At 74.1% G+C, this 56314-nt stretch carries 57 protein-coding genes (1 of these 57 running past the window's edge); 21 read left to right on the top strand and 36 right to left on the bottom strand.

Annotated elements, in window-relative coordinates:
- Positions 1 to 17: 17 nt before the first annotated feature.
- Positions 18 to 5798, bottom strand: a complete 5781-nt coding sequence (locus tag G5V58_RS00570; protein WP_165227833.1) for an Ig-like domain-containing protein — start codon at positions 5796 to 5798, stop codon at positions 18 to 20.
- Positions 5799 to 5841: 43 nt separating this feature from the next.
- Here G5V58_RS00570 and G5V58_RS00565 point away from each other — a divergent pair, with 43 nt between their 5' ends.
- Positions 5842 to 6399, top strand: a complete 558-nt coding sequence (locus G5V58_RS00565; protein ID WP_165227831.1) for a hypothetical protein — start codon at positions 5842 to 5844, stop codon at positions 6397 to 6399.
- 235 nt (positions 6400 to 6634) lie between these two features.
- Positions 6635 to 6904, top strand: coding sequence for a hypothetical protein (locus G5V58_RS00560; protein ID WP_165227829.1), 270 nt, complete (start codon positions 6635 to 6637; stop codon positions 6902 to 6904).
- A gap of 24 nt (positions 6905 to 6928) precedes the next feature.
- Here G5V58_RS00560 and G5V58_RS00555 read toward each other — a convergent pair whose 3' ends face one another.
- The gene (locus G5V58_RS00555; RefSeq protein ID WP_165227827.1) at positions 6929 to 7306 is read right to left on the bottom strand and encodes a response regulator; all 378 of its coding nucleotides are present in this window, start codon (positions 7304 to 7306) and stop codon (positions 6929 to 6931) included.
- Positions 7307 to 7335: 29 nt separating this feature from the next.
- Positions 7336 to 7695 (bottom strand): hypothetical protein, encoded by a 360-nt coding sequence (locus G5V58_RS00550; protein WP_165227825.1) that lies wholly within the window; start codon positions 7693 to 7695, stop codon positions 7336 to 7338.
- 24 nt (positions 7696 to 7719) lie between these two features.
- Here G5V58_RS00550 and G5V58_RS26305 point away from each other — a divergent pair, with 24 nt between their 5' ends.
- The 5 genes from G5V58_RS26305 (at position 7720) to G5V58_RS00525 (ending at position 11841) form a co-directional block, all read left to right on the top strand.
- Entirely contained in the window at positions 7720 to 8583 is an 864-nt protein-coding gene (locus G5V58_RS26305) for a DICT sensory domain-containing protein (protein WP_165227823.1), read from the top strand.
- Positions 8580 to 9845 (top strand): NAD(P)/FAD-dependent oxidoreductase, encoded by a 1266-nt coding sequence (locus G5V58_RS00540; RefSeq protein ID WP_165227821.1) that lies wholly within the window; start codon positions 8580 to 8582, stop codon positions 9843 to 9845. Before G5V58_RS26305 ends, G5V58_RS00540 begins: the two co-directional genes overlap by 4 nt.
- Positions 9846 to 9911: 66 nt before the next feature.
- Positions 9912 to 10463, top strand: coding sequence for an RNA polymerase sigma factor (locus G5V58_RS00535; RefSeq protein ID WP_165227819.1), 552 nt, complete (start codon positions 9912 to 9914; stop codon positions 10461 to 10463).
- The gene (locus G5V58_RS00530) at positions 10460 to 11185 is read left to right on the top strand and encodes an anti-sigma factor domain-containing protein (protein ID WP_165227817.1); all 726 of its coding nucleotides are present in this window, start codon (positions 10460 to 10462) and stop codon (positions 11183 to 11185) included. The genes G5V58_RS00535 and G5V58_RS00530 overlap by 4 nt, the downstream gene beginning before the upstream one ends.
- Positions 11182 to 11841, top strand: a complete 660-nt coding sequence (locus tag G5V58_RS00525) for a fasciclin domain-containing protein (RefSeq protein ID WP_165227815.1) — start codon at positions 11182 to 11184, stop codon at positions 11839 to 11841. Before G5V58_RS00530 ends, G5V58_RS00525 begins: the two co-directional genes overlap by 4 nt.
- A 62-nt stretch (positions 11842 to 11903) precedes the next feature.
- Here the strand turns inward: G5V58_RS00525 and G5V58_RS00520 are convergent, their stop codons facing one another.
- Together G5V58_RS00520 and G5V58_RS00515 are read right to left on the bottom strand one after the other, a co-directional pair.
- Positions 11904 to 12143: a DUF6458 family protein gene (locus tag G5V58_RS00520; protein ID WP_165227813.1), complete on the bottom strand. Its 240-nt coding sequence runs from the start codon at positions 12141 to 12143 to the stop codon at positions 11904 to 11906.
- 111 nt (positions 12144 to 12254) lie between these two features.
- Positions 12255 to 13424 carry a saccharopine dehydrogenase family protein gene (locus G5V58_RS00515; protein ID WP_165227812.1) on the bottom strand — a complete coding sequence of 390 codons (1170 nt, stop codon included), beginning with the start codon at positions 13422 to 13424 and terminating at the stop codon, positions 12255 to 12257.
- 91 nt (positions 13425 to 13515) lie between these two features.
- Here G5V58_RS00515 and G5V58_RS00510 point away from each other — a divergent pair, with 91 nt between their 5' ends.
- From G5V58_RS00510 to G5V58_RS00500, 3 genes are read left to right on the top strand one after another with little or no spacing between them, the layout of a single operon-like run.
- A complete protein-coding gene (locus tag G5V58_RS00510) occupies positions 13516 to 15477 on the top strand; it encodes a beta-propeller domain-containing protein (RefSeq protein WP_165227810.1) in 1962 nt (653 codons plus the stop codon).
- A 4-nt stretch (positions 15478 to 15481) separates the two neighbouring features.
- Complete coding sequence (locus tag G5V58_RS00505; protein WP_165227808.1) at positions 15482 to 15751, top strand: DUF2277 domain-containing protein; 270 nt, start codon at positions 15482 to 15484, stop codon at positions 15749 to 15751.
- Entirely contained in the window at positions 15748 to 16605 is an 858-nt protein-coding gene (locus G5V58_RS00500; protein WP_165227807.1) for a Sir2 family NAD-dependent protein deacetylase, read from the top strand. Before G5V58_RS00505 ends, G5V58_RS00500 begins: the two co-directional genes overlap by 4 nt.
- A 7-nt stretch (positions 16606 to 16612) precedes the next feature.
- Here the strand turns inward: G5V58_RS00500 and G5V58_RS00495 are convergent, their stop codons facing one another.
- The 3 genes from G5V58_RS00495 to G5V58_RS00485 form a co-directional block, all read right to left on the bottom strand.
- Entirely contained in the window at positions 16613 to 16771 is a 159-nt protein-coding gene (locus tag G5V58_RS00495; RefSeq protein ID WP_165227805.1) for a hypothetical protein, read from the bottom strand.
- A gap of 169 nt (positions 16772 to 16940) precedes the next feature.
- On the bottom strand, positions 16941 to 17123 hold the full coding sequence (locus tag G5V58_RS00490) for a hypothetical protein (RefSeq protein ID WP_165227803.1): 183 nt from the start codon (positions 17121 to 17123) through the stop codon (positions 16941 to 16943).
- Positions 17124 to 17258: 135 nt separating this feature from the next.
- On the bottom strand, positions 17259 to 17945 hold the full coding sequence (locus G5V58_RS00485) for a metal-dependent transcriptional regulator (RefSeq protein WP_165227801.1): 687 nt from the start codon (positions 17943 to 17945) through the stop codon (positions 17259 to 17261).
- A 39-nt stretch (positions 17946 to 17984) separates the two neighbouring features.
- Here G5V58_RS00485 and G5V58_RS00480 point away from each other — a divergent pair, with 39 nt between their 5' ends.
- The 4 genes from G5V58_RS00480 to G5V58_RS00465 all read left to right on the top strand — a co-directional run bounded on the left by G5V58_RS00480 (position 17985) and on the right by G5V58_RS00465 (position 22633).
- Positions 17985 to 19325, top strand: coding sequence for a cryptochrome/photolyase family protein (locus G5V58_RS00480; RefSeq protein ID WP_230486976.1), 1341 nt, complete (start codon positions 17985 to 17987; stop codon positions 19323 to 19325).
- 67 nt (positions 19326 to 19392) lie between these two features.
- Positions 19393 to 20361, top strand: a complete 969-nt coding sequence (locus G5V58_RS00475) for a hypothetical protein (RefSeq protein WP_165227799.1) — start codon at positions 19393 to 19395, stop codon at positions 20359 to 20361.
- Positions 20358 to 21044, top strand: a complete 687-nt coding sequence (locus G5V58_RS00470; RefSeq protein WP_165227797.1) for a hypothetical protein — start codon at positions 20358 to 20360, stop codon at positions 21042 to 21044. Before G5V58_RS00475 ends, G5V58_RS00470 begins: the two co-directional genes overlap by 4 nt.
- Positions 21044 to 22633 carry a glycoside hydrolase family 13 protein gene (locus tag G5V58_RS00465; RefSeq protein ID WP_165227795.1) on the top strand — a complete coding sequence of 530 codons (1590 nt, stop codon included), beginning with the start codon at positions 21044 to 21046 and terminating at the stop codon, positions 22631 to 22633. Before G5V58_RS00470 ends, G5V58_RS00465 begins: the two co-directional genes overlap by 1 nt.
- Positions 22634 to 22644: 11 nt before the next feature.
- Here the strand turns inward: G5V58_RS00465 and G5V58_RS00460 are convergent, their stop codons facing one another.
- Positions 22645 to 23091 carry a MarR family winged helix-turn-helix transcriptional regulator gene (locus tag G5V58_RS00460; protein ID WP_165227793.1) on the bottom strand — a complete coding sequence of 149 codons (447 nt, stop codon included), beginning with the start codon at positions 23089 to 23091 and terminating at the stop codon, positions 22645 to 22647.
- Positions 23088 to 24656, bottom strand: a complete 1569-nt coding sequence (locus tag G5V58_RS00455) for an MDR family MFS transporter (RefSeq protein ID WP_329957549.1) — start codon at positions 24654 to 24656, stop codon at positions 23088 to 23090. Before G5V58_RS00455 ends, G5V58_RS00460 begins: the two co-directional genes overlap by 4 nt.
- Positions 24657 to 24843: 187 nt before the next feature.
- On the opposite strand from G5V58_RS00455, the gene G5V58_RS00450 reads away from it, so the two are divergent.
- The gene (locus G5V58_RS00450) at positions 24844 to 25284 is read left to right on the top strand and encodes an SRPBCC family protein (protein ID WP_165227791.1); all 441 of its coding nucleotides are present in this window, start codon (positions 24844 to 24846) and stop codon (positions 25282 to 25284) included.
- Positions 25285 to 25564: 280 nt separating this feature from the next.
- Here the strand turns inward: G5V58_RS00450 and G5V58_RS00445 are convergent, their stop codons facing one another.
- From G5V58_RS00445 to pdxH, 9 genes are all read right to left on the bottom strand, one after another.
- A complete protein-coding gene (locus tag G5V58_RS00445) occupies positions 25565 to 26959 on the bottom strand; it encodes an ABC transporter permease (protein ID WP_230486975.1) in 1395 nt (464 codons plus the stop codon).
- Positions 26956 to 27711: an ABC transporter ATP-binding protein gene (locus G5V58_RS00440; protein ID WP_230486974.1), complete on the bottom strand. Its 756-nt coding sequence runs from the start codon at positions 27709 to 27711 to the stop codon at positions 26956 to 26958. The genes G5V58_RS00445 and G5V58_RS00440 overlap by 4 nt, the downstream gene beginning before the upstream one ends.
- Positions 27712 to 27796: 85 nt before the next feature.
- Positions 27797 to 28432, bottom strand: coding sequence for a response regulator (locus G5V58_RS00435; protein WP_165227787.1), 636 nt, complete (start codon positions 28430 to 28432; stop codon positions 27797 to 27799).
- Positions 28429 to 29502 carry a sensor histidine kinase gene (locus G5V58_RS00430; RefSeq protein ID WP_165227785.1) on the bottom strand — a complete coding sequence of 358 codons (1074 nt, stop codon included), beginning with the start codon at positions 29500 to 29502 and terminating at the stop codon, positions 28429 to 28431. Before G5V58_RS00430 ends, G5V58_RS00435 begins: the two co-directional genes overlap by 4 nt.
- A 4-nt stretch (positions 29503 to 29506) precedes the next feature.
- Complete coding sequence (locus G5V58_RS00425; RefSeq protein WP_165227783.1) at positions 29507 to 31411, bottom strand: ABC transporter ATP-binding protein; 1905 nt, start codon at positions 31409 to 31411, stop codon at positions 29507 to 29509.
- Complete coding sequence (locus tag G5V58_RS00420) at positions 31408 to 33141, bottom strand: ABC transporter ATP-binding protein (protein WP_165227781.1); 1734 nt, start codon at positions 33139 to 33141, stop codon at positions 31408 to 31410. The genes G5V58_RS00425 and G5V58_RS00420 overlap by 4 nt, the downstream gene beginning before the upstream one ends.
- A complete protein-coding gene (locus tag G5V58_RS00415) occupies positions 33141 to 33767 on the bottom strand; it encodes a TetR/AcrR family transcriptional regulator (RefSeq protein ID WP_165227779.1) in 627 nt (208 codons plus the stop codon). The genes G5V58_RS00420 and G5V58_RS00415 overlap by 1 nt, the downstream gene beginning before the upstream one ends.
- Positions 33768 to 34363: 596 nt before the next feature.
- Entirely contained in the window at positions 34364 to 35227 is an 864-nt protein-coding gene (locus tag G5V58_RS00410) for a hypothetical protein (RefSeq protein ID WP_165227777.1), read from the bottom strand.
- A 67-nt stretch (positions 35228 to 35294) separates the two neighbouring features.
- Positions 35295 to 35945, bottom strand: a complete 651-nt coding sequence (gene pdxH / locus G5V58_RS00405) for a pyridoxamine 5'-phosphate oxidase (RefSeq protein WP_196240542.1) — start codon at positions 35943 to 35945, stop codon at positions 35295 to 35297.
- Between the two features lie 29 nt (positions 35946 to 35974).
- Here pdxH and G5V58_RS00400 point away from each other — a divergent pair, with 29 nt between their 5' ends.
- The 3 genes from G5V58_RS00400 to G5V58_RS00390 are packed head-to-tail and all read left to right on the top strand — an operon-like array spanning position 35975 to position 38414.
- Complete coding sequence (locus G5V58_RS00400) at positions 35975 to 37099, top strand: citrate synthase 2 (RefSeq protein ID WP_165227773.1); 1125 nt, start codon at positions 35975 to 35977, stop codon at positions 37097 to 37099.
- Complete coding sequence (locus G5V58_RS00395) at positions 37087 to 37926, top strand: SDR family NAD(P)-dependent oxidoreductase (RefSeq protein WP_165227771.1); 840 nt, start codon at positions 37087 to 37089, stop codon at positions 37924 to 37926. The genes G5V58_RS00400 and G5V58_RS00395 overlap by 13 nt, the downstream gene beginning before the upstream one ends.
- Entirely contained in the window at positions 37926 to 38414 is a 489-nt protein-coding gene (locus tag G5V58_RS00390) for a GNAT family N-acetyltransferase (RefSeq protein ID WP_165227769.1), read from the top strand. The genes G5V58_RS00395 and G5V58_RS00390 overlap by 1 nt, the downstream gene beginning before the upstream one ends.
- 1 nt (position 38415) lies before the next feature.
- Here the strand turns inward: G5V58_RS00390 and G5V58_RS00385 are convergent, their stop codons facing one another.
- The 5 genes from G5V58_RS00385 to G5V58_RS00365 form a co-directional block, all read right to left on the bottom strand.
- Positions 38416 to 39030: a hypothetical protein gene (locus G5V58_RS00385; RefSeq protein ID WP_165227767.1), complete on the bottom strand. Its 615-nt coding sequence runs from the start codon at positions 39028 to 39030 to the stop codon at positions 38416 to 38418.
- Positions 39031 to 39100: 70 nt separating this feature from the next.
- Positions 39101 to 39682, bottom strand: coding sequence for a hypothetical protein (locus G5V58_RS00380; RefSeq protein WP_165227765.1), 582 nt, complete (start codon positions 39680 to 39682; stop codon positions 39101 to 39103).
- 4 nt (positions 39683 to 39686) lie between these two features.
- Positions 39687 to 39977: a ribosomal L7/L12 family protein gene (locus G5V58_RS00375; protein ID WP_165227763.1), complete on the bottom strand. Its 291-nt coding sequence runs from the start codon at positions 39975 to 39977 to the stop codon at positions 39687 to 39689.
- A 10-nt stretch (positions 39978 to 39987) separates the two neighbouring features.
- Positions 39988 to 40545, bottom strand: a complete 558-nt coding sequence (locus G5V58_RS00370) for a GNAT family N-acetyltransferase (RefSeq protein WP_230486973.1) — start codon at positions 40543 to 40545, stop codon at positions 39988 to 39990.
- Complete coding sequence (locus tag G5V58_RS00365) at positions 40538 to 40813, bottom strand: hypothetical protein (RefSeq protein ID WP_165227761.1); 276 nt, start codon at positions 40811 to 40813, stop codon at positions 40538 to 40540. Before G5V58_RS00365 ends, G5V58_RS00370 begins: the two co-directional genes overlap by 8 nt.
- 47 nt (positions 40814 to 40860) lie before the next feature.
- Between G5V58_RS00365 and serC the strand changes: the two genes are divergently transcribed.
- Positions 40861 to 41982, top strand: coding sequence for a phosphoserine transaminase (serC, locus tag G5V58_RS00360; protein WP_165227759.1), 1122 nt, complete (start codon positions 40861 to 40863; stop codon positions 41980 to 41982).
- A gap of 46 nt (positions 41983 to 42028) precedes the next feature.
- Here the strand turns inward: serC and G5V58_RS00355 are convergent, their stop codons facing one another.
- Genes G5V58_RS00355 through G5V58_RS00335 form a run of 5 tightly spaced genes read right to left on the bottom strand, consistent with a single transcriptional unit; the run spans position 42029 to position 45782 of the window.
- Positions 42029 to 42799, bottom strand: coding sequence for an SDR family oxidoreductase (locus G5V58_RS00355; protein ID WP_165227757.1), 771 nt, complete (start codon positions 42797 to 42799; stop codon positions 42029 to 42031).
- A gap of 2 nt (positions 42800 to 42801) precedes the next feature.
- On the bottom strand, positions 42802 to 43308 hold the full coding sequence (locus G5V58_RS00350) for a macro domain-containing protein (protein ID WP_165227755.1): 507 nt from the start codon (positions 43306 to 43308) through the stop codon (positions 42802 to 42804).
- Between the two features lie 5 nt (positions 43309 to 43313).
- On the bottom strand, positions 43314 to 44006 hold the full coding sequence (locus G5V58_RS00345) for a hypothetical protein (protein WP_165227753.1): 693 nt from the start codon (positions 44004 to 44006) through the stop codon (positions 43314 to 43316).
- A gap of 49 nt (positions 44007 to 44055) precedes the next feature.
- Entirely contained in the window at positions 44056 to 45066 is a 1011-nt protein-coding gene (locus tag G5V58_RS00340) for a DNA topoisomerase IB (protein ID WP_165227751.1), read from the bottom strand.
- 35 nt (positions 45067 to 45101) lie between these two features.
- Positions 45102 to 45782, bottom strand: a complete 681-nt coding sequence (locus G5V58_RS00335; protein ID WP_165227749.1) for a TetR/AcrR family transcriptional regulator — start codon at positions 45780 to 45782, stop codon at positions 45102 to 45104.
- A 74-nt stretch (positions 45783 to 45856) separates the two neighbouring features.
- Between G5V58_RS00335 and G5V58_RS00330 the strand changes: the two genes are divergently transcribed.
- Complete coding sequence (locus G5V58_RS00330; RefSeq protein ID WP_230486972.1) at positions 45857 to 46702, top strand: NAD(P)H-binding protein; 846 nt, start codon at positions 45857 to 45859, stop codon at positions 46700 to 46702.
- Here the strand turns inward: G5V58_RS00330 and G5V58_RS00325 are convergent.
- Complete coding sequence (locus tag G5V58_RS00325; RefSeq protein WP_165227745.1) at positions 46683 to 47666, bottom strand: SMP-30/gluconolactonase/LRE family protein; 984 nt, start codon at positions 47664 to 47666, stop codon at positions 46683 to 46685. The genes G5V58_RS00330 and G5V58_RS00325 overlap by 20 nt on opposite strands.
- Positions 47659 to 48876 (bottom strand): SAM-dependent methyltransferase, encoded by a 1218-nt coding sequence (locus tag G5V58_RS00320; RefSeq protein ID WP_165227743.1) that lies wholly within the window; start codon positions 48874 to 48876, stop codon positions 47659 to 47661. The genes G5V58_RS00325 and G5V58_RS00320 overlap by 8 nt, the downstream gene beginning before the upstream one ends.
- A gap of 167 nt (positions 48877 to 49043) precedes the next feature.
- Between G5V58_RS00320 and G5V58_RS00315 the strand changes: the two genes are divergently transcribed.
- Positions 49044 to 50078, top strand: coding sequence for a CARDB domain-containing protein (locus tag G5V58_RS00315; RefSeq protein ID WP_165227741.1), 1035 nt, complete (start codon positions 49044 to 49046; stop codon positions 50076 to 50078).
- On the opposite strand, the gene G5V58_RS00310 is transcribed toward G5V58_RS00315, so the two are convergent.
- The 5 genes in view from G5V58_RS00310 to G5V58_RS00290 are tightly spaced (at most 19 nt apart) and all read right to left on the bottom strand, a layout consistent with a single transcriptional unit that may run on beyond the window.
- Positions 50065 to 52833, bottom strand: a complete 2769-nt coding sequence (locus tag G5V58_RS00310; RefSeq protein WP_407939767.1) for an FAD-binding and (Fe-S)-binding domain-containing protein — start codon at positions 52831 to 52833, stop codon at positions 50065 to 50067. The two genes, G5V58_RS00315 and G5V58_RS00310, sit on opposite strands and share 14 nt — an antisense overlap.
- Positions 52827 to 54104 carry a hydroxyacid-oxoacid transhydrogenase gene (locus G5V58_RS00305; RefSeq protein ID WP_165227737.1) on the bottom strand — a complete coding sequence of 426 codons (1278 nt, stop codon included), beginning with the start codon at positions 54102 to 54104 and terminating at the stop codon, positions 52827 to 52829. Before G5V58_RS00305 ends, G5V58_RS00310 begins: the two co-directional genes overlap by 7 nt.
- Positions 54101 to 54985, bottom strand: a complete 885-nt coding sequence (locus G5V58_RS00300; protein WP_230486971.1) for an NUDIX hydrolase — start codon at positions 54983 to 54985, stop codon at positions 54101 to 54103. The genes G5V58_RS00305 and G5V58_RS00300 overlap by 4 nt, the downstream gene beginning before the upstream one ends.
- A gap of 10 nt (positions 54986 to 54995) precedes the next feature.
- Positions 54996 to 55769 carry a lysophospholipid acyltransferase family protein gene (locus tag G5V58_RS00295; RefSeq protein ID WP_165227735.1) on the bottom strand — a complete coding sequence of 258 codons (774 nt, stop codon included), beginning with the start codon at positions 55767 to 55769 and terminating at the stop codon, positions 54996 to 54998.
- 19 nt (positions 55770 to 55788) lie between these two features.
- A protein-coding gene (locus G5V58_RS00290; RefSeq protein WP_165227733.1) for a geranylgeranyl reductase family protein crosses the window boundary here: on the bottom strand, positions 55789 to 56314 show its 3' end. It continues 716 nt past the right edge of the window; the window shows 526 of its 1242 coding nt (coding positions 717-1242); its start codon lies off the right edge, out of view; the stop codon is at positions 55789 to 55791.

The following is a 56314-nucleotide window of genomic DNA, read 5'->3' as shown; positions in this document are numbered from 1 at the left end:
AAGAGGTGCGCCACGGGTCACGGAAGACGCACCGAGAAGGCCCTCCGGCGGTCCGGGTCGGAGGTCGTGAAGACCAGCCGCCGCACCCCCGGCGTGACGCGGCCGGGGATCCGGATGATCCGCGTGAGCGACTCGGCGTCGTCGGGCACGGTGCCTCGGGCCACCACCCGCCCGTGGGCGAACCGCACCACGTACCGCTGGCCGGGCAGCAGGTGCCGTGCGGTGAGCTCGAAGGCCCGCCCCTGCGTGGAGACGACCGGTCGGGTCGAGACACGGAGCGCTGCGAGCGACACCCGCTGGACCGCCCCGCGGGCGCGGGCGTCGCGCAGCCCCGGGCGCGACACCGTCGCGCGAGCGACGACCCGGCGGCCGAAGTCAGCCAGCGTGCTGCGGTAGGACGAGCCGGTGGCGTCGGGGCGAGGCCGGCCGCCGACGGTCCACGTCCACCGCACGGTGGCCCCAGGCGGCGGAGCGGGGGTGAGGACGGCCCGCAGCACCCGGTGGACGTACGGACCGCCGCGCAGGGTGACGTCGAAGCCGGCCGCGGGTGCGGCGGCCACGGGGGTGGTGCTGGCCTGGTTGGTGGCGTCGGCGAAGCCGGGACGGGACACGGTGACCGCACAGGTCAGCACGGCGCCGACGTCACTCGCCGCGGGCGTGTAGCCGGGCCCGCGGGCGACCTCGGTGCCCCCGCGCCGCCAGGTGTACGTCGCGGTGTCGCCCGGGATGAGGTCGGCTGCGCAGGCCAGCGGCACCCCGAAGGTCGCGGGGCCGCCCGTGATCGTCGGCGGCCCGACCGCGAACACGCCGCGCGCCACGGTGAGGGTGAACGGTTGATCGACGTGACCGGCCACGTTGGTCGCCGTGACGGTCAGCGGGTAGCGGCCCGCGGTGTCCGGTCCGGGCGTACCGGCGAGAGCCGCGGTCCCGTCTCCCCGATCGGTGAGGGTGACCCCGGACGGCAGGGTGCCGACGACAGAGAGAACGGTCGCCGACGGGTACCCAGGGCTGGTGGTGACGGTGAACGCGCCGCGTGAGCCGAGCAGGAACGTCGCGTGGTCGGCGCTGGTGATCGACGGCGCCGCGGGCAGGCGCACCGTGAAGTGCTGCTCCGTCGAGAACGCGCCGTCGTTGCCTGCGGCGTCGGTGGCGCGCGCCGCCACCACGTGGGTGGTCTCGCTGAGCGGCGTCGTCAGCGCGAGCGACCAGGCTCCGCCCGAGCCGGCGGAGGTGGAGCCGACGACCGCGCCGTCGACGCGAACCGCGACCGAGCTCAAGGGCTCGGCGGTGCCGCTGACCGTGGGCGTCTCACTGGTGACCGTGCCGCCGTCCTCGGGTGAGGTGACCACCGGCGCGGCTGGCGCGACGGAGTCGACGGTGAACGTACTCGAGGCGGAGAAGACGCCGTCGTTGCCCGCGGCGTCGGTGGCGCGCGCCGACGCCGTGTGCACGCCTTGGCTCAGGGCGGCCGGGACCGCCAGCGCCCAGGCCCCGCCGGACCCGGCCGTGGTGGTCCCGACAACTGCGTCGTCGACGCGGACCGTGACCGTGCTCAGCGGCTCGGCGGTGCCGCCGAGCGTCGGGGTCGTCGTGGTCGCGTAGGCGCCGTCGGCCGGGGCGGTGACCGCGGGCGGAGCGGGGGCCACGGTGTCCACGACGAACGACCTGTCGGCCGAGGAGGAGCTGTCGTTGCCCGCGGCGTCCCGGGCGCGGGTGGTCACCGTGTGCGAGCCCTGGCTCAGGGGCGACGTGACCGCGAGGCTCCACGCGCCGCCGGACGGGACCGGCGTCGTCCCGACCTCGCCGCCGTCGATGCTGACGGACACCGTGGCGAGCGGCTCGGCGGTGCCGGTGATCGTCGGAGTCGTCGTGGTGAGGGACGCGCCCTCGACCGGGGCAGACACCACCGGAGCGCCCGGAGCGGTCGAGTCGACCCTGAACGAACGCGACGAGGTGGGGTCGCTGTCGGTTCCCAGCGGGTCCGTCGCGAAGGCCGCCACCGTGTGCGCACCCTGGCTGAGGGGCGACGGGACCACAAGGCTCCACGCTCCGCCGGACGAGACCGGCGCCGTCCCCACGGCGGCCCCGTCGATCACCACCGTCACGGTGCCCCCGACGTCGCCGGTCCCGGCGATCGTCGGTGTGGCGGAGGCCACGGAGGCGTCAGGCGCAGGCGCGGTGAGGACCGGCACGCCAGGCGGCACCAGCTCCCCGAACAGGTATCCGGTAGCGGCTGTGTTGCCCGCCAAGGAGATGTCCGTGATCGCGTCGGAGCCCACACCCGTCCCGCTCACCGTGCCGCCGGCGGTGCCGGCCGCGTCCCTGCCGTCCCGGTAGCCGCTGGGCTGGGTCTCGGTCAGCGTGTAGGTGCCGTCGGCGAGGTGGAGGAACGAGTAGGCACCGGACGAGTTCGTGGTGGTGGTGGAGTCGACGACGTTGCCGTAGCGGTCGGTGCCGGTGAGACGCATCGAGGTGTTGTTGATGCCGGGCTCCCCGCTGCCCTTGGCGCCGTTCCCGTTCAGGTCCGCGTAGACGGTGCCGGCCAGGCTGGACTCCCGGACGGTGACCGACCTGCAGATGCTGGAGTTGTTGGCCGCGTTGGGGTCGACCTCGCTGGTGGTGGCCGAGGCGCAGCTGTTGCGGGACCCGGCCGTGACCGAGACCACGGGCACTCGGACCAGCGCCACGCTGCCGCTCTCCAACAGGCCGATCGAGCAGGTGATCGTGGTGGTTCCGGAGCACGATCCGGAGGTGGGCGTCGCGTTGTTCGTCGACCACCGGACACCGGAGGAGTACGGCGCGGCGTCGTACGGCGCAACGGGGCCACCCGAGTACAGCGAGACGCCGGCGGGGAGGGTGTCGATGATCTGGGTGTCGGGACTGTCGCCGGGCCCGGCGTTGGACAGCGTCAGCACCCAGTAGAAGGGCTGGCGGACCTGCACCGTGGTGGTGGTTGCGTCCGACCCGCTGACGTGGGCGCGGGCCGACTCGGCCAGTTGCAGATCGGCACGCATGCGCACGGTGGTGGGCTGCGTGACGGAGTTGTCACCGAGGAAGGCGTCCGTCTCGTTCGAGGCGACCGACGCGGTGGTCGTGAACGCATCGCCGGCGACATCCGGCGGGGTGTCGATGCGGTAGTCGAGGTAGAGGTCCGTGCTGGAGTTCGCGCTCCCCAGCACGAAGCCGGCGGGCAGGGTGCACGTGACCGTGAGGGTCGCCGGCCCGGTGACCGAGGTGTTGAGGTTGTCGCAGTGGTTCGAGTACGACTGACCGGTCGATGTCGGCTTGTCCCCCAGGAACGTCGCCTGCTTCCCGGCGGGCGGCGTCATGGTGGAGGTGAGGACGACGCCAGAGGCCACGGAGGGTCCCCGGTTGGTGATGACGTTCCGGTAGGTGACGACGTTGTCCGGGAAGGTCGGGCCGGCGCTGGCCGGCACGAATCCGAGGGGGTCGGGGTTGTCGGTCGCGTTGACGCGCAGGTCGACCAGCGCCGGGTCGACGGTCAGCACGGACTGGGCGGCGTTGTTCGTCGTGTCGCTGTCCTGAGTGGTCATCGACACGGTCGCGTCGCTGCTGATCGTGCGCGGCGACGGCGGCGAGGACAGGTGGTCGGGGCGGAAGAGGACCCGAACGGCCGCGGTGCCGTCCTCAGCGATGTCCCCGAGCGAGCAGGTCAGGGTCCCGGTCCCCGCGTCGTACGCCGCGCACGAGCCCTGACCGGGCGAGGCCGAGAGGAAGGTCAGCGTGCCGGCCGGCTCCGTGAGGACGTCGCTGAGGGTGACCGACTTCGCGGTGGACGGACCGTGGTTCTCGACCGTGAGGACGACCGTGGCCCCCGTGCCGGCCCGCACGGACGGGGAGGCCAGCTCGCTGCGGACGGTGAGGTCGGTCACGGGGTCGATCCGCACCGGCACGGAGGCGCTGTTGTTGGACACGTCGGTGTCGCCCTGGTCGGTCGAGGTCACGGTGGCGGTGTTGGTCCACGTCCCCCCGGGCTGGGCGGCACTGTCACGCAGTGGACGGGACACGGTGACGGTGAAGACCGCAGTCGTGCCGGCCGCGAGAGTGCCGCCGGTCTGGGTGCAGGTCACGGTCGCGCCGTTGCTGCAGGCGAAGGTGGAGGTCGAGGTTCCACCCGTCTTGCTGGCGACGACTCCCGAGGCACCTGCCACGTGACCGGGGATCGCGTCGGTCAGCACCAAGCCGGTGGCGTCGCCGGGCCCCGCGTTCGCCACGGTCAGCGTGTAGTCCAGGGAGCCCTCGTTCCAGACCAACGGGTCGCTGCTCGTCGTCCCCGACAGGGACAGGTCGACCGCGCCGGACGCCACGGTGGACACCACGCTGGCGTTGGCGCAGTTGTTGCCGGACTGCGGGTCGGCGTAGCCGTGCCCGCCGGAGTCGGTGTAGCTGACGCATGCCGTGTCGGTCAGCGTGCCGGCGACCAGGGCCGTGGTGGCCACGCGGAGGTCTGAGCTCGAGCTCCCCGCGCCGAGTGCTGAGGCGTAGGTGCACGTCACGACCGAGCCGGCCGCCCCGCAGGTCCACCCGGTGCCGCTGGCGCTGACGAAGCCCTCGCCCGCGGGCAGGGTGTCGGTCACGGTCACCTCACCCGTCACCGCGGCGCGGGGCCCGTGGTTGACCACCCGGACGTCGTGCGTCAGGCCCGAGCCCTGGGCGACCGGGCTCGGCCCCTTGGTCTCGGTGATCGACAGGTCCACCCCGTCGGGCAGCACGGTCACCGACACGCTGCCGACGTCGTTCGCCGACACGGGGTCCGGGGTAGCGCTGCTCAGCTGGACCGCGACGGTGAAGGCCGTCGGGCCGAGCACCATCGGCGCCGTGGCGGTGATGGTGACGTCGTTGGCCGCTCCGACGGCGTACGTCGCCCGGGTGCACGTCACGTCCGCACCGCTCGTGCTGCAGGTCCAACCGGTGCCGGTGGCGGCGACGACGGCGAAGCCGGCGGGCAGCGTGGCCTCCGCGACGACCGACGTGGCGGCGAAGGGGCCGAGGTTGCGCGGCCGCAGGGTGAAGCTCATCGCCTGGCCGGACGCCGGGCTCCCCGTCGATGCCGCTGTGGTGACGGCCAGGTCGGTCGCGGCGGTCACCGTGAAGGCGGCGGTGGCCGAGTCGTTGCCGCTCACGTAGTCGACCGAGTTCACGGCCGAGATGGCGCCGGAGACGTCGACCGTGCCCGTCACGGCGCCAGTGGCCCGCGCGCTGATCGTGATGTCGGGGAGCGCGGCCACGGCCGCCGACGGGCGGGTGCACTTCACGACCTGTCCGGACGCGCCGCAGGACCACCCGGCGCCGGTCGCGCTCTGGAAGGTCAGGTTCGAGGCGAGGGTCACCGCCGCGGTGACCGCCTCGGTCGCCTCGGGACCGAGGTTGCTGGTCGAGACCGCGAAGGAGACGGTGCCGCCGGCCGGCACGGAGGTGGGTGCCGCGGCGAGCGACAGGCTGAGGTCGGCGCCGACCGTCGCAGGTTCGGCGCTCGCCGGCCCGACGGCGAGCACCCCCGCCACGACAGCCACGACGGCCGTGACGGCCAGGAGGCGGACACTGTCCCGGCGTCGACGCGGTGGGGCCGTGGCGGGACTGGGTGCGGACATCGCGTGCATCGGGTCCCCGTCTGGCTTGGTCGGTCGTCGGGCAGCGGTGCGCCCCGGCACGCAGGCTCGCACGGCGAGCACCTCCCGCGGGGCGAAACCACGAAGGCCGCCCGCGTCCGGTCGGTCGTCCCTGCGGGATGCTTGAGCCCTGGCCAGCAGCAGGAAGCGCCGCAGTCGGCGGCCCACCGACCCGCCGTACCGCCGCAGCCGCGAGCAGTCCCCGGGCCCGATGGAGACCACGCGCGGCTCGGTGTGGGCGCTGCGGATCGGCTGGCTGGGTACGCTGACGGGGGCGTTGCTGCTGCTGGTGGTGATCGGTCAGCACGTGGCGGCGACGCACGGGTCGGGGGTGGGCTACGACCCCGATCCGCCGGCGCAGGGCTACCACGGCTGGGGCATGGTGGTGAGCGTCTTCGGGCCGCTGGTGGGGTTCAACCTGGTCTACTTCGGGGCTCCGGCGGCGCACCGGCAGCGGCACCTGGCGGCGTTCCTGGCCGTGGTTCTCTTGCAGGTCGCGGCACTGACGGCGGCGACGCTGTGGGCGGTCGGCGCGGGGCTGCCGGCGGGGATCGTGACGGCGGACGTGTCGTCCGGCGCTGAGGCAGTGGTGGTGCCGCTGACCTTCCTGGGGTCACCGCCATCGCAGCCGCGATCATGTCCTGGCTGGGTGGGAGCTCGGACTTCGACCGGCGCAGCGGGGAGTACTTCGGCCGGGGCGGTACGACAGTGGCGGTGCGGCCGGCGTAGGTGCGGACGCGGCTGGCCGCCATCGGGGCGCTGGCGGTGACGGCGGCGCTCATCGCGGCGCCGCTCGTGGCGTCGGGCCACCGGCACGGCGTGGGCGCCGGCGCGACGTGGCCCCTGCCGTACGCCGAGGCGTCGTCGCTGCGGGACCTGACCGCCGGGCTGCTGCTGGTGGTGAGCCTGCCGCTGGGCGTGGCGGTGTCGATGCTGCTAAGACCCGGCTGTACGCCGCCGCGCGGCGCGAGCGGGCGGAGCGGTCCCGGCAGCGGGCGCCGTCGTTGGGGACGTGGCTGGCCACGACGGCCCAGCACCTGCCGATGGTGGGGGCGGTCGGCTGCTGGGTGCTGGGCCTCGGCCTCGGGATCCCGAGGACCGAGTCCGGGCACGGCGCGTCGGTGTTCTGGGTCCTCGTGGTGGGCGTGGGGTGCGCACTGCTCGAGGTGGTGGTCCTCAGCCAGATGTGGCGCATCCAGGACCAGCGCGGCAGCGCCCGGGCCATGCGGCTGCACCTGGCCGCCCCACCCCCGGGCCGCCTCGGGCCGCGCTGAGCGTCCAGTGGGCGGGGACCAGGCTCAGGACCAGCCCACGTGCTCGCGGATCTGGTCGCAGAGCGTCAGCGGGTCGTACGGCTTGGCGATCACGCCGTGCAGCGGGTAGCCCTCCCACGCGGGCCTGGTGCCGGGGACGTTCATCAGCGCGGTCACCAGCACGACGGGGATGTCCTTCGTCGCCGCGTCGGCCTGGAGGCGCTCGAAGACCTCGAGGCCGTGCAGGTCCGGCATCATCATGTCGAGCAGGATCGCGTCCGGCGTGTGGTGTCGGGCCATCTCCAGGCCGGCCGAGCCGTGCGGCGCGGTGAGCACGCGCCACCCGGCGACCGACTCCAGGGCCAGGGCGGTGACCTCGCGGATCGCGTCGTCGTCCTCGACGACCAGCACGGTGGGGGTCACGACGTCGCCGGTACCCGGCGCGCCCGCGCTCAGCGGACCGGGGCCCCGACCAGAGCCAGGTGGCGCGGGGCGGGCCGGGACGGGGTGGCCGGGACCACGGGCAGCCGGCGCACGGGTGCGCGCAGCAGCCGCAGCCGGCGCCACCGGGCGGGGCCGGTGGCCGCGCCGAAGCGGGTCAGCTCGCGGCCGGCCTGGACGACGCGCAGGGTCAGTCCTCGGTCGGCCAGGAGGTCGGCGCCTGAGGAGTCGAGCTCGAGCACCAGGCGGTCGCGGCGGGCGCGGACGGTGCCGCGCACGGTGGGGCCGTCCTCGGAGTCGAGGACGAAGGTCAGCTCGCCGCCGGCGAGCGTGGTCACGGCGTGCGGTCCGCGGTGGTGGTTATTGAACACGTTGTTGAGGTTACCCTCTTCAACGTGAACCAAGCGTTGAAGTCTGCGTTGACCATCGGCGAGCTCGCGGCCGCCACCGGCGTCAGCGCGCCGACGCTGCGGATGTGGGAGAGCCGCCACGGGTTCCCGACCGCCCAGCGCCTGCCCAGCGGCCACCGCCGGTACGCCGCGGAGCAGGTCGCGCTGGTCCTCGACGTCGTGCGTCGGCGCGACGCCGGCGTGCGCCTCGACGCCGCGATCGCCCAGGCGACCCGGGAGGGCGCGACGGCGGCCCCGCAGTCGGTGTACGCCGAGATCGCCCGCCGCCACCCCGAGCAGCCCCGGCAGCGCCTGTCCAAGCACACGCTGGTGGCCCTGTCCTGGGCCATCGAGGACGAGATCGGTGCCTCGGCGGCGCGCGGCCGGCTCTACGGCGCCTTCCAGACCGGGCGGACGTGGGCGCCGGCCCGCGCCCGCTGGTCCGAGCTGGCCCGCACCGCCAGCGCCACCTACGTCTTCGCCGACTTCGCCGACGGCCCGGCCACAGGCGAGGAGGACCGGGTCGGCCTGGTCGACCTGGCCGCCGACGCCCCGATGCGCCGGGAGTGGAGCGTCGTGCACGACAGCCCGGAGCTGGCCGTGGCGCTGACCGCCTGGGAGCTGCCCGGGCAGCAGGACACGCCCGATCGCCGACGGGTCTTCGAGTCCGTCTGGACCCTGGACCCGGCCGCCGTGCGCACCGCGGCCGACTGCTGCGCCAAGATCGCCGCCGAGTCCGGCCACCCGGAGGCCACGGCCGGCGTGGCGCCACCCGTGGCCGCGGCCACCGACCCGGCGGCGGTGTCCCGGGTAGCGCATCGCGCACTGGCCTACGCCGACGGCAGCCTCGACCGGACGGGCACCCCGTGACCGACGCCGACGTCGTCGTCGTCGGCGCCGGCCTGGCCGGGCTGCGCTGCGCCAGCGACCTCACGGCGGCAGGTCGGCACGTGGTCGTCCTGGAGGCGGGGTACGACGTCGGCGGGCGCGTGCGCACGGACCACGTGGACGGCTTCCTCGTCGACCGGGGCTTCCAGCTGCTCAACCCGGCCTACCCCGCGGTCCGCGAGGGCATCGACGTCGCGGCCCTGGAGCTCCAGCAGTTCGAGGCCGGTGTCGTGGGCCGGGTCGACGACGGCCTGGTCAGCTTGGGCCACCCGCTGCACGCCCCGCGCCTGCTGCCCGGCTCGGCCCGCGTGCTGGCCCGGCGGCGGCGCGAAGCGCTGGCGCTCACCCGGTGGGCCCGCCCGCTGCTGCACGCACCCGGCACCCCGCTGGCCTCCCACCTGCGTGAGCTGAGCGAGTCCGGCGCGCTGCCGGCCACGGTCGCGCAGTCTCTGGACGGCGCCGGCGTCCACGGCACCCTGCGCCGCGTCGTCGAGGGCTTCCTCTCCGGCACGCTGCTCGAGCGCGACGGCGACTCGGCGGCCGCGTTCGCCCTGCTCCTGGTCGCGTCCTTCCTCAAGGGCACGCCCGGCCTGCCGGCGCAGGGCATGCACGCCCTGCCCCTGCAGCTCGCGGCCACGGCCGGCGACATCCGCCTCGAGACGCCGGTGGCCGAGGTCGAGGCGGGCGGCCCGGAGGCCGTGGTGCGGACCGCCGACGGGGGCCGGCTGACGGCCAGCGCCGTCGTGGTGGCGGCCGACGGCCCGGAGGCCGCGCGGCTCGTCGACGTCCCCGCGCCGGACAGCCGGGGCGTGGTCACGGCCTGGTACGCCGCCGACCAGGCGCCCTCCACCCGGCTGCTGCACGTCGACGCCCGCGAGCGGCCGACCGGCCCCGCGGTCAACGCCGCGGTCGTCTCGGCCGCCGCGCCGACGTACGCCCCGCCGGGCCGGCACCTGCTCGAGGCCTCGGCCGTCGTGACCCCGGGCGGTGACGGCCCCTCCCTGGCCGCGCTGCGCGCCCACGCCGCCGAGCTGCTCGGCACGAGCGCGGCCGGCTGGGAGGTCGTCGCCGTGCACGAGGTGCCGCACGCACTGCCCGCCCAGCGACCGCCGTTCCGGGCCCGTCGGCCGGTCCGGCTCGAGCGTGGCCTCTACGTCTGCGGCGACCACCGCGACACCGCCTCCATCCAGGGCGCCCTCGTCAGCGGTCGTCGCACCGCCGCCGCCGTCATCGCCGACCTCTGATCCGGACCGGAGAAGAAGTTGAATCTTCGTGCAACCACCCCACCGACCCCTCCCGAAGAACCCCCTGTGGAGGCAGGACAGGCCCTCGGCGAGCGGCTCGCTCGACGAGACGAGCGCGCCCTCGAGGAGGCGTACGCCGTCTACGGCCAGAGCCTGCTCGCCTACCTGCGCCGCTATGTCGGCCCGGACGAGGCCGAGGACGTCCTCCAGCGCACCTTCCTCGACGTCTGGCGCAGCGCGGGCCGCTTCCGCAGCGGCGAGCGGTTCAGCGCCTGGCTGTTCACCATCGCCCACCGCCGCGCGGTCGACACCCTGCGGGCCCGCAAGCACGCGGTCGTCGACGTCGAGGCCATGCGCGACCTGATCGGCGAGGACGGCCGCGAGACCGTCCAGCGCTACGCCGACGCCGCCGAGGTCCGCGCCGGGCTCGACGCCCTGCCCGACCACGAGCGCGAGGTGCTGCTGCTGGCCTACTTCGGCGGGCTCAGCCAGCGCGAGATCGCCGAGCGGCTCGACGTGCCCCTGGGCACCGTCAAGGCCCGCGCGGCGCGCGGGACACACCGGCTGCGCGGACTCGTCGCCGCCGGTCACGGGGAACCAGAAGGAGCGCATCCATGACCGAGGACCCGACCGGGCACCCGGACCTGCTCGGCCTGCTGCGCGGGGAGCTGAGCAACGCCGAGGCCGTCGCCGCCGGTGACCACCTCGCCGGCTGCCGGACCTGCCAGGAGGAGCTCGCCGAGACGGCGGTGGGCAACGCCCTGCTGCTGCGCGCCGGACGAACCCTCGGGCCGCTGGCCGCCGAGACGCCGACCCCGGTGGCCGCGCCGACCCCCGGGACGGTGTCCGCGCTGCGACCGCGCCGCCGGTGGCAGCCGGCGCTGGCCGGCGCCGCCGTCCTGGTCCTGGTGGCCGGGGTGGCCGGCGTGGTGTGGCAGCGCCGCGGGGACGACGACACCCCAGTGGCCGGCCGTGCGGTCGAGGCCTCGCTCACCCCGCTGTCCGCGGACGTGGCCGGCGACGGCAACGTGCGGATGGTCGAGCACGACGGCCGCACCACGATGACCTTCGACCTCCACGACCTGCCGAGCACCAGCCGCGACGACTTCTACTACGCGTGGCTGCTCGACCCCGGCACCAACAAGATGCTCGCCCTCGGTCTGGTCGGCCGGGACGGCGACGCCTCCTTCGACGTCGACGACGCCCTCGTGGCGTCGTACTCCGCCGTCGACGTCAGCCTCGAGAGCAACGACGGCGACCCCGCCCACAGCGCCACCTCGGTGCTGCGCGGCAGCTACGAGCCCGACCAGATCACCACCGCAGAAGGGAAACCACGATGAAGAAGCACCTCGTCCACCGCGTCGCCCTGCTCGCCGCCGGCGCACTCGCCACGGCTGCCGTCGGTCTCGGTACGCCGGCCGCGGACGCCTCGACGGCCACGCACCACAAGGCCGGGAACAAGAGCCTGGCGCAGCTCCTGGCCAAGGACGGCACCAAGCTCGACCACAACTGGCAGGACTTCGACATCCTCGAGCAGGCCGTGCTCGCGGTGGTCAAGGCCAAGCCGGACAGCCCCGTCGCGCTGCTGACCGACGGCTCGGTGCGCCTGACCGCGTTCGCGCCGACCGACGAGGCGTTCCGCAACCTCGTGGGCGACCTGACCGGCAAGAAGCCCGGCACCGAGAAGAAGACCCTCGCGGCGCTGCTGTCGGTGGCCGACGTGGACACCATCGAGACCGTGCTGCTCTACCACGTGGTGGCGGGCAAGACCCTGACCTCGCCGAAGGTGGTCAAGGCGGCCAAGGCCGGGACCAAGCTCACCACCGCCCAGGGCGGCACGGTCAAGGTCGTCAGCCGCAAGGGCAACATCGTCCTGGTCGACAAGGACCCCGAGATCAAGGACCCCACCGTGATCCTCAACGGCGTGGACCTCAACAAGGGCAACAAGCAGATCGCGCACGCGATCGACCGCGTGCTGCTGCCTGTCGACCTCTGAGCCGACCCGCTGACACGACCGAGCGGCCGCACCCGGGGGTGCGGCCGTTCGGCCGTCCGGGCTCAGATCTCGGTGCGGCGCTCGCTGACGGTCTGGGTGCCGTCGCTGTGCACGGTCGTGGCCACCGAGCGCGTCCCGCGGCCACGGTTGAGCGTCATCGCGGTGAGCGCGATGACCACCACGCCGACCGCCGTCATGATCCAGCCGACCATCGTGAGGTCGACGCCGCTGACCTGGTCGGTGACCGCCAGGGCCAGCACCAGACCCACCACCACCAGGAAGCCGCCGAAGCCGTAGCCCATGAGAATCTCCTCGGGTCCGGTCGTGGCCAGCACAGCCCGAGGGCCACGACTCCACCCCGGACTCTGACCGCTGGGCCCCGGCGGCAAACCCCAGCGCTGGACCAGTGCCGGCTAGAGGGTCTCGAAGCGGATGCCGGCGGCGACCAGTCGGGTCATCAGGTTGTCGCCCATCGCCTGGGCGGTGGTGACGCAGCCGGCCGTGCTGGGGTTGTCGTCGAAGACCAGGCACAGCGCCGACTCGGCCAGCATCTTGGCCGTCTCGTCGTAGCCGGGGTCGCCCCCGGACACCCGGGTGTGCACGGTGCGGCCGTCGCCCTCGCCGACGAGGTCGACGGTGAACCACGACTTCGCGCGCCGCTCGGGCGAGGGGCCGTCCCCCTGCTTGATCCGGCCCAGCAGCAGGTTCTTGAGCGGTGGCACCTGCGCCGAGAGGGCGAGCGTGCCGGCCAGCGCGGCCCCGCCGGCGGCGTAGCGCAGCGTCTTGGTGCCGGCGTAGTGGGAGTAGGTGAACCGCGGTCCGTACGCCGCCAGCGCGGCGCCGCTGCGGGCCACGACGAACGGGTCGATGGTCGGCAGCGGCAGCAGCCAGAGCCCGAGCAGGGAGTCGCGGTGCGGGCGCCCGGCCACGGCCTTGGACGAGCGGCCCTCCGGGCGCGGCTCCACCTGGCGGCGTGCCTGCATGGCCTCGCGCATCTGCCGGGCGCGGGAGAAGGCGCCCATCGCGGAGTGGAAGGTCCCGCCCGACGCGGTGCCGCCGGCCCGCACCACGCCGCGCACGGCGACCGGCCCCTTGGCCGCCAGCTCCCGGACCGTGTAGTAGGCGCCGAGGTCGTGCGGGATGGAGTCGAAGCCGCAGGCGTGCACGATCCGCGCACCGGAGGCCGCGGCCGCCGCGTGGTGCGCGACGTACATCCGGTCCACGAACTCGGGCTCGCCGGTGAGGTCGACGTAGTCGGTGCCGGCCTCGGCGCAGGCGGCGACCAGCGGCTCGCCGTACTGCTGGTAGGGCCCGACCGTCGTGATCACGCACCGCGCGCGCCGGGCCAGGGCGTCGAGCGAGGCCCGGTCGCCGCTGTCGGCGGTGATCAGCTCGAGGTCCGGCAGCCCCAGCCGGTCGCGGACGGCCTCGAGCTTGGCCTGGTTGCGCCCGGCCAGCGCCCAGCGCAGCCCGGCGGGCGCGTGCTCGGCCAGGTACGCCGCGGTGAGGGCGCCGGTGAACCCGGTCGCGCCGAGCAGGACGAGGTCGAGGTCACGATCGCGGTGCCGGTCGCCGGAGGCCATGCCCCGACTCTCCCAGACGGAACCAGCGCGGCCTCCGCCCCGTCCGACCCTGCGGACTCCACCGACCGCACGGACCGCTGAGGACCGCACCATGGCTCTGCCCCACCTGCTCACCCGCAGCCTCGTCACCGTCGGCGCCCTCACCGGGATGGGCGCGGCGTTCCTCGTCGGCACCTCCTACGGCGGCGCGCCCTCCTCCGGCCCGGCGGCACCGGCAGCACCGCCGGGAGACGCGAGCCCGGCGGCGTACACCGGCAGCGGCCTGTCGCTCAGCGACGGCTGCGACGAGCTCCTCGACCACTACGTCGACCGCGGCCTGGACCTGGTCGGCGCCTACGGGTGGGGCCAGGGCGGGCCGGTCTACTACGCGACGTCCTCGGACGCGGCCGGCGCGACGGCGGGCACACCGATGGACAGCGCGGAGACCAGCGGGCTCGCGGCGCGCGGGCCGGCGCCGGTGCGGGCGACCAACGAGGAGTCCGGGACCAACGTCCAGGAGACCGGTGTCGACGAGCCGGACGTGGTCAAGACCGACGGCACGACCCTGGTCCGCATCCAGGACGGCGAGCTGGTGACCTACGACCTCAGCGGGCCGGAGGTCCAGCGGCTGGCGTCGGTGGACGTCCCGGGCACCGCCGGCCCCGGCACCGAGCTGCTGCTCTCGGGCGAGACCGTCGTCGTGCTCGCGCAGCAGACCGACCGCCTCGGCGAGACCACGACCGACCTCACCACCTTCGACGTCTCGACGCCGGCGGCCCCGGAGCAGACCCACACCGCGACGTACACCGGCAGCCTGCTCGGCGCCCGCCTGCACGACGGCGTGGTGCGCCTGGTCGTCGAGCGCGGCCTGCCGGCGCTGGACTTCGAGCAGCCGGGGCGGCGCACCAGCGACCGCGAGGCCACCGAGGCGAACCGCGACCTGGTGCGCGGCACCTCGATCGGGGACTGGCTGCCCACGGTCTCCTACGACGGCGGCCCGGAGCAGCCGCTGCTGGAGTGCGACCGGGTGGCGGTGCCCGACGGCGACGACGCCGGCCTGGGCGCGGTCGCGGTGGTGGGCTTCGACGCCAACGCCCCGCAGGCGCCGTCGACGACGGGCCTGGCCGTCGAGACCGGCGTGGTCTACGCCTCGGCCGACCAGCTCTACCTCGCGACGTACCCCTCCTTCGGCGGTCCGGCCATCGACTGCTGGGGCTGCCTCGACCCGGTCCGCCTCCAGGGCGGCGGCGTGGTGGACCGGCTGGTGCCCGACTGGATCGCCGGCGGCCCCGAGGATGCGGCCACCCACCTCTACGCCTTCGACCTCGACGGCATCGACACCACCTTCGCCGCCTCCGGCGAGGTGGCCGGCACGCTGCGCGACCGGTGGTCCATGGACGCCGCCGACGGCGTCCTGCGCGTCGCCGTCGGCCCCGGCTCGACCGGCGACGACGCCAACTCCGTGGTCACCTTCCGCCAGCAGGGCAACGACCTCGTCGAGTCCGGGCGCCTCGACGACCTCGGTCGCGGCGAGCAGATCCAGTCCGTGCGCTGGTTCGACACCCTCGCCATCGTGGTCACCTTCCGCCAGGTCGACCCGCTGTACGCCGTCGACCTCACCGACCCCGCCCGCCCGACCCTGATGGGCGCGCTCAAGGTGCCGGGCTTCTCGGCGTACCTGCACCCGCTCGGCGAGCGCCGCCTGCTCGGCGTCGGCGAGGGACCCCAGGGCGGCGGCTGGGGCGCGCAGGCCGGGCTGTTCGACGTCACCGACCTGACCCGGCCCGAGCAGCTCGACACCGTGCAGTACGGCGCCGGCAGCACCGCGCTCGCCGGCCAGGACCCGCGCCAGCTCACCTGGCTCCCCGACGACCGCACCGTCCTCAGCGTGGTCACCGACCGGCGCTACCGGGCCGAGGTCTCGGTCCTCACCGTGGGCGACGGGCAGCTGGCCGGTCGGACCGTCCCCCTGCCCGACGACGGCGACCCGACCCAGGTGCGGCTGGTGCCGCTGAGCGACGGCCGGGTCGTGCTCGTCACCGGGAGCGGTGCTTCGTTCTTCGACGTAGCCTGAAGCCATGTGCCGCAACATCCGTCCGCTCAACAACTTCGAGCCGCCGGCGACCGACGACGAGGTCACCGCGGCGGCGCTGCAGTTCGTGCGCAAGGTGAGCGGCACGACCAAGCCGTCGTCGGTCAACCAGGCGGCGTTCGACCGGGCCGTGCACCAGATCGCCGACATCACCCGCGACCTCGTCGACCAGCTGGTGACGACCGCGCCGGCCAAGAACCGCGAGGTGGAGGCGGCCAAGGCCCGCGAGCGGGCGGCGCTGCGGTACGCCCGGTGACGACCGGCCTGGAGCCCGTCGCCACCCGGGCCGACCGCGCCGCGGCCACCCAGGAGGAGGTCCTCGACCTCCTCGCCGACCGGCCGCTGGTGGTGCTCACCGGTGCGGGCTGCTCGACCGACAGCGGCATCCCCGACTACCGCGGCCCGGGCAAGCCGGTGCGCAGCCCGATGACCTACCAGGAATTCGTCTCCGGACGCGAGGCGCAGCAGCGCTACTGGGGCCGCAGCCACCTCGGCTGGGGCCGGATGGGTCGGGCGGAGCCGAACGCCGGGCACCACGCGCTCGCCCGCATCGACCCCGACCTGCTCATCACCCAGAACGTCGACGGGCTGCACGAGCGCGCGGGCTCGCGCCGGGTGGTGGCGCTGCACGGCCGGATCGCCGACGTGGTCTGCCTGACCTGCCGCGCGGTGACCGCGCGCACCGCGCTGCACGGCCGGCTGACCGAGCTCAACCCCGGCTTCGCCGAGCGGCACCGCGCGGCCGAGGTCCGGCCCGACGGCGACGTCGAGCTCGACGACACCGCGGGCTTCAAGGTCGCCGGTTGCCGCGAGTGCGGCGGGGTGCTCAAGCCGCACGTGGTCTTCTTCGGCGAGAACGTCCCCGCCGACCGGGTCGAGCGCTGCTACGAGGCGGTGGACGCGCTGGTGGAGTCCGGCGGCGCGCTGCTCGTGGCCGGCTCCAGCCTCACCGTGATGAGCGGGTTGCGGTTCGTGCGGCGCGCGGCCAAGGCCGGCACGCCCGTGGTGATCGTCAACCGCGGGGCGACCCGCGGCGACGAGCTCGCGACGCGCGCCCTGGACGCGGGCACGTCGCCGTTCCTCACGGCGCTCGCCGAGCGCCGCGCCTAGCCGACGCTCAGACCGCCGGCTTCTCCGTCAGCGGATCCGGCTCCGGCTCGTCGCGGGCCAGCGCGTCGCGCAGCCACCGAGCGACGAACCCGTCCTCGTCGGCCGCCGGCGCAGTCAGGTCGAGGATCTCCCGCGACCTCTCACCGATCCTGAACGCAGCACGCATGGTGCTCCCCCAAGTGACTCGATCCCCCCGGACGCCCCACGCGTCCGCCCCGCTCTTCGAGAGTAAGCAGGGCTCTGACGCCAGACCAGCACCCGCGCCGAATTGACGCCGATTGCCAGGCACTGGTCCACACCGCCCCCGCCGCTGCCAGACCGGCCCTCGACCAGGCTCAGACCGCGACGGGCTCCTGGACCGGGTCGCTGCAGAACGGCTCGAGCCCGATGGTGACCGGATCGGCGGTCGAGGCGGGCTCGGGCGGCGCGGCGAGGGCGGCGGCCTGCACGAGCCGGGCGAGGGTGTCGAGGTTCTGCGCCTCCACCCGCGTGCGGCGCGGCACGAGCTCACCGGTCACGAGCCGGTCCCGCCCCCCGAGAATCATCGCCCTCTTCCCCCGGACACACTGGAGGGCCGGCGGCCCCCCGCACCGGTCCAACGCGCCGCGGAGCGCGGGGTCATGCCGGTCTGGACCGGTTGTTGAAGAAGGCTCCTAGAGCCGGCGGACGAAGATGTGGTCCGCGGCCTCGGGCACGATCTCGGCGGTCTCGCCGCCGGAGCCGACCAGCACGCCCTCGGCCGTGGACACGACGGTGATCGTCTTGTCCGGCAGCGCGCCGACGCGGCGCAGCGCGCTCATCAGCGACTCGTCCTTCTGCATCTCCTCGGAGATGCGGCGCACCAGCACCCGGCCCTCTTCGACCGACGCGGCCTCGGAGAGCGCCTCGACGCCCTGCATGAAGTCCTCGCCGAGCGCGGACTCGCCGAGCTCGTCGAGGCCCGGGATCGGGTTGCCGTACGGCGACTCGGTGGGGTGGTCGAGGAGGTCCACCAGGCGCCGCTCGACGGTCTCGGACATGACGTGCTCCCAGCGGCACGCCTCCTCGTGGACCAGCTCCCAGTCGAGCCCGATGACGTCGGTGAGCAGCCGCTCGGCCAGCCGGTGCTTGCGCATGACCCGGGTCGCGAGCCGCAGGCCCTCGTCGGTGAGCTCGAGGTGCCGGTCGCCCTGCACCGTCACCAGGCCGTCGCGCTCCATGCGCGCCACCGTCTGCGACACGGTCGGCCCGCTCTGGTGCAGACGCTCGGCGATGCGCGCCCGCAGCGGGACGATGCCCTCCTCGACCAGCTCGTAGATGGTCCGGAGGTACATCTCCGTGGTGTCGATCAGATCACTCACACCCACCATTCTGTCGCATCGGCGGGTACCGGACCGCCCGTGACCGCCGTCATGTGGTTCCGGCGCGACCTGCGGCTGGCCGACAACCCGGCCCTGCTCGCCGCGCTGGCCGACGGGCCGGTGCTCCCGCTGTTCGTGCTGGACCCGGCGCTGTGGCGACCGGCCGGCCCGACCCGGCGCTCCTACCTGGCCGCGTCGCTGCGCAGCCTCGACGCCTCGCTGCCCCGCGGGCTCACCCTGCTGGACGGCGACCCGGTGCGCCGGGTGGTCGACGCGGCCCGCGCGATCGGGGCCGGGCGGGTGCACTGGGCGGCCGACTACGCGCCGTACGGGCACCGCCGTGACGAGGCCGTCGCCCAGGCGCTCGGCGAGGCCGGGATCGAGGTGGTGCGCACCGGGTCGCCGTACGCCGTGGCGCCGGGCCGGGTGCGCCAGCCGTCGGGACAGCCGTTCCGGGTCTACTCGCCGTTCCAGCGCGCCTGGCGGGCGCACGGCTGGCGCGCGCCGGTGGCGGCGCCCAGCGGCGGGGAGTGGCTGCGGCTCGAGGAGGACACGGTGGCGGTCCCCGACGCCCCCGTCCCCGACGGCCTGAGCGTGCCCGAGGCCGGCGAGGACGCGGCCCGACGGCGGTGGGCGGCCTACCTCGAGCGCCTCGACTCCTACGCCGCGCGGCGCAACGACCCGGGCGCGGACGCGACCTCGCACCTGTCGCCGCACCTGCGCTGGGGCGAGGTGCACCCCCGCACCCTGCTGGCCGACCTCGAGGAGCGGACCAGCCGCGGCGCCGCGGCGTTCCGCCGCGAGCTGGCCTGGCGCGAGTTCTACGCCGACGTCCTGTTCCGCCACCCGGAGTCCGCGCGCGAGCACCTGCGCCCGGAGTTCTCGCGGATGCGGTACGACGAGCCGGGCGAGCGGCTGGCGGCGTGGGAGGAGGGGCGCACCGGCTTCCCGATCGTCGACGCCGGGATGCGCCAGCTGCGGGCGACCGGCTGGATGCACAACCGGCTGCGGATGGTGGTGGCCAGCTTCCTGGTCAAGGACCTGCACGTGACCTGGCAGCACGGGGCGCGGCACTTCATGCGCTGGCTGGCCGACGGCGACCTGGCCTCCAACGCGCACGGCTGGCAGTGGACGGCCGGCACCGGGACCGACCCCGCGCCGTACTTCCGGGTCTTCAACCCCACCGGTCAGGGGCGCAAGTTCGACGCCGCCGGCCGCTACGTGCGCCGCTGGGTCGAGGAGCTCAGCGACCCGACCCTGGTGCCCGACCCGCACGAGCCGGATCAGGACACCCGCGACCTGGTCGGCTACCCCGCGCCGATCGTGGACCACGCCTTCGAGCGACGCGAGGCCCTCGACCGGTGGCAGGCCGCGCGCTGACCTTGGTCGGTGCCGGGGCCGACCCCGGTCGGTTCCGCGCGCCCGAGCGGCTCCCGACGATGGACAGGTGCGCACCCGTTGGCTCCCCGTCCTGGCCCTGGCCGTCCTGGCCCCGGTCTGCGCGGAGTACCTCTGGGGCTACGACGACTCCACCGGTCACCCGGCCACCCTGCTGGGCAACCTGGTCGTCTTCACCCCGCTGTACGGCGCGCCCGCGCTGCTCATCCGCGAGGTCGTCCGCCGCCGCGGCCTGGGCTGGCCGTCGATCGTCCTGCTCGCGGCCGCGTTCGGCGTCGTCCAGGCCGGCGTCGTGGACCAGTCGGTGTGGGCGCGGACCTACCGCGGCATCCCGTACTGGTCGGACATGGCCGACCCCACCTACCTCGCCCCGATCGGGCTGAGCGTCTTCCTGGCGGTGAGCTTCGTGGCCAACCACGTGCTGGCCAGCATGTGCGGGCCCATCGCGCTGGTCGAGGGACTGGCCGGCCGCGACCGCTGGCTCGGCCGCCCCGTGGTCGTGGTCCTCGCCCTGCTGTACGTCGCCGCCTCCGTCCTCGTCTTCGTGGACATGCTCGACACCGTGGGCCACCCCATCGGCTCCCCCGCCCAGGTCGCCGGCGCCGCGGTCGCCGCGGTGGCCCTGGTCCTCGCCGCGCTGGTCCCCCGCCGCTCGCCCGTGTTCGGCCCTGGTCGGGTGCCGAGCCCGTGGCTGCTGCTCGTGGCGTCCGGGGTCGTCTTCGGCGCCGCGATGCTGGCGCCGCCGTCGCCGCTCGGCACCACCGCGCTCGTCCTGGCCTACGCCGGCGCCGCGGCGGTCATCACCCGGCTCGCCCACCGCGCGGACTTCTCCCGCGCCCACGTCACCGCCCTGGCCGCCGGGTGGCTCATCGCCCTCGCCGTCGGCTCGTGGGCCACCGTGCCCATCGGCACGGTGACCACCGCCGAACGGGTCGGCCACCACGTCGTCCTCATCGCGCTGGTCGCCCTGACCGGCGTGCTGGGCGTGGCCCGCTCCCGCGTAGCGTTGCCGAGGTGAGTGAGCTCGTCGTCCCCTCGCGCTTCCGCGGACCCGCCCGCTCCGGCAACGGCGGCTGGTCGGCCGGGGCGCTGGCCGCCCTCGCGCCGTGGCCCGTGGTGACCGTCCGCCTGAGCGCCCCGCCGCCGCTGGAGGCACCGATGCCGGTCGCCGAGGTGGACGGCGCCCTCGTGGCGTCGTACGACGGGAGCGAGGTGCTGCGCGCCACCGAGGGCGACCACGAGCCGGAGCCGGTGGCACCGGTGCCCGCCGAGCAGGCCCGCGCGGCCGAGGCCCGCTACCCCGGGCTGGCGCACCACCCGTTCCCGACGTGCTTCGTGTGCGGCACCGGCCGCGAGCCGGGCGACGGGCTGCGGATCTTCTCCGGGCCGCTGGACGGCGTGGGCCGGTCCGCGGCCACGTGGACGCCGAGCGACACCAGCCCGGCGATCGCGTGGGCGGCGCTCGACTGCCCGGGCGCGTGGGCGGCCGACATCGGCGAGCGGCTGATGGTCCTCGGCACCATGACCGCCCGGGTCGACCGGCTGCCCGAGGTCGGCGCGGCGCACGTGGTGGTCGGCGAGAAGCGGGGCGAGCAGGGCCGGCGGACCATGACCGCGACGTCGCTCTACGACGCCGACGGCGCCCTGGTCGGTGCGGCGGAGCAGGTCTGGATCTCGGTCGACGCGGCGGCGTTCAGCTGATGGCGCACCCACCCTGGTGGCGCCACGCCGTCACCTACCAGGTCTACGTCCGCAGCTTCGCCGACAGCGACGGCGACGGGATCGGCGACCTGCCCGGGATCACCGCGCGGCTGCCGTACCTGCGCGAGCTCGGCGTCGACGCGCTCTGGATCACGCCGTTCTTCACCTCGCCGCAGCACGACCACGGCTACGACGTGGCCGACTACCGCGACGTGGACCCGCTCTTCGGCACCCTGGCCGACGCCGACGCGCTCATCGCGACCGCGCACGGGGAGGGGCTCAGGGTCGTGGTGGACCTGGTGCCCAACCACACCTCGAGCGAGCACGCGTGGTTCCAGCAGGCCCTGGCCGCCGGGCCCGGCAGCCCGGAGCGCGCCCGCTACCTGTTCCGCGAGGGCCGCGGTCCGGACGGCGCCGAGCCGCCCAACAACTGGGCCTCGGTCTTCGGCGGCCCGGCCTGGACCCGGGTGCCGGACGGTCAGTGGTACCTCCACCTCTTCGACTCCACCCAGCCCGACCTCGACTGGCGCAACCCCGAGGTCGGCGACCTGTTCGAGGACGTGCTGCGCTTCTGGCTCGACCGCGGCGTGGACGGCTTCCGCGTCGACGTCGCCCACGGCCTGCTCAAGGAGGCGAGCCTGCGCGACCAGGTCGTGGCCCCGGGTGAGGAGCCGGTCTCCGGCGCCGACACCAGCGGCGAGCAGAGCATGGTCGAGCGGCCCGCCCGCGACGAGCCGATGTGGGACCAGCCCGAGGTGCACGACGTCTACCGCCGCTGGCACCGCGTCCTGGCGGAGTACGACGGCGACCGGATGTCGGTGGCCGAGGCCTGGACCCAGACCCCGGAGTCCATGGCCCGCTTCGTGCGTTCCGACGAGATGAGCCAGGCCTTCAACTTCGCCTGGCTGCTGGCCCCGTGGTCGGCCGAGGCGTTCGCCCGGGTCATCCGCAGCTCGCTGGAGCAGCTGGCCCAGGTCGCGGCCGCGCCGACGTGGGTGCTGAGCAACCACGACGTGGTCCGGCACGCCACGCGGTACGGCGGCGGGCCCGTCGGCGTCGCGCGGGCCAAGGCGGCGACGCTCGCGATGCTGGCCCTGCCCGGCTCGGCGTACCTCTACCAGGGCGAGGAGCTCGGCCTGGAGAACGTCGACGTGCCCGAGGACCAGCGCCAGGACCCGGCCTGGTTCCGCACCCACACGCAGTGGCGCGACGGCTGCCGGGTGCCGATGCCCTGGTCGGGCGACGCCCCGCCGTACGGCTTCGGCCCGGGCACCGGCCAGCCCTGGCTCCCGCAGCCCGACGACTGGGCGCGGCTCACCGTCGAGGCCCAGGAGGGCGACCCCGGCTCGGTGCTGTCCTTCTACCGCGCGGCGCTGGCCGCCCGGCGGGCGCACACCCAGGGGCTGACCGAGGAGGTCGAGCTGCTCGACGCCGGCGCCGACGTGCTCAGCTTGCGTCGCGGCGCGCTGACCGTCGTGCTCAACGCCGGGCACGACGCAGTGGAGCTCCCCGCGGGCGACGTGGTCGTCGCGAGCGGGGAGCTCGAGGGCCGGCTGCTGCCGGCGGACACGGCGGTGTGGCTGAGCTGAGCCGCTGGGGGTCAGCCCGCGTTGAGCGCGGAGTTGTACTTCTCCAGCGTCGCCGCGAAGGTGGCCAGCTCGTCGGCGTTCCAGTCGCCGAGCCGCTCGTCGAGCCACTTGCGCCGGTGCTCGCCCACGTCGGCCAGCCGGCGCACGGCGTCGTCGCTCGCGGCGACCAGCGTGGCCCGGCCGTCGGCCGGGTCGGGCGTGCGCTCGACCAGACCGAGGTCGCCGAGGTGCTGCAACTGCCGGCTCACCGCACCCTTGTCGATGCCGAAGTGGTCGACCATCTCCGAGGCCCGCACCGGGCCGGCCTCGGCCAGCCACGAGAGCATGAGGTACGACGCGGGCTGGAGGTCCTCGTGGACCGCGCGGGCCCGCTCGCCGATCACCCGCTTGACCCGGCGGATCAGCACGCCGACCTCGCGCTCGAGGACGCGCACCGACTCGTAGCGCGGCGCGGTCACCGGGTCACCGTCTCGTCCACGCGGTCATTCTGCGGCACGTCGCGCTCGATCGTCGTGCGCAGCGGCACCTCCTTGATGAACAGGATGCACACGAAGGCCAGCACAGCGAACGGCGTCGCGACCAGGAACAGGTGGCCGGTGGCCTCACCGAAGGCGGTCTCGTAGAGCGCGCGGACCGGCGCCGGCAGCGCGTCCAGGTCAGGGATCGAGCCGGTCGAGTGACCCGCGTCGATGCCCAGCGCGGCCAGGCCGTCGGTGACCTTCTGGGTCACCTGGTGGCTCAGCAGCGCGCCCAGCGCGGACACGCCGATCGAGCCGCCCATGGAGCGGAAGAACGCGACCACCGAGCTGGCGGCACCCATGTCGGCCTGCGCGGTGTTGTTCTGCACGGCCAGCACGAGGTTCTGCATGGTGGCGCCGAGGCCCAGGCCGAGGATCGCCATGAACGCGCCGACCTCGAGCAGCGGGGTGGACTCGTCGATGGTGCCGAGCAGGCCGAGGCCCGCGATGACCAGGACCATGCCGCCGACCAGGTAGCGCTTCCACAGCCCGGTGTTGCTGATGATCCGGCCGGTCACGATGCTCGAGACCAGCAGGCCGCCGACCATGGCGACCGACATCAGGCCGGCCTCGGTCGGGCTCATGCCGCGGGCGTTCTGGAAGTACTCGCTGAGGTAGACCGTCGCCCCGAACATCGAGACGCCGATGAGGATGGAGGCGACCGTGGCCAGTGAGGTGGTGCGGTCCTTGAACAGGCGCAGCGGGATGATCGGCTCGACGGCGACCTTCGCCTCGACGTACAGCGCGGCGGCGATGACGGCGATGCCGCCCAGCACCATCAGCGCGGTGGTGACCGACGCCCAGGCGAACTGCTGCCCGGCCAGCGAAACCCACACGAGCAGGATGCTGACGCCACCGATGATCAGGGTCGCGCCGAGGTAGTCGATGCTGACCTGGCGCTTGACCACCGGCAGGTGCAGCTTGGCCTGCAGCACGAGGAACGCCGCGAGCGCGACGGGCATGCCGACGAAGAAGCAGCCGCGCCAGCCCAGCGGGGAGTCCACGATCAGGCCGCCGATGAGCGGGCCCGAGACCGTGGCCAACGCGAACGTCGCGCCGATGTAGCCGGAGTAGCGACCGCGCTCGCGTGGGCTGACCATGCTGGCGATGACGACCTGGACCAGGGCGGTGAGTCCGCCGACGCCGAGCCCCTGGACCACGCGGGCGCCGATGAGCACCTGCATGTTGGGCGCGAGGGCCGCGATCAGCGAGCCGGCCGTGTAGATCACGAGCGCGGACTGCACGAGCAGCTTCTTGCTGAACAGGTCGGCGAGCTTGCCCCAGATCGGGGTGGTCGCGGTCATGGCCAGCAGGGTGGCGACGACGACCCAGGTGTAGCCGGTCTGGCTGCCGTGCAGGTCCTCGACGATGCTCGGCAGGGCGTTGGTGACCACCGTGCTCGAGAGCATGGCCACGAACATGGCCAGCAGCAGCCCGGAGAGCGCCTCCAGCACCTCGCGGTGCGACATCTGGCCGGACGCCTCCACGGGCGCCTCGTCCAGCACGGGCTCTTCTACCTGGGTCACGGTGTCTCGATTCGTCACGTAGGGATCAAGGTTGACCTGGTCAACATTATTCCGATTGGTTGCACCTGGCAACCACTGTGATCGAGGTCATGTGCAACTCTGTGGTTGCACGCGACCGATCATCGCGCTACCTTGATGCAACCAGCCAGTTGCACGAGGAGCTCACATGACCACCATCCGTCACCGGGTCGGCGCCGTCGCCCCGCTCGCCGACGTCCACGCCGCGTTGACCACCATCCCCGGGCTGAGCGCCTGGTGGACCACCGACACCGCGGGCGACCCCGCGCCGGGCGGGACCATCGCCTTCCGCTTCGGCGATGTCGGCGGTTTCGACATGGAGGTGCTCGAGATCGCCCCCGACACCGTGCGGTGGCGCGTGAGCGACGGGCCCGAGGAGTGGATCGACACCCAGGTCGGCTTCGCGCTGAGCCGCAGCGGGGACCACACGATCGTGCTCTTCACCCACGAGGACTGGCGCGAGGTGAACGAGTTCCACTCCCACTGCAGCACGAAGTGGGCGGCGTTCCTGCTCAGCCTCAAGGAGTACGTCGAGACCGGCACCGGCCGGCCGCACCCCGACGACGTGAGCATCAGCGACTGGCACTGAGACCGGTACTGAGACCGGCACGGAGATGCAGCAACCCGCAGGCGCTGGCTCCTGGGAGGAGCCGCACCGGGGGACGTTCCCGGTTCGCCTGCGGGCCGGTAGCTGCTTGAGATTCGCCAGCAGCTCGGGAGGCACTTCTGCCTCTCGTGGTGCTGGGGCTGCTAGCGGGCAGCCACCTCACGCGTCCTGGAAGAACTCATTCTTCGGACCACCTCCTTTCCCGTGTACGACGAGCGTAGGTCGCCGATCGCGGGCGCTCAACGCCTTTTCGCGAGGAGGCTCAGGCGGTGCGCAGCGCCTCGACCGGCGCGACCGCGACGGCCCGCGAGGACGGCACCCAGGACGCCGCGAGGACGAGCGCCACCCCGGCGCCGGCGATGCAGACCAGGGCCAGGCCGGGCACGCCCCACACGAAGCCGTCGGTCTCGAAGCCGACCAGGGCCTGGGCGCCGAGCGCGCCGTACAGCAGTCCCAGGGCCAGCCCGAATCCGATCGCGGTCGCCGACAGCGCCACCGACTCCTGGGTGATCATGACCCGGACCTGGCGGGCGGTGAAGCCGAGCGCGCGCAGCAGGCCGATCTCGCGGGTGCGCTGGATGACGCTGAGCGACATGGTGCTGACGAAGCCCACGGCCGCGATGGCCGAGCTGACCACCACCACGCAGATCATGATGACCGAGACGTCGCGCAGGATCCGGTCGGTCTGGGCCACCCGGTCGGCGTCGAGCTGCCACGACGCGACCGAGTCGCGCAGCGCGGCGAAGCCGGCGGCGAACGTCGTCACGAGGGTCACGCCGATGACCAGCCCCATCGTGGAGCGGGTGGTGCGCCCGGGCTCGCGGACCGCGTTGCGGGCCGCCAGCCGGCTCGGCGGGTCGCTGCCCAGCAGGCGGGACGCGAGCGCGACCAGGGTCGGCACGACGAGGCGCGCGCCGACGAGCACGCCGGTGCCGGAGACCATCGCCCCGAACGCCGCGAGCAGGAACGCCGCCTCCGGCCGGCTCTCCCCCAGGGCCGCGGCCCCCAGCAGGACGAGCCCGCCGGAGGACAGCAGCAGCCCGGTGGCCCACCGGCGCCGGCGCCCGACCCGGCGGTCCGCCGCCGGTGGGGTCGCGGCGCCCGCGAGCGCCTGCGCCGGAGCGGCCCGGAGCACGCCGCGCGAGCCGACCCACGCCGATGCCGCGGCGGCCGCGACCACGACCACCGCGGCCGGGGCGGCCAGGGCCGGGAACCACACGTAGTCGCCCTCGGGCAGGCTCCCCCGTGCGACGAGCACCTCGCGGACCAGGTCGCCCACGAGCGCGCCCAGCACGGTGCCGACCACGGCACCGAGGGCCGCGACGCCCACGACCCCGCGGACGACCGCGCGGCGCAGCGAGGCGGCGTCGGCGCCGAGCAGGCGCAGCAGGGCGATCTGGCGCAGGCGCCCGGCCACGACGGTGTCCACCCCGTTGGCGATGACCACGGCCGCGACGTACACCGCGATCGCGATGAACACCGACGCCACCGCGCCGAGCAGGAGCGACGCCGCGCCCGAGCCGCCGCCGGAGTCCGCGGACACGGCGAGCAGGTCGCTGCCCAGCAGGATGGTGCTCGCGTAGCCGCCGCACATGGCGGCCACCAGCCCGACGGTGCCGACCTCGCGCCGGGAGCCGACCACCAGCGACGGGCTCACGCGGCACCTCCCTCGCGGGCCACCTCGAAGCCGATGAGCAGCTCGGCTATCTGCTGCGGGCTCATCGCGTCGTGGTCGCCGACCAGGCGGCCGTCGGCGAGGACCAGCACGCGGTCGGCGTACGACGCGGCGACGGGGTCGTGGCTGACCATGACGATGGTCTGGCCGTACTCCCGGGCCGCGGTGCGCAGCAGCCCGAGGACCTCTCGCGAGCTGCGGGTGTCGAGGTTGCCGGTCGGCTCGTCGGCCAGGACGACGGCCGGCCGCGGGGCCAGCGCGCGGGCGATCGCCACGCGCTGCTGCTGACCGCCGGAGAGCTCGCCGGGCCGGTGGGTGACCCGGTCGGCCAGGCCGAGGACGCCGAGCAGGTGCTCGACCCACGCGTGGTCCTCCGCGCTCAGCCGGCGTCCGGCCAGCTCGAACGGCAGCAGGACGTTCTCGCGCACGTCGAGGGTCGGGACCAGGTTGAAGGACTGGAACACGAAGCCGACGTGGGTGCGCCGGAGCACGGTGCGGGCCCGGTCGTCGAGGGCGTGCAGCGGCTGGCCGTCGAGCAGCACCTCGCCCGCGGTGACGTCGTCGAGCCCGGCGGCGACGTTCATGAACGTCGACTTGCCCGAGCCCGACGGTCCCATCACCGCGGTGAAGCCGCCGCGCGGCACCACCACCGTGACCTCGTCGAGGGCGCGGACCGCGCCGGGGCCGTCGCCGTACAGCTTGCTCACCGAGCGGAAGGAGAGGAGGGAGTCCACGCCCTCGACGCTAGGGAGCGCCGGGGCCGGGCACATCGGCCGCGAGCGGGACCTGGTGTACGCCGCGCGGCGTAGGCCGGTCGGCTCAGAGGAGCCCGTGCTCGTAGGCGTAGACCACGAGCTGGACCCGGTCGCGCAGCCCGAGCTTGGCCAGGATCCGCGAGACGTGGGTCTTCACGGTGGCCTCGGACAGGTGCTCGACCGCGGCGATCTCGGCGTTCGACAGCCCGGCCGCGGCGCGCAGCAGGATCTCGCGCTCGCGGGGGGTGAGCTCGTCGTACTCGCGGCCCGGGGTGGCACGTGGCGTGCGGAACCGCTCGAGCAGCGTGCGGGTCGCGCCGGCCGCCACGACCTGGTCGCCGCCGGCCACCGCGCGGACCGCGGCCAGCAGGGTCTCCGGGCGGGCATCCTTGAGCACGAAGCCGCTCGCACCGGCCTCGATCGCGGCGACGGCCGCCTCGTCGAGGTCGAAGGTCGTCAGGACCAGGACGCGCGGCGCGTCGACGACCGCGGTGAGCCGCCGGGTCGCGGTGACGCCGTCGACGCGGGGCATGCGGACGTCCATGACCACCACGTCCGGGCGGACCTCGGCCACCAGCGCCTCGACCTCGTCGCCGTCGCCGGCCTCGCCCACGACCTCGAGGTCGGGCTGGCTGTCCAGGACCATGGCGATGCCGGCCCGGAACATGGCCTGGTCGTCGACCAGCGCGATGCGGGTCACGACACCTCCGCGCGGAGCACCCAGTCCGGTCCGTCCGGGCGGGCGGTGAGGTGGCCGCCGTCGCGCTCCACGCGCTCGCGCATTCCGACCAGCCCGCTGCCCGTGCCCGGAGCGGCCGAGCCGCTCCGCCTCCGGTTGCGCACGACCAGACGGTAGCCCTGCCGCGCGTCCTCCTCGACGTGCACCGGGTGCGACAGGTCGCCGTGCTTGAGGGCGTTGGTCAGCGCCTCGGCGAGCAGGCCGCGGTGCTCCGCGCGCGGGTCGCCGTGCTGGGTCAGGCGCAGATCCATCCCGGACGCGCGCATCCGGGTGACCAGGTCGGTGCCGGGCGCGTAGCGCAGCTCGGCCAGCAGCTCGCGCAGGTCGCCGATCGACCCGCGGGCCGTCTCCGCGATGAGGTCGAGCGCTGCGGCCGCCTTCTGCTCGCCGTCCGGCGTCCCGAGGGAGTAGCGCGCGCCGTCGGCCTGCGCGGCGACCACGGCCCACGTGTGCGCGACCAGGTCGTGCATGTCGGCGGCCATCCGGGTCCGCTCCTGCTCCAGCCCGGCCTGCACCTGCGCGGTGATGCGGGCGCGGTTCTGCCAGCGGACGAAGCCGGCCGCCCACCCGCCGCCCGCGACCAGCGCGGCCATCGCCGCCGAGCCCACCACCGCGAACGGCGTGGAGACGCCGTCGACCGCGTCCATCCCGTCGACGCCCACCGCGACCGCGAGCACCACGGCCGAGCCGGCCGCGGCCGCGAGCCCGAACCGGCGCACGCCGCGTCGCGGGTGCGCGCCGAGCATGAAGAAGACCGCGGCGTAGCCCAGGTCGGCCAGGACGTCGAGCTGGCCGGCGACGAGCTGGAGCACGCCGGTCGCGGCCGCCAGGCCGCACATCGCGCGCCACGACACCCGGCGCACGAGCAGGGCCAGCCCCATGGCCAGCGTGGCCACCACCAGCACGACCGGCTGCTGACCGGCGGGCAGCAGCGCCAGCAGCGTGAACGCTCCCGCCACGACGCCGTCGAACACCACCTGCCGCGGGCGCGGCCGACCCCGTTCGCCCCAGAGGTCGTGCGGGTCCGGCACGGGGTCAGGCTACGGCGGCCGCGAACTGCGACTGGTGGAGTCGGGCGTACGCACCGCCCGCGGCCAGCAGCTCGTCGTGTGTGCCCTGCTCGACGATCCGGCCGGCCTCCATGACCAGGATCAGGTCGGCGTCGCGGATCGTGGAGAGCCGGTGGGCGATGACGAACGACGTCCGGTCGCTGCGCAGCGCGGCCATGGCCTGCTGGAGCAGCAGCTCGGTGCGGGTGTCCACCGACGAGGTCGCCTCGTCCAGGATGAGCAGCGACGGGTCGGCCAGGAAGGCCCGCGCGATGGTGAGCAGCTGGCGCTCGCCGGCCGAGAGGTTGCCGCCGTCCTCGTCGACGAGCGTGTCGTAGCCGTCGGGCAGCGAGTGCACGAACCGGTCCACGAACGTCGCCCGCGCGGCCTCGAGCAGCTCCTCGTCGGTCGCGTCGGGGCGGCCGTAGCGGATGTTGTCGCGGATGGTGCCCTGGAAGAGCCAGGTGTCCTGCAGCACCATCCCGATCCGGCCGCGCAGCGCGGCCCGCGGCAGCTCGGTGATGTCGGTGCCGTCGAGGGTGATCCGGCCGCCGTCGAGCTCGTAGAAGCGCATCACCAGGTTGACCAGCGTGGTCTTGCCGGCGCCGGTCGGGCCGACGATGGCCACGGTCTGGCCCGGGCTCGCGACCAGGGACAGGTCCTCGATGAGCGGCTCGTCGGGCTCGTAGGCGAACGACACGTGCTCGAAGCGCACCTCGCCGCTCACGGTGGCTGAGGTGCGAGCGCCAGCGAGCCTCGAAGCCTCCGGGTCCGGGCGCTGCTCGTCGGCGTCGAGGAGCTCGAAGACGCGCTCGGCGGAGGCCACGCCGGACTGGAGCAGGTTCATCATCGAGGCCACCGCGGTGAGCGGCTGGGTGAACTGGCGGGAGTACTGGATGAAGGCCTGCACCTCGCCCAGGGTGAGCGTGCCGTGCGCGACGCGCAGGCCGCCGACCACGGCGACGACGACGTAGTTGAGGTTCCCGAGGAACATCATCACCGGCATGATCAGCCCGCTCACGAACTGCGCCTTGAACGACGCCTCGTAGAGCGCGTCGTTCTGCTCGGCGAAGTCGCGCTCGACCTGCTCGCGCCGGCCGAACACCGTGACCAGCGCGTGGCCGGAGAACGACTCCTCGATGTGGGCGTTGAGCGCGCCGGTGCGGCGCCACTGGGCGATGAACTGGCCCTGCGAGCGCTTCATGATCTTGGCCGTCACGAACATCGAGATCGGGACCGAGACCAGCGCGATGAGGGCGAGCAGCGGCGAGATCCACAGCATCATCGCGATCACGGCGACGACCGTCAGCAGCGAGGTGAGCAGCTGGCTCATCGTCTGCTGCAGCGTCTGGCTGACGTTGTCGATGTCGTTGGTGACGCGGCTCATCAGCTCGCCGCGGGGCTGCTTGTCGAAGTACTCCAGCGGCAGCGCGTTGAGCTTGTCCTCGACGTCGCCGCGCATCCGCCGCACGGTGCCCTGCACCACGTCGTTGAGCAGGTAGCCCTGGCCCCAGGCCAGGACCGACCCCACGACGTACACGCCGAGGACCTCGAGCAGGATCCGGCGCACGGCGTCGAAGTCCACCGGCCGCTGGGCCAGGAACGCACCGAAGATCTCGTCGGTGGCGTGCCCGAGCAGGCGGGGGCCGTAGGCCAGGAGGAAGACGCTGGCCACCGCGAGGGCGACGACCGCGAGCGCACGGTTGCGCTCGGGCGCCATCCGCCGCACGAGCCGCTGGGCGGACGGGCCGAAGGTCATCGCCTTCTGCCCGACCATCGCGCCACCCATCGGGCCGCGACCGGGGCCGCCCATGGGCGACTCGATGCGCTCGGTCCTCGCCATGGCCTTGCCGCCCTTGGGGGCGGGCTGCTGGGGCGCGGTGGTCGTCATGCCGCCTCCTCGGCGGTGAGCTGGGAGGTGACGATCTCCTGGTACGTCGCGTTGTCGGCGAGCAGCTCCTCGTGGGTGCCGCGACCGACGACGCGACCGTCCTCGAGGACGAGGATCAGGTCGGCGTCACGGATGGTGGAGACGCGCTGGGCCACCACGACGACGGTGGCGTCGCGGGTCTCGGGGCGCAGCGCCGCCCGCAGCCGGGCGTCGGTGCTCAGGTCGAGCGCGGAGAACGCGTCGTCGAAGAGGTAGATCTCGGGTCGGCGCACCAGCGCCCGCGCGATGGCCAGCCGCTGGCGCTGGCCGCCGCTGACGTTGGTGCCCCCCTGGACGATCGGGGCGTCCAGCCCCTCGGGCATCCGCTCCACGAAATCGCGTCCCTGGGCCACCTCGAGGGCGTGCCAGAGCTCCTCGTCGGTCGCGTCCGGCTTGCCGTGCAGCAGGTTGCTGCGCACCGTGCCGGTGAACAGGAACGCCTGCTGCGGCACCAGCCCGATCCGCGACCACAGGGACTCCGGGTCGACGTCGCGCACGTCGACGCCGTCGATCCTGACCGAGCCGGACGTGGCGTCGAAGAGCCGCGGCACCAGGTTGACGAGCGTGGACTTGCCGGCGCCGGTCGAGCCGATGATGGCCACGGTCTGACCCGGCCTCGCGCTCAGGCTCACGTCGCACAGCACCGGCTGGTCCGCCCCCGGGTAGGTGAAGCTGACGTCCTCGAGGTCGAGCCGGCCCCTGCCCTGCAGCTGGGTCACCCCACGCTCCGGCGGCACCACGCTCGGCGCGGTGTCGAGGACCTCGCCGATCCGGTCGGCGCAGACCGCCGAGCGCGGGATCTGCATGAGCATGAACGTCCCCATCATCACGCTCATGAGGATCTGCATGAGGTAGCTGAGGAACGCCGTCAGCGCCCCGACCTGCATCTGCCCGTCGTCCACCCGGTGGCCGCCGAACCAGATCACCGCGACGCTGGAGACGTTCACGACCAGCATCACCAGCGGGAACATCGACGCCATCCACCGCCCGGCCCGGACCGAGACCTCGGTCAGCCCGTCGTTGGCCTCGCCGAACCGCTCCCGCTCGTACGGCTCGCGCACGAAGGCCCGCACCACCCGGATGCCGCTGATCTGCTCACGCATGATCCGGTTCACGTCGTCGATGCGCGCCTGCACCTGCCGGAAGCTCGGGACCATCCGGCTGACCACGAGCCCGACCGAGACGAACAGCGCCGGCACCACGATCGCCAGCAGCCAGGAGAGCCCGAGGTCCTCGCGCATCGCCATCACGATGCCGCCGACCATCATGATCGGCACCTGCACCGCCAGCGAGCAGGTCAGCAGGGTCAGCATCTGCACCTGCTGCACGTCGTTGGTGTTGCGCGTGATGAGCGACGGCGCGCCGAACTGCGCGACCTCGCGACCGCTGAACGCACCGACGCGCCGGAACACCGTGGCCCGCAGGTCGCGCCCGAACGACATCGCCGTGCGCGCCGAGCACGCCACCGCCACCACGCTGCACAGGATCTGCAGCAGCGAGATGCCCAGCATCACCGCGCCCGTGCGCAGGATGAAGTCGGTGTCGCCGACCGCGACCCCACGGTCGATGATGTCGGCGTTCAGGCTCGGCAGGTAGAGCATCGCCACCGTCGCCGTGAACTGCAGGGCCACGATCGCGGCCAGCCACGGCTTGTACGGCGCCAGGCCGCTCCTGAGCAGGCGGACCAGCATCAGCTCTCACTCTCCTTGCGCAGCAGCCCGTGCAGCAGCGTGTCCACGATCTCCTCCGGGGCCAGCAGTTCGCCGTCCGCGATGAGCGGGTGGCTCCCCGCGAACGTCATCAGCCGCAGCCGGTGCACGAAGTCGCGCACCGGCACCGAGAGCAGCGCCCGGTCCTCCCCCACCACGCCCTCGAGCAGGGCGTGGACGTACTCGCGCAGCTCCACGGCCTCCGGGCTGTCGTGCGCCGAGTCCGCCGGCCGGACCATCCCGACCTTGCGCATCAGCTCGAACGTCGCCCGGAACCGCTGCTGCAGGATCGCGACCAGCGTCACGAGCCGCGCGGGCAACGGCTGCGCCAGGTCGATCTCCTGGATCCGCTCGATCAGCGCCCCCGGCTCGAACGCCCGCGTGATCGCCCGCTCGACCAGCTCGTCCTTGGAGTCCACGACCCGGAAGATGGTCCCCTCCGCCACACCGGCCGCCTCCGCGATCTGCCGCGTCGTCACCGACCGCCCGTGCTCCCGCAGCAGCGTCAGCGTCGTGTCGACGAGCCGGTCCAGCCGCTCCTCCGGCGACATGGGCTTGGCCCGCGCGCGCTCACGGCGCACCGCGCGGCGCATCTCGGTGGGTGTCACGGAGAAGAGCATAAGTGAGTGAGCACTCACTCACAAGCGGTTTCCTCAGCCAGGCCTCCTCGATCCCTGCCGGGTTCGCGCGCCGCCACAGAGATGGTCCGGCGCAGACTTCGAGCGTCTTCAACGCCGCAGATCGGGTTGCTGGCGTCCTCCCTTAGAGCTGTCAGCGCCGCGTACGCCGGGATCGGCTTCGTGACGGTTGCGTGGGGGTGAGGCGAGAACGGCCGCAGGCCCGCCATCGACCCACACTGAGGCCGAGGAGGAGCGTCCGAAGGCCGGCAGGTTCAAGACGCTGGCGTGGATGCTGGTCGCCAAGTTCAGCGGACGGCTTGTCGACAACCTGATGCACGCTGACCCGAGCCGGTGTCCGGGGAGCAGGTCGGGCAGGTCGCACTGACCCCAGCCCGCGCGCTCCCGCCATTGCGCCCGCCTGACGGCTCCGTCCCACCGTCGTGGTCTGGGGCGATCGGCACATGGGGACCCTGGGGAGGACCCGGGAGGCGCGGATCACCCGTGGGTGATCCGTGACGATCGGGTCCCTCCCCAGGGTTCCCCATGTGCCGATCGCCACGGACCACGTGCGTGGGACGGAGCCGTCAGGCGGGCGGCTCCGTGGCGGTCGCGGCGGGGACCGCGACGAGGGGCTCCTCGTCGTCCAGGCCGACCTCGTCGCCGGCGGCGAGGTGGTCGAGGAGGGCGCGCAGGCGGTGCTCGGTGCGCTCGAGGACGTCGAGGCTGACGTCGGCGGCGCCGGGGACGCCGTCGCGGTACTCGAACGGGTTGTCCAGGTCCCGGATGAGCATGACGAGGTAGACGAGCAGGTAGCTGATCAGCCCGACGAGGCAGAGGGTCGGGCCGAGGGGGCCGAGGTCGGTGAAGAGCATGACCAGCACGAGCAGGGCGGCGGTGACCTCGGCGATGAGGTAGCCGGCCGAGACGTACGACGTGCGGCGCATCGTGTCCATGCGCAGGACGAGGCGGCGGATCGAGGCCTGCTCGGACTTCAGGCGCGTGGTGAACCCGGCCTGGATGGCCGGCGCCATCACCGTGAAGGGCCCGTTGAAGGCGCGCACCTCGGACAGGACCTCGTCGAGCCCCTCGTCCTCGAGCAGCCACTGCCGGATCGCGTGGGCCACCTGGACCAACTGCTCGAGGCACGTCCGGGCCTCGGGCAGGCGGATGTCGTTGTAGGTGATGAGGCACTCGTCGGCCATGGTCTCGAGGCTGCCCGAGACCTCGCCGGGCAGCCGCTCGGCCTCCTTGAAGTCACCCGCCGTGCCGGTGAGCAGGAAGCCCAGGATGAAGACCTCGGCGCCGATGGCGCCGGCCAGCAGCGGGCTGAGCGCGAGCCCGTCGAGGTCGGTGAGATCGCTGATCAGCTTGAGCAGCACGATCCCCGCCGCGACGGGGAGCGCGGCGAGGAGCAGCCGTGGGTTCCCGCGGAACAGGTTCGTGGTCACGGACCACAGGGTAGGACGGCGCGGGCCCGGCGCCCATGGTCCACACGGGCCATGGCCCGGCGACGGATCAGGGCGCGAGCCGCTCCGTGCGCCAGCCGCCGTCGGTACGCCGGTAGACGAGCCGGTCGTGCATCCGGCCGGGCCGGCCCTGCCAGAACTCGAAGGCCTCGGGCCGCACCAGGTAGCCGCCCCACTCCTCGGGGGTCGGGACGTCGCCGCCCTCGTAGCGCTGCTCCGCCTCGTCGTACGACGCGCTCAGCTCCTCGCGACCGGCCACGACCGACGACTGGTGCGAGGCCCACGCGCCGAGCTGGGAGCCGCGGGGCCGGACCGCGAAGTACTGGTCGACCGCCGAGCGGGGCAGCAGCTCGGCGGTGCCGTCGACCCGGACCTGGCGCTCGAGCGGGTACCACGGGAACAGCAGCGCGCAGTGCGGGTTCTCCGCCAGCTCGCTGCCCTTGCGCGACGTGGTGTTGGTGTAGAAGACGAAGCCGTCCTCGGAGACGCCCTTGAGCAGCACGAACCGCGACGAGGGCACGCCGTCGGCCGTCGCGGTGGCCACGACCATCGCGTTGGGCTCGTGCAGCCCGGCCTCGTGCGCGTCGTCGTACCAGCGCCGGAACATGGCGACCGGGTCGGGCAGCAGGTCGTCCTCCACGAGCCCGCCGCGGGTGTACTCCGCGCGGGCGGCAGCCACCGAGTCGAGCGCATCCGTCACGTCCTCGACCGTACGGCACAATGCGCGACATGGCTGATGACGGTGGTGCTGAGGTAGAGGTGCACGAGGGTCTCGAGGGCGTCGTCGCCTTCCGGACCGAGATCGCCGAGCCCGACAAGGAGGGCTCCGCGCTGCGCTACCGCGGCGTGGACATCGAGGACATCGTCGGGCGGGTGCCGTTCGAGAACGTCTGGGGCCTGCTGGTCGACGGCGCCTACACGCCGGGCCTGCCGCCGGCCGAGCCGTACAACATCGCCATCCACACCGGCGACGTCCGCGCCGACGTCCAGGCCTCCGTCGCGATGCTCGCGCCGATGCTCGGCATGGGCCAGACCTACGACATCAGCGACGAGCAGGCCCGCCTCGACCTCTCCCGGGTCGCGGTCATGGTCTTGTCGTACGCCGCGCAGTCGGCCCGCGGGCTGGGCAAGCACGTCGTCCCGCAGAGCGAGGTCGACCAGGGCGGCACGCTCGCGGAGAAGTTCCTCATCCGCTGGCGCGGCGAGGCCGACCCGAGCCACGTCAGGGCCATCGACGCCTACTGGTCCTCGGCGGCCGAGCACGGCATGAACGCCTCGACCTTCACCGCCCGCGTCATCACCTCCACCGGCGCCGACGTCGCGGCGGCGTTCTCCGGCGCCATCGGCGCGATGTCCGGCCCGCTGCACGGCGGCGCGCCGTCCCGCGTGCTCGGCATGATCGAGGCGGTCGAGAAGTCCGGCGACGCCGAGGGCTACGTCAAGAAGCTCCTCGACGACGGCGAGCGCCTCATGGGCTTCGGCCACCGCGTCTACCGCGCCGAGGACCCCCGCGCCCGCGTGCTGCGCCGTACGGCGCGCGAGCTCGACGCCCCGCGCTACGAGGTCGCCGAGGCGCTCGAGAAGGCCGCCCTGGCCGAGCTCCGCACCCGCCGTCCCGACCGCGTGCTGGAGACCAACGTCGAGTTCTGGGCGGCCATCGTCCTGGACTTCGCCGAGGTGCCGGCGAACATGTTCACCTCGATGTTCACCTGCGCCCGCACCGGCGGCTGGTCCGCGCACATCCTCGAGCAGAAGAAGACCGGCCGACTGATCCGCCCGTCGGCGATCTACACCGGCCCCGGAACCCGCCCGGCCTCGGACGTCGAGGGCTGGCAGGCGGAGTGGGCGGAGTAGCCGAGCGCTTCTCGGGGCGCCACGCCGTCGTCACCGGCGCCGGCTCCGGCATCGGTGCCGCCCTCTCGCGAGCGCTGGTCGCGGCCGGCGCCCACGTGGTCTGCGCCGACCTCGACCTGGCCGCCGCCGAGCGGACCGCGGCCTCGACGACCGGCCCCGGCACCGCCCGCGCCGCCCGCCTCGACGTGACCGACGCGGCCGCCGTCCGGACCCTGCTGGAGACGGTCGAGCCGCTCGACCTGCTGTTCAACAACGCCGGCATCTCGATCGGCGGGGAGACCCAGGAGCTCACGCTCGAGCACTGGGACACGATCATCGACGTCAACATCCGCGGCGTCGTGCACGGCGTGCACGCGGCGTACCCGCGGATGGTCGCCCGGGGCTCGGGCCACATCGTCAACACCGCCTCGATGGGCGGGCTGATGGCCGCCGGCCTGCTCACGTCGTACGTCATGACCAAGCACGCGGTGGTCGGCCTCTCCCTGGCCCTGCGCTCGGAGGCGGCGGCGCACGGCGTCGGGGTGACGGCCGTCTGCCCGTCCGCCGTCGACACCCCGATCCTCGACAAGGGCGCGGTGGGGCGGTTCCACGGTCGCGACTACTTCCTCAAGGGTCAGGGCGTGCGCCATCCGCTCGACCCGGCCGTCCTGGCCGACCAGGTGCTCGAGGCGGTCGCGGACGACCGGCCGCTGCTGGTCACCCCGCGCACCGCCCGGATCGCGTGGCGGATCGGCCGGCTCTCGCCACGGTTCGTGGCCTGGTCCTCGGTCCGGTTCGTGGCCAAGCAGCGTCGCCTGCAGGCCCGGCGCGCGGCCCGCTCGGCCTGATGCGCCTCGAGCCGGTCACCGAGGAGCACCTCCCCCTGCTCGTCGAGCTGAACGCCGACCCGGAGGTGATGCGCTGGCTGCTGGGACGCCCGGCGACCCCGGAGGAGACGGCCGCCGAGTGGCGCCAGCGACTGGAGCGCCAGTCCGACCCGGCCCGCGGGCTGGGCTACTGGGCCGGCTTCGAGGACGACGCCTTCCTCGGCTGGTGGTCGGCCTCGTCCTTCGCCCACGACCCGAGCCTCGCCGGCCTCGGCTACCGCCTGGCCCGCTCGGCGTGGGGCCGGGGACTCGCCACCGAGGGTGCCCGCGCGATGGTGGCGCGCGCCTTCGCCGTGCCCGACGTGACGCGGGTGGGCGCGACGACCAGGGCCGCGAACACCGGCTCGCGTCGCGTCCTGAGCAAGGCCGGGCTGCGGCACGTGGACACCGACGACGGCGAGGTCGCCTACGTCCTCACCCGCGAGGAGTGGGCGGCCCGCGACGACTGACTCAGGCGAGCGGTCCGCCGCCCGGCACCAGGTCGACGTAGAAGCTGGTCAGGGCCTTGGCGCCGGCCTTCGAGAGCGAGAGGTGCATGTGGTCGCGGTGGCGCAGCGTCTTGGAGCACCGCCTGGTCGACCGGCAGCTGGAGGAGAGGTAGCGCTCCTTGCCGAACTGGCGGTACGCCGCGTAGTAGTGGTCGGCCCAGATGACGTACATGATCCCCATCCGCCGGGCCAGCGCGGCGGGGTTGCCGGCCGCGTCGGTGGCGAAGGCATCGGCCAGGAACTGCTGGGCCAGCTTGCGGTCGGCAGGGTCGTCGGCGTCGAGCGTCCAGTCGACCGCCCGGCCGTCCTTGTGCTCGGAGGTGCCCGAGCCGGAGCACGGCCGGTTCACCGCCCCGCCCGCGCCGCCGTACGTCGCCACCAGCCACTGCCCGAGCGCGACGGTGCCGACCTTGGGCTGCCGGGCGCAGGTGGTCTGCGGGTCGTAGGAGGCGTAGTCCTCGACCGGCAGCCCGCCGCCGTCGACGTCCGCGACGGCGGCTGGGACCACAGCGGGCACGGTGAGGCCGAGCAGGGCGGCGCACAGCGCGAGGACCGTGCCGACGAGGAGGGAGCGCACAGCCGTCGACGGTAGGAGCGCCCCGACGGGCGCAGGGCGCGAACCAGGTGAGAAATGACCGATCGGAGGATCAGCGGCGGCGTGTCGTGCTGGACAGGTACGCCCGCCCGCGCGGCGAGACCTCGTAGCCCACCGCGAACGACTCGGTCAGCCCCAGCGCCTTGAGCTTGCGCACGTCGATCTTGAACGGCGCGGTCTCGCGGCCGACCAGTTGCGCCAGGTCCGGTGCCCGGCGCTGCGGGTGCTCGCCGATGAGCTCGAGGTAGTGCAGCGTCCACGCCCCGTGCGACGAGGCCCGGTCCAGGCGCTCCAGCTTGGCGTCGAGCGCGGCCACGTCGGCGGCGCTGAGGTCGGCGTCCTGGCGCAGCGCGACGCGCGGGTCGGGGCCGGCGTAGGACAGGTGGACGCGGTACGTCGTGCCCTCGGGCGCCAGCCGCCCGCGGAGCCGGTCGGCGTCGGGCCAGCCCGCCTGCACGGCCTCGGCGTCGGTGATGGCCTCGGCCGCGACGGGCTCGACCGCGTCGACCCGCACCAGCCCGGCCGCGGTGGTGAAGACGTGGCCCGGTCGGACGTCCTGCGCGCGCCAGCGGCGGAAGGCGAGGGAGACGGTGCCGTCGGCGACGCCGCGCGCCACCTTCAACGGGAGCAGCACCGGCTCAGACCATCGCCTCGACGGTGTCCTTGGCCTCCTTGAGGCCGACCCCGGTGTGCTCGCGGTAGAGCTTGATGGCGGGGATGAGCTTGCCGCTCGCCTTGAGCTGGCGGACCTCGTCGAGCCACGCGCTGCCGGCGGCGGGCGCGGCACCGGCGGCGGCGGCCGTCGGGGCGACGCTCAGCGCCGCGAGCTGGGCCTGGAGCGAGACCACCGTCGCCTCGAGCCGGCTCACCCGGTCCCGGAGCGCGCGCAGGTCCACGTCGTCCTGCGCGGAGCCACCGAAGATGCCCATGTCGTCCTCCTCAGGTGGAGAGGCTAGCGGTCAGCGGCTTGGCGAAGCAGCGGTTGAGCGGGGCGTCCCGGTAGTGGCCGAACGGCGCGATGCGCACGTAGCCGGCCGACTCGTACAGCGCGATCGCCTCCGGCTGCGCCAGCCCGGTCTCCAGGATCATCGCCTCGGCCCCGCTGGCCGCGGCGTCGGACTCCAGGTGGGCCAGCACGCGCCGGGCCAGGCCGCGGCGCTGGGCGGCCGGGACGACGTACATCCGCTTGATCTCGGCCGTCCGGGTCGTGCCGAAGACCTCGACGTCCTCGTGCCGGCGCCAGGCGCCGGTGGCGACCGGGCCGCGCACCCCGCCGAGCGGCAGGTAGGCGACCCAGAAGCTGCCCTGCGGCGGCTCGAACATCAGCGGGTCCAGCGGCGTCTCGTCGCGCCCGCCGTAGCGCGCGACGTACTCCGCCTGGACCTCCTCGATCAGCCGCATCGCGTCGGGGTGGCCGTAGCCCACCCGCACGAGCTCGAGCCCGTCCGCCTGCTGAGCCGCCTGCTCAGCCGCCTGATCAGCCGCCTGATCAGCCAAGGTCGTGCCCGCACCGCTCGCAGACCGTCGCGTCCTCGGCGTTGCGCGCGAGGCACTCGGGGCACCACCGGCCGCGGCCGTCGTCGCGGGAGACGACCAGGCAGGCGGCGCCGAAGACCACGAGCACCACCCCGATGACCAGCCCGCGGCTCTCGCCGAACAGCCCCCAGACCGCGAACCCCACGCCGGCCAGCACGGTCAGCACCCCGCCGAGCAGCAGGACGCGCTGGAGCCCCGCCTGGTCGTGGTCAGCGCGCCCGCGGCGCATGTGGACTCCTCGGGTTCGGGGGCGACAGCGGGTGCCAGGATAGAGCCGTGACCGACGCGCCGAGGATCCCCACCGACCTGCTGCCGCGCGACGGGCGCTTCGGTGCCGGGCCGTCCAAGATCCAGCCCGGGCACCTCGACGCCCTCGCCGCCACCGGCCGCTCGCTCATGGGCACCTCGCACCGGCAGGCGCCGGTGCGCGAGCTCGTCGGCCGGGTCAAAGACGGGCTCGCCGCCTTCTTCTCGCTGCCCGACGGCTACGAGGTCGTGCTCGGCAACGGCGGCGCGACGGCGTTCTGGGACGTCGCGACGTACGGCCTGATCGAGACCAGGAGCCAGCACCTGACCTTCGGGGAGTTCTCCTCCAAGTTCGCGACCGCCGCGAAGGCCGCCCCCTGGCTGGACGAGCCCTCGGTCATCGGCTCCGAGCCCGGCACCCACCCCACCGCCGTCGCCGAGGGCGGCGTCGACGCCTACGCCTGGGCCCACAACGAGACCTCGACCGCCGTCATGGCCCCCGTCGTCCGCCCCACCGGCGCCGACGACGGCGCCCTGGTCCTCATCGACGCCACCTCCGGCGCCGGCGGCCTGCCCGTCGACCTCACCGAGTCCGACGTCTACTACTTCGCGCCGCAGAAGTCCTTCGCCTCCGACGGCGGGATCTGGCTGGCGACGTTCTCCCCCGCCGCCGTCGAGCGCGCCGAGCGCATCGCCGCCTCCGGCCGCCACGTCCCGGCGTTCTTCAGCCTCACCACCGCCCTCGAGCAGTCGCGGCTCAACCAGACCTACAACACCCCCGCCGTGGCCACGCTGTTCCTCATGGCCGAGCAGCTGGACTGGATGAACAGCAACGGCGGCCTCGACGGCATGGTCGCGCGCACCACCGAGTCCTCCTCGACGCTGTACGGCTGGGCGGAGGCCTCCGAGCACGCCTTCCCGTACGTCGCCGATCCCGCCGACCGCTCGCTGGTCATCGGCACCATCGACTTCAACGAGGGCATCGACGCCGCCCGCATCGCCGCCGTGCTGCGCGAGAACGGCATCGTCGACACCGAGCCCTACCGCAAGCTCGGCCGCAACCAGCTCCGCATCGCGATGTACCCCGCCATCGACCCCGACGACGTCGCCGCGCTCACGGCCTGCATCGACTGGGTGATCGAGCGGCTCTGACGCTCTCTGGCAGCTGCCGCGTGTGGTCGCGTCGGGCGGCCACCTCTCAGGACAGGGCCACTCCGGAAGCCTCGGCGCACAGCGCCAGCAACCCGTCCTGCAGCGCCTCGTCGTGGGCCCGCGGGTGCAGGTCACCCGGCCGCCGGTGGAACAGGTACCGCCCGCTCAGCCGCGCCTCGGCGTCGCCGCCCTCGGCCAGCCACGCCTGGGTGTCGACGCCCTCCTCGAACGAGTCCGGCGCAGCCGCGCCGCCCATCCGCGTGGCCACCCACCCGGGGCTGACGGCGTTCGTGACGACGTCCGGCCAGCGCCGGGCGACGGCGAGCGCGAGGAGCACGTCGTGCAGCTTGGAGTCGGAGTAGGCGCCGGCGCCGTTCCACCGGCGGCGGGTCCACTGGACGTCCTGCAGGCTCGGGTCGCCACCGAGGTGCATGCCGGAGCTGAGGTAGACCAGCCGGTCGGGGCGCTGCAGCAGCGCGGTGAGGACGTACGGCGCAAGCACGTTGACCGCCCAGGTGGTGAGCAGGCCGTCGGCGGTCTCGGTGCGGGTGGACGACCGGTGGCCGATCGCGACGTTGTGCACCACCGCGTCGAAGCGACCCGAGGCGTTGGCCTGCTGGGCCACGTCGACCATGGCCGAGAGGGTCGCGACATCGCCGACCAGGACGTCGGCGACGCCCGGCGCGGCGGCTCGCACGTCGTCCGCACGACGCTCGTCGCGCGCGTGCAGGACCACCTCGTGGCCCCGCTCGAGCAGCAGCCGGCCGACCCCGAGGCCCAGCCCGTCGGCCGAGCCGGTGACGAAGATGCGGGCCACGGTCAGTCCTCGCGGCCGGGGAGCGCAGCGACGACCAGGTCGTAGGTCGCCCGGTCGAAGGCCACGATCCGGGCCTCCTGCACCGCGGTGTCCGCGGCGGCGAACACCTCGAGGGGCGCGGCGATGGCGTCGTCCTTGGGCCAGCCGTAGACGCCCGCGCTGATCAGCGGGAACGCCACCGTGCGCGCACCGATCTCGTCCGCGACCGTGAGCGCCCGCCGGTAGCACGACAGCAGCAGCCCGCGGTCGGTCTGCCCGGCGTTGCGGTTCGGCCCGACCACGTGGATCACCCAGCGCGCCGGCAGGTCGCCGGCCGTGGTCCAGCCGGCGTCGCCGGTGGCCAGGCCGCGCGGGAACCGCGCGATGCAGTCCTCGAGCACGGCCGGTCCGCCGGCACGGTGGATGGCGCCGTCGACACCTCCGCCCCCGCGCATGCCGTTGTTGGCGGCGTTGACGACCGCGTCGACCTCTTGCCGGGTGATGTCGCCCTGGACCGCCGTGACCCTCACAGGGGCTATCTCAGCACCTGCGCCTCGATGAACCCTGCGCAGCCCAGCGTGGTGATGTCGTCCTGGCCACGGGCCTCGACGCGCAGGGCGTGGGCCCCGTCCGCGGTCTCGACCATCAAGTCCGCGGACAGGACGGCGTCGCTCGGCGCGTAGTCGGTCGTGGCGCCGTCCGCGACGTTGGCAGCGAACAGCGCGGTGGTTGCCGTGGTCGCCCCGCGCGCCTGGGTCACGATCGTGGCCGACCTGCGCGTCACGGCACCTGCACCGGACACCGTGGCCCCGAAGGAGACGTCGTCGTCGATCGTGGAGTTGAGGACGTGCAGCTCGCAGCTGAGCCGGAAGGTGCCCCAGCCTGGGACCGTGAGCTGCAACGGCAGGACCTCGGCCGGGCCGCTGACGCCCAGTCCGGACCGGGCGAATGACGACGCAGGCGCCCCGCCCAGGGCGTTCGCGTTGTTGGCCGAGGCCGCGGTCCCGGCGCTGGTCGCGCTCGTCGCTGTCGTTGCGGAGGCCGCACTGTTCGCCCTCGGCACGATGTCGAGCGTGGACTCCTTGATGTCCTTGCCGGTGACGGAGTCGTTCTTGATCTGCTTGCTGGTGACGCTGTTCTTCGGGATGCCGGCGGCGTACGCCGTGCCGCTGGCGGCCAGGACGAGCGCGAGAGTCGCGGCGACGCTGGCGTAGGAGGGTGTCTTCATGAGCCCACCAAAGCGGCTGCCGGCCTCCCCGGCAAGGGTTTCCTGACCGCTACTCGTACTCCTTGAGCAGCCTCAGCGTCGCCTTCTCCAGCGCCGCCTGTCGCTCGTCGCTGTTGGCGTAGGTCTTGCCGGTCGCCTTGACGATGGTCTTGCCGCGCTCGTAGGCGTCGACGACGCGCGGGTCGACGTACGACGTGCGCGCGAGGGTCGGGGTGTTGCCGAGGAAGGAGCTGACCTCCTTCATGGCGGCGGCGACCGCGCGCTTGCGCGAGGCGTTGGTCTGGGCGGGCTCGGCGGACTGGGCCAGGGCGGCGGCGGCGAGCACGGTGGCGTGCCAGGTGCGGAAGTCCTTGGCCGTGGCCTGCAGGCCGGTGGTCTCGCGGACGTAGTCGTTGACCAGGTCGGGGATCAGCGACTTCCAGGCGCGGCCGTTGCGGTAGGACAGCAGCCGGGAGTCGTCGCCGCTGCGCCGCTTGCGCATGATCTCGATGGCCTCGATGACCACCTTGTCGTCGATGCGGATCTCGTGGTCCACGCCGGACTTGCCGGTGAACTTGAAGACCAGCGCGTCCTGGAAGCGGCGCACGTGCCGGCGCTCGATGGTGGTGAGGCCGAAGCTGCCGTTCTCGTCGGCGTACACGTCGTTGCCGATGCGGAAGTAGCCGAGGTCGAGCAGGCGTACGGCGGCCGCGCACGCCCGCTCCAGCGGCATGCCCTCGAGGCCGAGGTCGACGATGACGCGCTCGCGGGCCTTGGTCATGGCCTTGCCGAACAACAGCATCCGGTCGAACTTCTCCGCGTCGCGCCGCTCGCGCCAGGCCGGGTGGTAGAGGTACTGGCGCCGGCCCTTGTCGTCGGTGCCGACGGCCTGGAGGTGGCCGTTGGCGTAGGGCGTGATCCACACGTCCTTCCACGCGGGCGGGATCACCAGGTCGCGGACCCGCTGCGCCTCGTCCTCGGGCAGCCGGGCGCCCTTGCCGTCGAGGTAGACGAACCCCTTGCCGGCGCGCCGGCGGGTCCAGCCGGGCTGGTCGGGCGAGGTACGGCGCAGGCGGGGCACGGCCGGACAGTAGCCAGATCACCGCCCGGGTGAACTCACCCCTCGGCGGAGGCGATCCGGTCCAGCCACTCGGCGAGCAGCGCCTTCTCCGTCGCCGACAGCACGGCGACGTCCCCGAGGCCTGCCCGCAGGGTCACCGCCGCGGCCGCCGGGCCGGGTTCGGAGACCGCGGGGGTGTCGGTGGTGATCGCGGCGATGGTGGCGTCGCGGACGTGGTGGGAGACCGCGGGGTCGCGCCGTTCCGGCGGCAGCGAGAGCAGCATGAGGGCGGCGCCGTTGCCGGCCGCGCCGAAGACCTGCAGCGCGAGCTCCTCAGGGAGGGCCAGCCGTCCGGCGGCGGCGATCCGAGCGAACATCGCCTCGAGGTAGGCCATCCCCTCGAGCTGCTCCGGCGCCCGCCCCTCCGGCCGCGGCTCGGTCATGAGGACGTAGAGCGCCGGGTTGGCCAGCGCGAAGGCCACGTGCAGGTCCCAGCCCCGGCGCAGGTCCGCGACCGGGTCGTCGGAGGCCGGGCGGCGCAGCTTGTCCGCGACGTACGACGCGTAGCCGGCGGCCGCGACCTCGTCCAGCAGCCCGCGCTTGTCGCCGAAGAGGCGGTAGATGGTGGGCGCCTGGACCCCCGCCCGGGCCGAGACCGCGCGGGTGGAGACCGCATCCCGGCCGCCCTCGGCCAGCAGGGCCGAGGCCGCGTCGAGGATGCGCTCGCGGGGCTCCACGTTGGCAACGCTAACAGTCCGGGGTTATCGTCGCTGTCATCATCGCTAACAACATGGAGGTACCAGTGATAACAGTGACCGGAGCGACCGGGAAGCTCGGCGGACGGGTCGCGTCCCGGCTCCTGGACCGGCTCGGCGCGGACGGCCTCGGCGTCTGCGTGCGCAGCCCGGAAAGGGTCGAGGCACTCGCCGCGCAGGGGGTGCGGGTCACCCGGGGCGACTACACCGACCCGGCCGGGCTCGAGCAGGGGCTGGCCGGCACGACGACGCTGCTGCTGGTCTCGGCGGCGGCGGTCGGCGAGCAGGCGCTGACCCAGCACCGCGACGCGATCGAGGCGGCCCGCGCAGCCGGGGTGGAGCGGATCGTCTACACCAGCCACCAGGCCGCCGACCCGGCCTCGGCCTTCGTCCCGGCGCGCGACCACGCCGCCACCGAGGACCTCCTGGCGGCCAGCGGGATGCGGTGGACCAGCCTGCGCGACGGGTTCCACGCCGACTCCACGGCCTTCTGGCTGGCCATGGCCCAGGACGGCGTGCTGCGGCTGCCCGCGGACGGGCCGGTCTCGTGGACGACGCACGACGACCTGGCCGACGCCGCGGTCGCGCTGCTGCTGGACGACGGCGCCGACGACGGCCCGACCCCGGCGCTGACCGGGCCGGAGGCGCTGGACGCGGCCGCCGTGGCCGAGCGCGCGACGCGGGTCACCGGCACGGCGTACCGCCGCGAGGTGGTGGGCGACGAGGAGTTCGTGGCCGGTCTGGTCGGGCACGGCACGCCCGAGCCGATCGCCCGGATGCTGCTGAGCATGTTCGAAGCCAGCCGGGCCGGCGAGTTCGACGTGGTCGACCCGTTCCTGCCCGCCCTGGTCGGGCACCCGGCCACCCCGCTGGATGCGGTGCTCAGCGCCGCCGCAGGCTGAAGCCCAGCACCGTGATGAAGCCGACGCCGAGCAGCCCGCCGAGGAACCACGGCCACGGCGAGCGCTCGGTCTCGGTGCTCTCCGGCAGCTCGCGGTCCTCACGGGAGACGGTCGTGGGAGGAGTCGGCTCGGCCGACGGGCTCGCGGACCCGCTGACGGTCAGGGTCACGGTCGGCGAGGGCACCTCGACCCGCACCACGTCCTGGCGCTGCCCCTCCGAGCTGAGCAGCAGGCTGCCGTCGGCGTCGACCGCGAGCCCCTCCCCCTGCTCCTGGCTCGGCAGCCGCAGCTGGTCGAGCCGTTCCATGGACGGGAACGCGTAGACGTCGGCCACGCCGTAGTTGCGGATCACCACCCGGTCACCGCCGGGCAGGAACGCACCGTCGGTGGCGAGCGGCAGCACGTCGCCGACGGGCTCGAGCGCGTTGGGCCGGTCGGGCGAGAGCTCGGCCGGCGCGGCGTACAGGGTCCCGCCGAGCGGGGACTTCGTGCCGACGTACAGCCGGCCGGAGGTCGGGTCGCAGAGCAGCGTCTCGGCGTCGTGCGCGCCGTCGGGGTAGACCAGGTCGTAGCTCCGGACGTCCGCGTCCAGCCGCTGGCGCCCGACCGGGACCTGCGCGACCTGGACCGAGTCGCGCACGGCCTGGTTGTCGCCGATGTCGCCGACCCAGACCGCGCCGCTCGGGGCGGGCGCCAGGGCCTCGACGTCGGTGGGCTCCCTGGCCCAGTCGGTGGTGCCGACGGTCTCGCCGGTGGCCGGGTCGAGTGTGTAGAGCCGACCGCTGTTGCCGGAGTCGTTGGTGGTCACGACGAGCCCGTCCACGACGGCCAGCCCACTGGACTCGACGATCTCGGGGTCCTGGACGGTGAAGGCCACCTGGCCGTCGGCCGAGGACGAGGAGGCCGACGCGGCGCCGAGCAGGAACGGCACGGCGACCAGAGCCACCAGCGCGCGCTCACGCATCGAGCAGCTCGGCCAGCTTGGGGCTGATCCCCCAGGTCGCCACCAGCTCGTCGTACTCCCGGCGCAGCGAGCCGCCGCTCACGGGGCCGGTCGCCCGGGTCGCGCGGAGCAGGGTGTTGCGCGGCGTGTGCTGACTCTCCACGAACTGCACCACGTCGACGCGGTAGCCCTGCAGCCGCATCAGGGTGGCCCGCAGCCCGTCGGTCAGGGTGTCGGCGAAGCGCTCGCGCAGGATGCCGTGCCGGGTCAGCATGGAGTACGGCGCGGGGGTGGGTGCGCGCCGCAGCTGGGCGGCCACGTCGTGGTGGCAGCAGGGCGCGGCGAGGACCAGCGGCGCCTCCCACCGCACGGCCCGGGCCAGAGCCTCGTCGGTGGCGGTGTCGCAGGCGTGCAGGGCCAGCACCACCTCGGGCGCCGGGTCGACCTCGGCGCCGCCGATGGTCCCGACCACGAACTGCGCGTCCAGCCCGAGCTCGGCGGCCACCCGCTCGTTGTGCTCGCGCGACTGCTCCTTGACGTCCACGCCGACCAGGTGGACCGGCAGCCCGCGCACGCCCGCGAGGTAGCGCTCGGCGGCGAAGGTCAGGTAGGCGTTCCCGCAGCCCAGGTCGGCGACCAGCAGCGGCTCCTCGGCGGTCGGCCGGCGCAGCTGGCCCTTGTCGATGGCCTCGGTCACCGCGGTGTCGAGCAGCCGCAGGAACTCCTCGACCTGGCGGAACTTGTCGCGCCGGCTCGGCTTGAGCCGCCCGTCGGCGTCGGCCAGCCCGAGCGCCCGGAACAGCGGGTCGTCCTCGGCCAGCAGCCGTTCCTTGTCGCGGTCGTGGCCACGCTCGACCTCGACCGGCGCGCTCCGCTCCGAGACGTGGAGCAGCGCGCCCTTCTTGGTCACGCGGAGCTGCACGGACTCGGACGTGGTCTCCACGTGCCAGTTGCCGAACGGCGCGTCCAGCAGGTCGTCCACGGCGTCGCGCGCGGCGCTCGGCTGACCGGAGGGGCCGACCGCGTGGTTCGAGGTGTGCGCCTGCGTCGCGTCGTACGCCGTGAGCTGGAGGTGCCGCCCGGCCTTGAGGTCGACGTACCTCAGCTCCACCCGGCGCCACCGCGGCTCCGCGCCCCGCTGCCGCCCGGAGGCCACCGCCCGGACCAGGCCGTCCTGGTCGAGCAGGCGGGTGCGGACCTGGGCCAGCGCCCGGAGGAGGTTCTCGGCCATCAGAGCACCGCCGCGACGACCACGATCAGCAGCAGCGCCACCAGGGCGACCGGGATGACCAGTCGGCGGTGGCGGGGGTTCACTCCGAGAAGTCTAGGAGCGCCGTCCCCAGCGACGTCCCAGCGCCGTCCCAGCGCCGTCCCAGGGCCCCTCGGGAGGGTGCCGGCATGACCAAGACCAGGACCCTCCTCGCGCTGGCCGCCGCGGCCGCGCTGCTCGCGCCGACCGGCGCCGTGGCCAAGCCGCACCAGCACCAGGTGCCCGACCTCGCCGTCATGGACGTGGCGGTCAACAGGACCTCCGCGGCCCCCGGCGAGACGCTCACGGCCACTGCCACGGTGGCGAACCGGGGCAAGGCGAGGGCCAAGGCCGCGACGGTGACCTACTACCTCACCCAGAACGACGTGCGGTCGCCCGGCGACGCCGCGCGGGCCAGCAGCAGGGTCGCGAAGCTCAAGCCGCGCAAGAAGCTGCCGTCCGGGCCGGTCACGATCACGATCCCGCCCGGCACCGTGGCGGGCGGCTACCACGTGGTCGCCTGCCTGAGCGGGAAGAGCACCGGCACGAAGGGCAACGACTGCCGCGCCTCGGCCACCATCGCGGTCAGCGCCGTGCTCAGGGGCACCCTCGCCGGCACCCTCACCGTGTCCAAGGGCAGCTCGCGCGACGAGAGCGGTCCGGGCACGATCAGCACCGAGTCCTCCTCCGACGTCGTGACGATCAACCTCGGCGTCGACGTCGACGAGTCGCGGGCCGGGGACTGGCAGCAGTTCAAGGCGACCAGCAGTCGTTACGACTACTCCGGCACGCACTCGCGGATCAGCCAGGACACGTACTGCCGCGACGAGACCCAGGACAGCTCGGTGGGCAGCGGCGCCATCGTGCAGAACGGCGACCCCTACTACGACATGCTCTACGCCCAGTTCGCACGCACCGACCACAGCCAGATCAGCGTGCTCGTCAACCTGCCCTACTCGCGCAGCGGCACCCGGACCACGACGCCGATGGACGACCGGTTCGGGTGCGACGCGACGTCCACCACCACCGGCCCGACCCGGGCGGTCGCGACCGTGGACCTGCGGCTGACGCAGACCCGGCGCGAGGGCGACCGGATCACCTACCGCGTGACCACCGCGGTCGGCGCGGAGAGCGTGCCCGAGTGGAAGACCTGGAGCGGCGAGGTGACCCTCACCCTGCGGTAGTCGGAGCCGGCGGGGCGAGCAGCTCGGCGAGGTGGAGCGCGCGGACCCCGGCCAGGTCGTCGAGCTGGACGCGGCAGGACATGCCGTCGGCGAGGACGACCGCACCGGGGTGGGCGCGCACGGCGGGCAGCAGGTGGGTCTCGGCCACCGCGACCGAGACCTCGTAGTGGCCCTGCTCCATGCCGAAGTTGCCGGCCAGGCCGCAGCAGCCGGCCACCCGGGCGACGGTGGCGCCGGCCCTCTCCAGCAGCCGCTGGTCGGGGCCCCAGCCGATGACGGCGTGGTGGTGGCAGTGCGGCTGGGCCACGACCTCGACGCCGGTGAGGTCGGGCAGCGGGAGGTCGCGCTGCTCGACGAGCTCGGCCAGGCTCAGCATCTCGACGCTCTGGCCGGTGAGCTCGGCGGCGTCGCTGCGCAGCGTGGCGAGACAGGACGGCTCGAGGCCGACGACGGGGACGCCCGAGTCGACGTACGGCCGCAGCCGCTCGACGGTGCGCCGCATGATCGTCCGCGCCTGGTCGAGCTGGCCGGTGGTGATCCAGGTCAGGCCGCAGCAGGCGTCCTCGGGGATGACCCGGGCGGTGAGGCCGACGGACTCGAGGTAGCGGATCGCGGCGTGCCCGTTGACCGGGAAGAAGTGGTCGCTGAAGGAGTCCGCCCACAGCCACACGTCGGGGGCCCTGCCGTCGGGGGAGCCGGTGGGCGCCGACCTGCGCAGGGTCCTCGGGGCGAACGCCGGGATGGAGCGCCGCTGGTCGATGCCGGCGGTGGCCCGCGCGAGCCGGGCCACCGGCCCGAGCCTGGTCATCCGGTTGACGACCGGCGCGAACGGCGCGGCGCGGTCGGCCCACCGTGGCAGCCGGCCCAGCAGCCGGTGGCTGCGCGGTCGGCGCACGCCCTCGACGTCGTGCTTCTGGTGCAGCGCCTCGGCCTTGTAGGTCGCCATGTCCACGCCGGTCGGGCAGTCCGACGCGCAGCCCTTGCAGGCCAGGCACAGGTCCAGCGCCTCGGTCACGGCCGGGTCGGCGAACCCGCCGACCAGCTCGCCGTTCACCGCCTCCTGGAGCACCCGCGCGCGGCCGCGGGTGGAGTCCTTCTCCTCGCGGGTGGCGAGGTACGACGGGCACATCACACCGCCGGTCGTCGGCGCCACGCACTTGCCGACGCCGGTGCAGCGGTGCACCGCGTCGCCGAGCGAGCCGCCGTCGTGCGGCAGCCGGAGCAGGGGTACGACGGGCCGGCGGCCGCGCACCGGCCGCAGGTCGGCGTCGAGCGGCGCCGGGTCGACCAGGTTGCCGGGGTTGAGCAGGTGGTCGGGGTCGCAGATCGCCTTGACCGCGCCGAAGAGGCGCAGCGACTGCGCGTCGTACATCAGGGGCAGCAGCTCTGAGCGCGCCCGTCCGTCGCCGTGCTCGCCGGACAGCGACCCGCGGTGGTCGCGCAGCTTGACCGCGCAGGCGGTGAGGAAGTCGCGGAACACCCTGGCGGAGCCGGCGTCGCCGGGCCGGAACGGGAAGTCGATGCGCACGTGCACACAGCCGTCGCCGAAGTGGCCGTAGGGCACCCCGTCGAGCCCGTGCTCGCGCAGCAGCTCGTCGAAGTCGCGCAGCCAGGCGCCCAGCCGGTCGGGCGGGACCGCGGAGTCCTCCCAGCCGGAGTACGCCGGGGTCTTGAGCGAGCGGGCGGCCAGGCCGGCGCCGTCCTCGCGGATCCGCCACAGGGCGGCGGCCTCACCGGCGTCGGTGACCAGCCGGTGCCCGAGCGCACCGCTCTCGGCGACCACGCTCGGGGCCAGCTCGGGTGCGCCGACCAGCTCCACGAACAGCCAGCCCGCACCGGGCGGCAGCTCCGGCACCGCGCCGCCCTTGGCGCGCACCAGGTCCACGATCCGCGCGTCCAGGCCCTCGCAGGCCACCATGCGCCCGGAACCAGCACCGCTGGTGGCCGCGAGCAGGGCCGGCACCGCGTCGGCGGCCTCGACCATGGACGGGTAGCCCAGCACCACCAGCAGCCGCTCGGCGGTGTCGTCGACCAGCCGCACCGTGGCCTGGCGGATGAGCGCGAGCGTGCCCTCCGAACCGGCCAGGAAGCGGTCCACGCTGCGACCGCGCTCCGGCAGCAGGTGCTCCAACGAGTAGCCCGACACCTGCCGGCCGAACCGCCCGAACTCGGTGCGCACGTGGGCCAGGTGCTCGTCCACCAGCGCGGCCAGCCGCGCCTCGACGTCGGCCGCGGGGAAGAGCGCGTCCAGCGCCACGACGTTGTCGACGGTCCGGCCGTAGCCGAGCGCTCGCGACCCGCAGGCGTTGTTGCCGATCATCCCGCCGATCGTGCAGCGCGTGTGGGTCGACGGGTCCGGCCCGAAGCGCAGACCGTGCGGCGCCGCGGCCCGCTGCAGCTGGGCGTGGACCACCCCGGGCTCCACCACGGCCGTCCGCGCCTCCGGGTCCACCGCCAGCACCCGGTTGAGGTGCTTGAGGGTGTCCACCACGATGCCCGGTCCGACCGCGTTGCCGGCGATCGACGTGCCCGCGCCCCGCATGGTCACCGGCACCCCGGTCGCCCGCGCCACGTCCAGCACCGCGTCCAGCTCGTCGGCCGCGCGCGGACGCACGACGACCCGCGGGACCACGCGGTAGAGCGAGGCGTCGGAGGAGTAGAGCGCCCGCGTGAGCGTCGAGTCGTCGACGTCGCTGACGCCCCGGCGCCGGAGCTCCGCGACGAGGTCGGGAGCGCCGGAGGTCACGGCTACCAGTGTTCCATCGAGTCCCGGAACACCCCGGCCAGGTCCTCCTCCGTGGGCGCCTTCGGTGACACGGCCAACAGCCGCTGCTGCTTGGCCGCGCCCTCGACCAGGGCGTCGACGTCAGCGTCGGCGTACCCCACCTCGGCCAGGCCGTTGGGGATGCCGATGTCCCGCATCAGGGCGGCCACCACGCCGGGCAGCACCTCGGGCCCGTCGCCCTCGGCGGCCGGGTCGAGCAGCCGGGCGGCGCGCAGGTGCCGCTCGGGGTGGGCTTCGAAGGTGAAGCGGAACGCCGCGGGCGCGGTCAGGCTGACGGCCATGCCGTGCGGCACGATCGGATCGCCCTCGGGGTAGCCCTCGGGCACGTAGTCGCGGACCCAGCCGGCGATCGGGTAGGCGTTGGCGTGCGGGATGTGCACCCCGGCGTTGCCGAAGCCCATGCCGGCGAACGTGGCCGCCATCGCCATCTGCTCACGCGCGTCCTCGTCGTCGCCGTGGTGCACCGCGGTGCGGAAGGCGCCGGCCAGCAGGCTCATCGACTTCTCGGCCCACATGTCCGCGACCGGGTTGGCACCGCAGTAGGGCACCCGCTCCTCGGCCTGCTTGCGGTCGAAGTCGGCGTACCAGCGCGCGGTGTAGCTCTCCAGCGCGTGGCAGAGGATGTCCATCCCCGAGGCGGCCGTGACCATGGCGGGCTGGGTCAGGGTCAGCGACGGGTCCACGACAGCCAGCCGGGGTCGCAGCGCCGGGTGGCTGATGCCGGTCTTGACGTGCTGGGCCAGCACGTCGAGCACGCAGACGGTCGTGCTCTCGCTGCCCGTGCCGGTCGTCGTCGGGATGGCCACCAGCGGCAGCAGCGGCTGCTCGGGCGGGCGGGCCCGGCCGACGGGTGCGTTGACGTAGTCCATGAGCTCACCGGGGTTGGTGAGCAGCAGGTTGACGGCCTTGGCCGTGTCGATGGCCGAGCCGCCGCCGACCGCGAGCACCGCGTCGAAGCGGCGGCCGGTCGACTCGGCGTCGAAGGCGAAGTCCAACGCCTCGGTGAGCGACTCGTCGGTCGGCTCGACGCGGGCGCGGTCGAAGATCACGGTCTCGATGCCGTGCTGCCAGATCTGCTCGGCGATCCGGGTCGGGTGGCCGGTGGCGTGCACTCCGGGATCGGTGACGAGCAGGACCCGGCGCGCGCCGTACGTCGCGAGGTCGTGGCCGACCTCGGCGGAGGCGCCCCGGCCGAACTTGAGGTTCGGCGCGCCGTAGGTGAAGACGGTCTCGCGGCTCACGAGGGCAACCTAGCCGCCAGTGCGGCGCGGACCACCGGTCGGACCTCGAGCGCGTCCAGCTCGGCCAGCGGGACCCAGGCCGCTTCGTCGGCGGTGCCGTCGCTCTCCTGGACCTCCGGGTCGCCGTCGGCCACCTCGGCGGCGTAGACCACCTGGAGGGCGTGGAAGTCCTCGCGGCGGCCCGAGGGCGCGGTGCCCTCGAAGTGGGTGGAGACGACGTCGAGGACGTTGCCGGGGGTGCAGGCCAGCCCGGTCTCCTCCCGGACCTCGCGCACCACGGCGGCGCGCGGGTCCTCGCCGTGCTCGAGGCCGCCGCCGGGCAGGGTCCACTGCCTGGGGTGCGCGCCGCGGGCGGAGATGCGGGTGAGCAGGACGCGGTCGTCGCGCACGGCCAGGGCGTACGCCGCCACGCGCTGCAGCCGGAACGGCCGGTGCTCGGCCAGCACCTCGGTGACCAGCCCGACCGTCGGCACCGAGCCGTCCAGGACGCCGGCCAGCGGCTGCCAGGCCGCGTCCATGGTCGAGCCGTCGACCTCGACCACGTGCGGCTCGGGGCTGTCCACCGGCACCCAGCCGTCGTAGACGATCCGCAGCGCGTGGGCGTCGGCCCGGCGGCCCTGTCGCCAGGTGTTGCGCTGGTGGTAGCTGTAGACGTGCGCGGTCTCGCCGATCTGCACGTCCAGGCCGGTCTCCTCGTGCACCTCGCGGACCACCGCGTCGCGCGGGTCCTCGCCGTGCTCGAGCCCGCCGCCGGGCAGCGTCCACAGCTCCTTGGCGGTCAGCCGCTTGGCCAGCCGGGACAGCAGGATGCGGTCGTCGCGGATGATGACGGCGTACGCCGCCACCCGCTGCACCTTCCGCACCTGTCGCCGCTCCGCCACGGCGTCCAACCTAAGGGGGTGGTCCCCAGTCCGGGACGACGGCCGCGCGGGGCATCCCGTCCAGCGCGAACGACGCGGTGCGCTCGACCGCGTGGCCGCCGAGGTGGGCGGGGTGCCACGGCGCCCACTCCCCCGGCCGGGGTCGGTGCTCGGGCAGCCGCTGGAGCTCTTCGAGGCCCTCCTGCAGCGTCCGGCCGAGCCGCCGCACGTCCTCGGCCCGGTCGCCGGTGAGCGCCAGGGGCGGGCGGAAGCGCACGTCCACCAGCCGGCCGCGGGTGATCGTCGGGCGCGGGAACGGACCGTCGAGCTCACGCCGCTGCGGCCACAGCCGCTGGCCGCCCCAGACGCTGACGGGCACCAGCGGGGCGCCGGTCTCCTCGGCCAGGGCGACGGCGCCGGGCATGAGCGCGCGCACGACGTACGCCGCGGAGATGCCGCCCTCGGGGAACACGCAGACCGGCTCGCCGGCCCGCAGCAACGCCCGGGCGCGGAGGTACGCCGCGGCGGGGGCCTCGCGGTCGACCGGGACGTGCTGCATCCGGTCCATGGCCCAGCCGACGGGCGAGTCCCAGATCTCGTGGCGGCACAGGAAACGGACGAGTCGGCGACCCAGCAGCGCCTGCTGGACGAAGACGAAGTCGGGGAACGACACGTGGTTGCTGGCCAGCACCACGGGACCCTCGAGCGGGACGTGCTCCTGGCCGGCGCTGCGCACCGAGAGCCGGAGCGCCCGCAGCAGGCCACGGCCGCCGGCGATGACGCCGCGGTAGAGCCGGTCGCTCACGGTGGTGGTCCGGAGCCGCTCAGCTGAACGGCGGGCGGGCGTCCCGGGCGATCGAGCGGCGACCGGCCCAGCGCCACACGCGCGCGGCGCGGTCGCGGTCCTCGTCGGTCACCAGGTTGCCCATCCAGCGCAGGGCCAGCGTCATCAGCCAGTCGCTGCGCATGCCGGCCGGGCCGAGGGTCTTGAGCAGGCCCGGGACGGTCACCAGCCCGGCCAGGCGGCGGGCGATGGAGAAGGCCTCGCCGTAGTGCTCGCGCAGCAGCGCCGGCCACGCCGTCTCCAGCGAGCCACCCGCGGCGATCACGTCGGCGACCAGGCGACCGGTCTCCAGGCCGTAGTCGATGCCCTCGCCGTTGAGCGGGTTCACGCACCCGGCGGCATCGCCGATGAGCGCCCAGTTGGGGCCGGCGACGCCCGACACGGCACCGCCCATGGGCAGCAGCGCGCTGGTCGGCGCGCGGAGGTCGCCGTCGAGCTGGAACTCCTCGCGGCGCAGCTCGGCGTACTGGCCCATGAGCGGCTTGATGGCCAGGTCGGCCGGCCGC

Origin of the sequence: Nocardioides anomalus, assembly GCF_011046535.1 — a bacterium.
GTDB classification, from domain to species: domain Bacteria; phylum Actinomycetota; class Actinomycetes; order Propionibacteriales; family Nocardioidaceae; genus Nocardioides; species Nocardioides anomalus.
The sequence above is the reverse complement of the archived record's forward strand: the minus strand, read 5'-3'. Positions and strand labels throughout refer to the sequence as shown.

Excerpts from the sequence above, each read along its gene's own strand:
- G5V58_RS00565 (WP_165227831.1), top strand. The coding sequence starts at position 5,842 with ATGGAGACCACGCGCGGCTCGGTGTGGGCGCTGCGGATCGGCTGGCTG.
- G5V58_RS00530 (WP_165227817.1), top strand. The coding sequence starts at position 10,460 with ATGACCGAGGACCCGACCGGGCACCCGGACCTGCTCGGCCTGCTGCGC.
- G5V58_RS00525 (WP_165227815.1), top strand. The coding sequence starts at position 11,182 with ATGAAGAAGCACCTCGTCCACCGCGTCGCCCTGCTCGCCGCCGGCGCA.
- G5V58_RS00520 (WP_165227813.1), bottom strand. The coding sequence starts at position 12,143 with ATGGGCTACGGCTTCGGCGGCTTCCTGGTGGTGGTGGGTCTGGTGCTG.
- G5V58_RS00515 (WP_165227812.1), bottom strand. The coding sequence starts at position 13,424 with ATGGCCTCCGGCGACCGGCACCGCGATCGTGACCTCGACCTCGTCCTG.
- G5V58_RS00510 (WP_165227810.1), top strand. The coding sequence starts at position 13,516 with ATGGCTCTGCCCCACCTGCTCACCCGCAGCCTCGTCACCGTCGGCGCC.
- G5V58_RS00505 (WP_165227808.1), top strand. The coding sequence starts at position 15,482 with ATGTGCCGCAACATCCGTCCGCTCAACAACTTCGAGCCGCCGGCGACC.
- G5V58_RS00495 (WP_165227805.1), bottom strand. The coding sequence starts at position 16,771 with ATGCGTGCTGCGTTCAGGATCGGTGAGAGGTCGCGGGAGATCCTCGAC.
- G5V58_RS00465 (WP_165227795.1), top strand. The coding sequence starts at position 21,044 with ATGGCGCACCCACCCTGGTGGCGCCACGCCGTCACCTACCAGGTCTAC.
- G5V58_RS00450 (WP_165227791.1), top strand. The coding sequence starts at position 24,844 with ATGACCACCATCCGTCACCGGGTCGGCGCCGTCGCCCCGCTCGCCGAC.
- G5V58_RS00425 (WP_165227783.1), bottom strand. The coding sequence starts at position 31,411 with ATGACGACCACCGCGCCCCAGCAGCCCGCCCCCAAGGGCGGCAAGGCC.
- G5V58_RS00420 (WP_165227781.1), bottom strand. The coding sequence starts at position 33,141 with ATGCTGGTCCGCCTGCTCAGGAGCGGCCTGGCGCCGTACAAGCCGTGG.
- G5V58_RS00400 (WP_165227773.1), top strand. The coding sequence starts at position 35,975 with ATGGCTGATGACGGTGGTGCTGAGGTAGAGGTGCACGAGGGTCTCGAG.
- G5V58_RS00390 (WP_165227769.1), top strand. The coding sequence starts at position 37,926 with ATGCGCCTCGAGCCGGTCACCGAGGAGCACCTCCCCCTGCTCGTCGAG.
- G5V58_RS00375 (WP_165227763.1), bottom strand. The coding sequence starts at position 39,977 with ATGGGCATCTTCGGTGGCTCCGCGCAGGACGACGTGGACCTGCGCGCG.
- G5V58_RS00365 (WP_165227761.1), bottom strand. The coding sequence starts at position 40,813 with ATGCGCCGCGGGCGCGCTGACCACGACCAGGCGGGGCTCCAGCGCGTC.
- G5V58_RS00345 (WP_165227753.1), bottom strand. The coding sequence starts at position 44,006 with ATGAAGACACCCTCCTACGCCAGCGTCGCCGCGACTCTCGCGCTCGTC.
- G5V58_RS00325 (WP_165227745.1), bottom strand. The coding sequence starts at position 47,666 with ATGCGTGAGCGCGCGCTGGTGGCTCTGGTCGCCGTGCCGTTCCTGCTC.
- G5V58_RS00320 (WP_165227743.1), bottom strand. The coding sequence starts at position 48,876 with ATGGCCGAGAACCTCCTCCGGGCGCTGGCCCAGGTCCGCACCCGCCTG.
- G5V58_RS00315 (WP_165227741.1), top strand. The coding sequence starts at position 49,044 with ATGACCAAGACCAGGACCCTCCTCGCGCTGGCCGCCGCGGCCGCGCTG.